This is a genomic window from Bradyrhizobium liaoningense (assembly GCF_018130955.1).
Taxonomy (GTDB): Bacteria; Pseudomonadota; Alphaproteobacteria; order Rhizobiales; family Xanthobacteraceae; genus Bradyrhizobium; species Bradyrhizobium liaoningense_C.
In genome coordinates, this window is sequence record NZ_JAFCJM010000001.1 from 57,672 (window position 1) to 113,964 (window position 56,293).

At 62.9% G+C, this 56,293-nt stretch carries 57 protein-coding genes and 1 pseudogene (2 of these 58 only partly in view); 40 read left to right on the forward strand and 18 right to left on the reverse strand.

Annotation, left to right across the window (positions count from 1 at the left end; all coding sequences use genetic code 11):
- The 10 genes and pseudogenes from JQ632_RS00255 to JQ632_RS00300 all read right to left on the reverse strand — a co-directional run.
- On the reverse strand, positions 1-376 hold the 5' end (the start) of the coding sequence (locus JQ632_RS00255) for an efflux RND transporter permease subunit (protein ID WP_212400217.1). 2,777 nt of this gene lie to the left of the window's left edge; the window shows 376 of its 3,153 coding nt (coding positions 1-376); the start codon lies at positions 374-376; the stop codon falls past the left edge of the window.
- A pseudogene (locus tag JQ632_RS00260) lies at positions 373-1,616 on the reverse strand (efflux RND transporter periplasmic adaptor subunit). The gene JQ632_RS00255 and the pseudogene JQ632_RS00260 overlap by 4 nt, the downstream one beginning before the upstream one ends.
- 62 nt (positions 1,617-1,678) lie before the next feature.
- Positions 1,679-1,963, reverse strand: coding sequence for a hypothetical protein (locus JQ632_RS00265; RefSeq protein WP_212400218.1), 285 nt, complete (start codon positions 1,961-1,963; stop codon positions 1,679-1,681).
- Between the two features lie 536 nt (positions 1,964-2,499).
- Positions 2,500-3,057 (reverse strand): HdeD family acid-resistance protein, encoded by a 558-nt coding sequence (locus tag JQ632_RS00270; RefSeq protein WP_212400219.1) that lies wholly within the window; start codon positions 3,055-3,057, stop codon positions 2,500-2,502.
- A 157-nt stretch (positions 3,058-3,214) separates the two neighbouring features.
- A complete protein-coding gene (locus JQ632_RS00275) occupies positions 3,215-3,697 on the reverse strand; it encodes a DUF992 domain-containing protein (protein WP_212400220.1) in 483 nt (160 codons plus the stop codon).
- Positions 3,698-4,297, reverse strand: coding sequence for a hypothetical protein (locus JQ632_RS00280; protein WP_212400221.1), 600 nt, complete (start codon positions 4,295-4,297; stop codon positions 3,698-3,700).
- A 10-nt stretch (positions 4,298-4,307) separates the two neighbouring features.
- Complete coding sequence (locus JQ632_RS00285) at positions 4,308-5,429, reverse strand: AI-2E family transporter (RefSeq protein ID WP_212400222.1); 1,122 nt, start codon at positions 5,427-5,429, stop codon at positions 4,308-4,310.
- Positions 5,430-5,460: 31 nt separating this feature from the next.
- The gene (locus tag JQ632_RS00290) at positions 5,461-5,754 is read right to left on the reverse strand and encodes a hypothetical protein (protein ID WP_212400223.1); all 294 of its coding nucleotides are present in this window, start codon (positions 5,752-5,754) and stop codon (positions 5,461-5,463) included.
- 34 nt (positions 5,755-5,788) lie between these two features.
- Positions 5,789-7,228 (reverse strand): basic amino acid/polyamine antiporter, encoded by a 1,440-nt coding sequence (locus JQ632_RS00295; protein WP_212400224.1) that lies wholly within the window; start codon positions 7,226-7,228, stop codon positions 5,789-5,791.
- Positions 7,229-7,315: 87 nt separating this feature from the next.
- Complete coding sequence (locus tag JQ632_RS00300) at positions 7,316-7,615, reverse strand: DUF6894 family protein (RefSeq protein WP_212400526.1); 300 nt, start codon at positions 7,613-7,615, stop codon at positions 7,316-7,318.
- A 264-nt stretch (positions 7,616-7,879) separates the two neighbouring features.
- Here JQ632_RS00300 and JQ632_RS00305 point away from each other — a divergent pair, with 264 nt between their 5' ends.
- Positions 7,880-8,590 carry a Bax inhibitor-1/YccA family protein gene (locus JQ632_RS00305; RefSeq protein ID WP_212400225.1) on the forward strand — a complete coding sequence of 237 codons (711 nt, stop codon included), beginning with the start codon at positions 7,880-7,882 and terminating at the stop codon, positions 8,588-8,590.
- Between the two features lie 18 nt (positions 8,591-8,608).
- Here JQ632_RS00305 and JQ632_RS00310 read toward each other — a convergent pair whose 3' ends face one another.
- Positions 8,609-9,112 carry a DUF1269 domain-containing protein gene (locus tag JQ632_RS00310; RefSeq protein ID WP_212400226.1) on the reverse strand — a complete coding sequence of 168 codons (504 nt, stop codon included), beginning with the start codon at positions 9,110-9,112 and terminating at the stop codon, positions 8,609-8,611.
- A gap of 336 nt (positions 9,113-9,448) precedes the next feature.
- Here JQ632_RS00310 and JQ632_RS00315 point away from each other — a divergent pair, with 336 nt between their 5' ends.
- The 20 genes from JQ632_RS00315 (at position 9,449) to dhaK (ending at position 28,157) form a co-directional block, all read left to right on the forward strand.
- Complete coding sequence (locus JQ632_RS00315; RefSeq protein WP_212400227.1) at positions 9,449-10,882, forward strand: basic amino acid/polyamine antiporter; 1,434 nt, start codon at positions 9,449-9,451, stop codon at positions 10,880-10,882.
- A 21-nt stretch (positions 10,883-10,903) separates the two neighbouring features.
- Entirely contained in the window at positions 10,904-12,166 is a 1,263-nt protein-coding gene (gene arcA / locus JQ632_RS00320) for an arginine deiminase (RefSeq protein ID WP_212400228.1), read from the forward strand.
- A gap of 216 nt (positions 12,167-12,382) precedes the next feature.
- Positions 12,383-13,204, forward strand: a complete 822-nt coding sequence (locus JQ632_RS00325) for an outer membrane beta-barrel protein (protein WP_212400229.1) — start codon at positions 12,383-12,385, stop codon at positions 13,202-13,204.
- A gap of 20 nt (positions 13,205-13,224) precedes the next feature.
- Positions 13,225-13,476, forward strand: a complete 252-nt coding sequence (locus JQ632_RS00330) for a hypothetical protein (protein WP_212400230.1) — start codon at positions 13,225-13,227, stop codon at positions 13,474-13,476.
- Between the two features lie 365 nt (positions 13,477-13,841).
- Complete coding sequence (locus tag JQ632_RS40205; protein ID WP_212400231.1) at positions 13,842-15,032, forward strand: ATP-binding protein; 1,191 nt, start codon at positions 13,842-13,844, stop codon at positions 15,030-15,032.
- Positions 15,033-15,127: 95 nt separating this feature from the next.
- The gene (locus JQ632_RS00340; RefSeq protein ID WP_212400232.1) at positions 15,128-15,784 is read left to right on the forward strand and encodes a response regulator transcription factor; all 657 of its coding nucleotides are present in this window, start codon (positions 15,128-15,130) and stop codon (positions 15,782-15,784) included.
- 133 nt (positions 15,785-15,917) lie between these two features.
- Entirely contained in the window at positions 15,918-16,553 is a 636-nt protein-coding gene (locus tag JQ632_RS00345; protein ID WP_212400233.1) for a response regulator transcription factor, read from the forward strand.
- Positions 16,554-16,594: 41 nt separating this feature from the next.
- Positions 16,595-17,521 carry a cation diffusion facilitator family transporter gene (locus JQ632_RS00350; RefSeq protein ID WP_212400234.1) on the forward strand — a complete coding sequence of 309 codons (927 nt, stop codon included), beginning with the start codon at positions 16,595-16,597 and terminating at the stop codon, positions 17,519-17,521.
- A gap of 473 nt (positions 17,522-17,994) precedes the next feature.
- Positions 17,995-19,353 (forward strand): ABC transporter substrate-binding protein, encoded by a 1,359-nt coding sequence (locus JQ632_RS00355; RefSeq protein WP_212400235.1) that lies wholly within the window; start codon positions 17,995-17,997, stop codon positions 19,351-19,353.
- A gap of 119 nt (positions 19,354-19,472) precedes the next feature.
- Entirely contained in the window at positions 19,473-20,396 is a 924-nt protein-coding gene (locus JQ632_RS00360) for a carbohydrate ABC transporter permease (RefSeq protein WP_249151174.1), read from the forward strand.
- A complete protein-coding gene (locus JQ632_RS00365; protein ID WP_212400237.1) occupies positions 20,393-21,355 on the forward strand; it encodes a carbohydrate ABC transporter permease in 963 nt (320 codons plus the stop codon). Before JQ632_RS00360 ends, JQ632_RS00365 begins: the two co-directional genes overlap by 4 nt.
- Entirely contained in the window at positions 21,352-21,549 is a 198-nt protein-coding gene (locus JQ632_RS00370) for a hypothetical protein (protein ID WP_212400238.1), read from the forward strand. The genes JQ632_RS00365 and JQ632_RS00370 overlap by 4 nt, the downstream gene beginning before the upstream one ends.
- Before the next feature lie 10 nt (positions 21,550-21,559).
- Entirely contained in the window at positions 21,560-22,657 is a 1,098-nt protein-coding gene (locus JQ632_RS00375; RefSeq protein WP_212400239.1) for an ABC transporter ATP-binding protein, read from the forward strand.
- The gene (locus tag JQ632_RS00380) at positions 22,650-23,675 is read left to right on the forward strand and encodes an ABC transporter ATP-binding protein (protein WP_212400240.1); all 1,026 of its coding nucleotides are present in this window, start codon (positions 22,650-22,652) and stop codon (positions 23,673-23,675) included. The genes JQ632_RS00375 and JQ632_RS00380 overlap by 8 nt, the downstream gene beginning before the upstream one ends.
- A 14-nt stretch (positions 23,676-23,689) precedes the next feature.
- The gene (dhaL, locus tag JQ632_RS00385; protein WP_212400241.1) at positions 23,690-24,313 is read left to right on the forward strand and encodes a dihydroxyacetone kinase subunit DhaL; all 624 of its coding nucleotides are present in this window, start codon (positions 23,690-23,692) and stop codon (positions 24,311-24,313) included.
- Positions 24,310-24,702: a dihydroxyacetone kinase phosphoryl donor subunit DhaM gene (gene dhaM / locus JQ632_RS00390; RefSeq protein WP_212400242.1), complete on the forward strand. Its 393-nt coding sequence runs from the start codon at positions 24,310-24,312 to the stop codon at positions 24,700-24,702. The genes dhaL and dhaM overlap by 4 nt, the downstream gene beginning before the upstream one ends.
- A gap of 31 nt (positions 24,703-24,733) precedes the next feature.
- Entirely contained in the window at positions 24,734-25,036 is a 303-nt protein-coding gene (locus JQ632_RS00395) for an HPr family phosphocarrier protein (RefSeq protein WP_249151175.1), read from the forward strand.
- Between the two features lies 1 nt (position 25,037).
- Positions 25,038-26,657, forward strand: a complete 1,620-nt coding sequence (gene ptsP, locus JQ632_RS00400) for a phosphoenolpyruvate--protein phosphotransferase (RefSeq protein WP_212400244.1) — start codon at positions 25,038-25,040, stop codon at positions 26,655-26,657.
- Entirely contained in the window at positions 26,650-27,072 is a 423-nt protein-coding gene (locus JQ632_RS00405; protein WP_409363458.1) for a hypothetical protein, read from the forward strand. Before ptsP ends, JQ632_RS00405 begins: the two co-directional genes overlap by 8 nt.
- Before the next feature lie 101 nt (positions 27,073-27,173).
- Complete coding sequence (gene dhaK / locus JQ632_RS00410; protein ID WP_212400245.1) at positions 27,174-28,157, forward strand: dihydroxyacetone kinase subunit DhaK; 984 nt, start codon at positions 27,174-27,176, stop codon at positions 28,155-28,157.
- 172 nt (positions 28,158-28,329) lie between these two features.
- Here the strand turns inward: dhaK and JQ632_RS00415 are convergent, their stop codons facing one another.
- On the reverse strand, positions 28,330-30,411 hold the full coding sequence (locus JQ632_RS00415) for an FAD-binding protein (protein WP_212400246.1): 2,082 nt from the start codon (positions 30,409-30,411) through the stop codon (positions 28,330-28,332).
- A 213-nt stretch (positions 30,412-30,624) separates the two neighbouring features.
- Here JQ632_RS00415 and JQ632_RS00420 point away from each other — a divergent pair, with 213 nt between their 5' ends.
- The 10 genes from JQ632_RS00420 to JQ632_RS00465 all read left to right on the forward strand — a co-directional run bounded on the left by JQ632_RS00420 (position 30,625) and on the right by JQ632_RS00465 (position 42,893).
- Entirely contained in the window at positions 30,625-31,644 is a 1,020-nt protein-coding gene (locus JQ632_RS00420; RefSeq protein ID WP_212400247.1) for a LacI family DNA-binding transcriptional regulator, read from the forward strand.
- Positions 31,641-32,651, forward strand: a complete 1,011-nt coding sequence (locus JQ632_RS00425) for a Gfo/Idh/MocA family protein (protein WP_212400248.1) — start codon at positions 31,641-31,643, stop codon at positions 32,649-32,651. Before JQ632_RS00420 ends, JQ632_RS00425 begins: the two co-directional genes overlap by 4 nt.
- A gap of 3 nt (positions 32,652-32,654) precedes the next feature.
- Positions 32,655-34,256 carry an acyl CoA:acetate/3-ketoacid CoA transferase gene (locus JQ632_RS00430; RefSeq protein WP_212400249.1) on the forward strand — a complete coding sequence of 534 codons (1,602 nt, stop codon included), beginning with the start codon at positions 32,655-32,657 and terminating at the stop codon, positions 34,254-34,256.
- Positions 34,253-35,026: an enoyl-CoA hydratase/isomerase family protein gene (locus JQ632_RS00435; protein WP_212400250.1), complete on the forward strand. Its 774-nt coding sequence runs from the start codon at positions 34,253-34,255 to the stop codon at positions 35,024-35,026. Before JQ632_RS00430 ends, JQ632_RS00435 begins: the two co-directional genes overlap by 4 nt.
- A 274-nt stretch (positions 35,027-35,300) precedes the next feature.
- Positions 35,301-36,533 carry an ABC transporter substrate-binding protein gene (locus tag JQ632_RS00440; protein WP_249151177.1) on the forward strand — a complete coding sequence of 411 codons (1,233 nt, stop codon included), beginning with the start codon at positions 35,301-35,303 and terminating at the stop codon, positions 36,531-36,533.
- Between the two features lie 151 nt (positions 36,534-36,684).
- The gene (locus JQ632_RS00445) at positions 36,685-37,632 is read left to right on the forward strand and encodes a carbohydrate ABC transporter permease (RefSeq protein WP_212400252.1); all 948 of its coding nucleotides are present in this window, start codon (positions 36,685-36,687) and stop codon (positions 37,630-37,632) included.
- Positions 37,629-38,576 carry a carbohydrate ABC transporter permease gene (locus tag JQ632_RS00450; protein WP_212400253.1) on the forward strand — a complete coding sequence of 316 codons (948 nt, stop codon included), beginning with the start codon at positions 37,629-37,631 and terminating at the stop codon, positions 38,574-38,576. Before JQ632_RS00445 ends, JQ632_RS00450 begins: the two co-directional genes overlap by 4 nt.
- Positions 38,577-38,579: 3 nt before the next feature.
- Complete coding sequence (locus tag JQ632_RS00455) at positions 38,580-39,692, forward strand: ABC transporter ATP-binding protein (RefSeq protein WP_212400254.1); 1,113 nt, start codon at positions 38,580-38,582, stop codon at positions 39,690-39,692.
- A gap of 85 nt (positions 39,693-39,777) precedes the next feature.
- On the forward strand, positions 39,778-41,274 hold the full coding sequence (locus JQ632_RS00460; protein WP_212400255.1) for an FAD-dependent oxidoreductase: 1,497 nt from the start codon (positions 39,778-39,780) through the stop codon (positions 41,272-41,274).
- Between the two features lie 11 nt (positions 41,275-41,285).
- Positions 41,286-42,893, forward strand: a complete 1,608-nt coding sequence (locus JQ632_RS00465; RefSeq protein WP_212400256.1) for a GMC family oxidoreductase — start codon at positions 41,286-41,288, stop codon at positions 42,891-42,893.
- Between the two features lie 61 nt (positions 42,894-42,954).
- Here the strand turns inward: JQ632_RS00465 and JQ632_RS00470 are convergent, their stop codons facing one another.
- Positions 42,955-43,647 (reverse strand): SDR family NAD(P)-dependent oxidoreductase, encoded by a 693-nt coding sequence (locus tag JQ632_RS00470; protein ID WP_212400257.1) that lies wholly within the window; start codon positions 43,645-43,647, stop codon positions 42,955-42,957.
- 237 nt (positions 43,648-43,884) lie between these two features.
- Here JQ632_RS00470 and JQ632_RS00475 point away from each other — a divergent pair, with 237 nt between their 5' ends.
- The 9 genes from JQ632_RS00475 (at position 43,885) to JQ632_RS00515 (ending at position 52,720) form a co-directional block, all read left to right on the forward strand.
- Positions 43,885-44,688: an SDR family oxidoreductase gene (locus JQ632_RS00475; protein ID WP_212400258.1), complete on the forward strand. Its 804-nt coding sequence runs from the start codon at positions 43,885-43,887 to the stop codon at positions 44,686-44,688.
- Positions 44,681-45,883, forward strand: coding sequence for a pyridoxal phosphate-dependent aminotransferase (locus JQ632_RS00480; protein WP_212400259.1), 1,203 nt, complete (start codon positions 44,681-44,683; stop codon positions 45,881-45,883). The genes JQ632_RS00475 and JQ632_RS00480 overlap by 8 nt, the downstream gene beginning before the upstream one ends.
- Positions 45,884-46,100: 217 nt before the next feature.
- Positions 46,101-47,033, forward strand: a complete 933-nt coding sequence (locus tag JQ632_RS00485; RefSeq protein ID WP_212400260.1) for an ABC transporter permease — start codon at positions 46,101-46,103, stop codon at positions 47,031-47,033.
- The gene (locus tag JQ632_RS00490; protein ID WP_212400261.1) at positions 47,033-47,836 is read left to right on the forward strand and encodes an ABC transporter permease; all 804 of its coding nucleotides are present in this window, start codon (positions 47,033-47,035) and stop codon (positions 47,834-47,836) included. Before JQ632_RS00485 ends, JQ632_RS00490 begins: the two co-directional genes overlap by 1 nt.
- Before the next feature lie 28 nt (positions 47,837-47,864).
- Positions 47,865-48,929, forward strand: coding sequence for an extracellular solute-binding protein (locus JQ632_RS00495; protein WP_212400262.1), 1,065 nt, complete (start codon positions 47,865-47,867; stop codon positions 48,927-48,929).
- 11 nt (positions 48,930-48,940) lie between these two features.
- Positions 48,941-50,035 carry an ABC transporter ATP-binding protein gene (locus JQ632_RS00500; RefSeq protein WP_212400263.1) on the forward strand — a complete coding sequence of 365 codons (1,095 nt, stop codon included), beginning with the start codon at positions 48,941-48,943 and terminating at the stop codon, positions 50,033-50,035.
- A 212-nt stretch (positions 50,036-50,247) separates the two neighbouring features.
- Positions 50,248-50,943 carry a 5-oxoprolinase subunit PxpB gene (pxpB, locus tag JQ632_RS00505; protein ID WP_212400264.1) on the forward strand — a complete coding sequence of 232 codons (696 nt, stop codon included), beginning with the start codon at positions 50,248-50,250 and terminating at the stop codon, positions 50,941-50,943.
- Positions 50,940-51,917 (forward strand): biotin-dependent carboxyltransferase family protein, encoded by a 978-nt coding sequence (locus JQ632_RS00510; RefSeq protein ID WP_212400265.1) that lies wholly within the window; start codon positions 50,940-50,942, stop codon positions 51,915-51,917. Before pxpB (JQ632_RS00505) ends, JQ632_RS00510 begins: the two co-directional genes overlap by 4 nt.
- A gap of 35 nt (positions 51,918-51,952) precedes the next feature.
- A complete protein-coding gene (locus tag JQ632_RS00515; protein WP_212400266.1) occupies positions 51,953-52,720 on the forward strand; it encodes a LamB/YcsF family protein in 768 nt (255 codons plus the stop codon).
- Here the strand turns inward: JQ632_RS00515 and JQ632_RS00520 are convergent.
- The 5 genes in view from JQ632_RS00520 to accB are tightly spaced (each overlapping or abutting the next) and all read right to left on the reverse strand, a layout consistent with a single transcriptional unit that may run on beyond the window.
- Entirely contained in the window at positions 52,713-53,147 is a 435-nt protein-coding gene (locus JQ632_RS00520; RefSeq protein ID WP_212400267.1) for an acetyl-CoA carboxylase biotin carboxyl carrier protein subunit, read from the reverse strand. The genes JQ632_RS00515 and JQ632_RS00520 overlap by 8 nt on opposite strands.
- A complete protein-coding gene (locus JQ632_RS00525; protein WP_212400268.1) occupies positions 53,138-54,115 on the reverse strand; it encodes a biotin-dependent carboxyltransferase family protein in 978 nt (325 codons plus the stop codon). Before JQ632_RS00525 ends, JQ632_RS00520 begins: the two co-directional genes overlap by 10 nt.
- On the reverse strand, positions 54,112-54,765 hold the full coding sequence (pxpB, locus tag JQ632_RS00530) for a 5-oxoprolinase subunit PxpB (RefSeq protein ID WP_212400269.1): 654 nt from the start codon (positions 54,763-54,765) through the stop codon (positions 54,112-54,114). Before pxpB (JQ632_RS00530) ends, JQ632_RS00525 begins: the two co-directional genes overlap by 4 nt.
- Entirely contained in the window at positions 54,762-56,117 is a 1,356-nt protein-coding gene (accC, locus tag JQ632_RS00535) for an acetyl-CoA carboxylase biotin carboxylase subunit (RefSeq protein WP_212400270.1), read from the reverse strand. The genes pxpB (JQ632_RS00530) and accC overlap by 4 nt, the downstream gene beginning before the upstream one ends.
- Positions 56,117-56,293, reverse strand: the 3' portion of a protein-coding gene (gene accB, locus JQ632_RS40210; RefSeq protein ID WP_212400271.1) for an acetyl-CoA carboxylase biotin carboxyl carrier protein. 294 nt of this gene lie beyond the right edge of the window; the window shows 177 of its 471 coding nt (coding positions 295-471); the start codon falls outside the window, past its right edge — the gene reads right to left on this strand; the stop codon is at positions 56,117-56,119. The genes accC and accB overlap by 1 nt, the downstream gene beginning before the upstream one ends.

Genomic DNA, 56,293 nt, shown 5'->3' on the forward strand with positions numbered 1-56,293 from the left:
GCTGCTGCACCTCTGTGGGCAGTTGCGACAGTGCACTCTGGACTCGGTTGTTGACGTTGACCGTATTGATGTCGGGGTTGGTGCCGAGCGCGAAGGACACCGTGAGCGTATAGGTGCCGTCATTGGCACTGGCCGATTTCATGTAGAGCGCGCGGTCGACGCCGATCACCTGCGCTTCGAGGGGCTGGGCGACGCTGCTCTCGACGACCTCCGCGGAGGCGCCGGGGAAGGTGCCGGAGACGGTAACCTGCGGCGGCACGATATCCGGAAATTGCGCCACCGGGATTTGCGTGAGCGCCAGCGCACCGGCGATGGTGATGATGAAGGCGATCACCATCGAAAGGCGCGGGCGATCGATGAACACGCCGGATATCATGGCTTGGTGTCCGCCGGGAGCGCCTTGCCGGAGGCGCCGCGATCCGCGCGCGGAGCCGCATCGGCCGCGCCGGCCTTCATGCTCGACAGGATCATCGGACTTGCCGGTCCCGGCGATACGGGCTGGCCGGGACGAACCCGCTGCAGTCCCTCGGCGATCACCTGATCGCCGGCGGCAAGGCCGCTGATCACGGCGGCGATGGTGGGGGTCGACTGTCCGAGCTGGATACGCCGCTGCTCGGCCTTGTTGTCGGGACCGACGGTGAGAACGTAGTCGCCCCGCTGGTCGGAGAGCACCGCGGAGCGGGGGATTGCCAGTACCTCGACCGGCTGCACGCCTTCGAGCACGACGGTGACGAATTCGCCGTCGGTCAGCTCGTGAACGGTCACGCCTGCCGCCGAAGGCGCACGCAGGATCGGATTGGCAATCTCGCCCCGCACGGTGATCGTGTCGGTGTTTTGCGCGATGGTGTTGTCGACGAAGTTCAGCTTGCCGGATTGGCCGTATGTGCGGCCGTCCGGCAGCCGCAGCCTGATCACCACGGCTTCCAGGCCCCTTGCGGTCCGTATCGTTCGCGCAGCTCCAGCCCCTGGCGCAGCGGCACCGGAAAGGTGACATGCATGGGGTCCTGGCTGACGATGGTGGTCAGCACGCCTGAGCTCGGTCCGACGACGTTGCCTTCCGTCACCGCCGTGCGTCCGATCTTGCCGTCGATCGGCGCGCTGATCAGCGTGTAGTCGAGATTGATCCGGGACGCCTGGGCCTGCGCCTGCGCGGCCTGCACCTGGGCCTCCAGGCTGCGTTGGTTCGCGACTGCCGCGTCGTAGGTGGATTGTTGCCCGGCCGGTCCCCCGAGCAGGGTGCGCGCGCGCTCGGTCGTCAGCTTGGCGTTTTCGAGTGTTGCCTGGAGCTGCGCGACCTGCGCCTCTTTTGATGCGAGGTCGGCCTCGAATGGACCGCGCTCGAGCCGATAGAGCGCATCGCCCTTCTTGATTTCGGCGCCCTCGTTGAACAGGCGCTGTTCCAGGAACGCGGTGACTCGAGCGACCACGTTGACCCGATTGATCGCCTCAACGCGCCCAAGGAATTCGCTGCTCTCGGTAATCGGTCGCCTGGTCGCTTCGACCACGCCGACCGCGGGCGGACCGGCTGGAGCTGGTTGGGTCAAGCCCGCCCCGCCGGTGGCGATCGTGACAAGGCTCGCCGCGAGCAGTCTGAGCGAGACCTTAGCAAGGTACATCTTGCACTCCTTGCTCCAAGCTCGGAAAGACTGAGAGGATCAGCGCTCCCCGAAGACCTCGCTCACTCCCGCGGTGGCCGATTGCTGCGCGCAGATTCGTCGTCACCCTCGCGATAGCTGTAGAACATGAGCGTGATCAGGCCGCCCCCGGCCACGAGAACGAGTATCGCGGCAACTCCCATGATGATGTTGCCGGAGCGGGTCATTGACGGCGCCGCTTGCCATACCGACACGCAGTACCAGGTTGCCCCAACGAGAAGAGCCGCCAGAACGGCGGCGACAAGCCGTCGGTTCTTGTTGCGTACGGTTCCCTTCTTCACCGGGGCAAAGGCTTCTGGAATCCTCATGACAAACCGCCGCTGATGCATTGCGTGGAGTGCGCTCTAGTACCACCGCCATCCGCAATGCCGACGACCGCGATGCCACCAGCAAGCCCAGCGGCGTCTGCGCGGCGGTGGGCGGCCCCAACCCGGGGCGGGGCCCCAACCGGGAGTAGTCCCCCAACCGGGAGCAGCGCCCCAGCCAGGCGCGGGCCCCCAACCGGGAGCGGCGGCCTGTCCCCACTGCCATCCGCATCGGCGACGACCGCGATCCCACCAGCAAACCCAGCGGCGCGTACGCGGTGGCGGTCGACCCCAGCCGGGGCCAGGTCCCCAACCGGGAGTGCCCCAACCGGGAGCAGGCGGTTGTCCCCACCACTGCGCTTCAGTCAGGAGGTCTTCCGGCTTGCCGGCCAGGCCAAGACCGGGAGCAATCGGCATTGCTTCCGCGGCCTCGATGAGACGGACTCCGATGGCGCCGATCGCTGCAGCGGCAACGGCATTTTGGGCAAAGCCAAGGAAAGCGCGCCGGGTAGGAGTGGTCATCGTCTTCTCCTCTCTTGCTACGCAGCGCGCCGCACGGACTGAACCGCATAGAGCAGCCACGCCAGGCCATGCGAGATCAGGTCGACGCCAAGCAGGAATCCAAGGAGCCAGACGCTGATGGTGGGGAAACCGAACAGGATCAGAACGCCGGCGAGCAATCCGAAGATGCCGGAGATGAGCATCATCCAGCCGCCTTGTCGCCAATGGGCGAAGCTCAGTACGGACCGAATGGCGCCCGACGCGATCAGCACAGCGCCGAGGAGATAGGTCAGGATCAGGGCGCCGGACGCCGGCTGCGTGAGCAGCAGGACTCCGAAAGCGAAATAGAGCGCGCCGAGGATCATCTGCCAATGGAAGCCGCCCCATCCCTTGGTCCAGAACGCATGCAGGATCTCGAACGCGCCGGCTGCGATCGCCGTCAGCCCGATCAGCTTGACGCTGAGGATGGTCGCAAAGGCGATGTCGCCGAGCGCGAAGAGTCCGGCGGCGATCAGCACGATGCCAAGCAGTGCGCAGACCCAGAGTGGAGGCGGACCCAGAGCTTCGATGCCGGACTGGCGTTCATAGACGGTCATGCCATGCTCCTGATCTCAGTCATGATCGGCACACGCGCGATGGTATCTTCCGACCCGCAACGTCGACATCCGACGAAACCCTGAGCGACGGGGCGGGAATGTTCCCATGCAGCCAAACGGAATAGCGGCGATCCCGAGTGAGATCGTCACGCCAGATCTATCGCCTGCCTCGCGGACCCAGCGTCAGGTTGGTCACGCCTGCCGCGAGATTGATCCCGATCGACCGTTCGATCGAGATTGGTTGCAGCATGACACTCCGGCGCGAGCCGCCGATCAGCACGTTGGCGCCGAGGCCGGGGCCGAAGGCGAGGTTGCCGCTCGCGCCCACATAATTGCCGCGCAGGGTGGCGGAGCCGACCTGGGAATTCTTGGCGAAGACGGCCCAAGACAGCGTGCCGGCGCTGGTGACGCCGAGATCGAGACCGACGCGCCGGATCCGTCCCTCGTAGATGTATTGTCTGCCAGATCTGGCGACGAACACGCAGCGCAACTCCTGCGCTGACCCGAGGACCAGTCCAACGCGTGGTGTGCTCGTGCACAAGAGCCTGCCGACCCTGAACAGCTCGGCGCGCGCGGGCGGGGCGGTGGTGCAAAGCAGGGCCAATGCGCCCATGGCCGCGGAAAGTCGCATCATTCGCATTCAAACCTCCACGTGGTTCTTGGTGTCCGCAGGCGAGGGGGCGGGCCGTCGGTCCTGGCTCAGCCAAAAAGTAAGGCCGAGGCCGATCAACAGGACGGCACCGAGCAGGAAGAAAAAGATGGATTGCTTCAGCCAGGATATGGCCGGAACCGCCACGCCCATCGCAAGGCCGAGGAAGGAGATTTGCAGCGACAAAAGGCTCACGCCCGCGAGGAACGTGCCGAGCGCGAGCAAGGTCAGGAGGACGAGACCGGTAGCCGGTGTTGGGAGCAACTGCTGGACGCCCGATACCAGCATGATGTTCATCGTGACCAGCACGGCAACCCAGTGCAGTGCCTGGGTCCAGATCAATCGAAGCTGCGCCTGCTTGCCTTCGACCTCCGGCCATTTGGTGATGACGCAGACCACGCCGATGGCCAGCGCCAAAAACTCCCAATAGCCGACGAGGGGCTGGTGAGAGACGTTTGTGTAGGCGACGCCGGCGACCGCGAGCACCAGCGCCACGACGTAAGGCAACTGCTGCCACAGGAAGTGGGCCATTCCCGAACGCGGCGCGGGCAGCTCCACACCCTCGTTCCGCTGCACATCCATATCGCTCATGACCATCCACTCACGATTGTTCGCCGTTGAATGTCTGCTTGGGGTCATCGCCAAGCCAGTCCTCGACATAGAACCTGATGATCGCAACCCGGCCGACGGCGACGAGCGGCATGGCGAGCGCGATGCCCATGACGCCGAACAGCGCGCCGAGCAGGAGGATCGCGACCAACGTCCAGGCCGGAGGGATCTCGACGGCCTGGCGCTGGATCAGCGGGCCGATCACATAGCCTTCGATCGACTGGATGATGGTGTAGATGACGACGGCCCAGATCAGCAGCGAGGCACCGAGCGGCATCGCCACGAGCGCGATCGGAATCGCGGCGACGATCGGCCCGAGATAGGGGATGAAGTTGGACAGGCCCGCCTGCAATCCAAGCACAAAAGGTCCGGGGAGCCCGATCCAGTAAAGCGCAATCCACACGCACAGCGTCATGAGGATGATGCGGATCAACTGCCCGACCAACCACAACCGCATGACGCTGCCCATCTCGTCCATGACGGCTCTGGTCCGCGCGCGATAGGATTGTTTCACCAGCATGACCAGGCTGTTGCGGTGGCTGGTCGGATCAAACGCGAAGAGGATCCCGAGGAACAGGATCACGAGGACGCCGGTCAGCAGGCTTGATGCGCCACCAAGCACGAATTGGGCATGGCTGAGAAACCTGCCCTGGTCGGAGAAGAGCCATTGCGAGAAATTGCGGCCACCTTCGGGTCCGAGCAGTTCCACGCCGTACGACAGCAGGTGTTCCTGGACGACGTCGAGTTGCGTATCCATCACCTTGATCAAGTTCCGCGTCTGCTCCGGCAGCTTGCCCGCTCCCCAGTCGAGCCCAAATCCCACGACGCCGGAGAGAAGTAGCAGCACCAGCGTGAGCCGCCAGACGCGATTGAGCGGAATGACCGGCGCAAGGGCCCTGGCGGACGCATCCAGAAGCGCCGCAAACAGCACCCCGGCGAAGACGATGAGGAGGCTCGAGATCGTTTGCCAGACCAGGAACAGCGCGACGCAGGCGGCGAGCAGCATCAGCCCCGTCGCCAGAAAACCGCGCGGTCCGGCTTCGCGAGGACGCTCGGCTGGGTCATCGCGCCGTGCGACCTCGCGGTAGCTCTCTCCTGTGCTCGCGTCATTCATCGGTCGACCAACATGCTGGGATCGATTCTGCCTACTGCGGCGCCTGAACCTGGGTGCGCACGCGTCGGCTGCCAAAGTGGGGATGCTTGCCGCCGCGATGACGCCAGTAACGGTGCTTCGTCGGGGTCATGTTGGTATTGGGTGTCGCGCTTCTGGTCTCGGTCTTCGCCTCGCTCTTCGTCTGGTTCTTGGGTGCGGACGCGCCAGTGTCCTTTGGAGGGGATGCGGCAGGTTCATTCGACTGGGCCAGGGACAGGGTTGGCGGTGCGATAGCCGCCATCAGTCCGGCCAGGATCAGGGTGCCGCAGAGAGTCCGGATCTTCATGTTCTCCTCCACGTGATCAAGAGGTGGTCAGGATTCAGATCGAGATGGCTCCGATGGCGAGCGCGTAGATGCCGGCACACGCGGCGATCGTGATCGCCGCAAACAGGGCGGCTTCGAACGGCGTGAAGGCCGTCTCCTTGCGCTCGCGTTTCGCAAGAACGAACAGCAACGTCCCTGGCGCATACAGGATGGAGGACAGCAGGAGAAACTTTGGCCCGCCGGCGTAGATCATGCCGGCCGCGTAAAGCGTCGCAATGGCCGAGCGGATCCAGTCGACGACGCGCGCCCGCTCAAAGGCGTTGTAGGTCTCGCCGCGCCAGGCCAGTTTCAGGCCGTAGGCCGCGACAAAGAAATACGGGACCAGCGTCATCGCGCTCGTCATCTTCAAGGCGAGCGTGAATGCGTATTCCGCGAACCAGGTCACGAGGAGGAAGAGCTGGATGGCGCAGTTGGTCAGCCAGAGCGCCCCCGTGGGAACGTTGTGTACGTTCACGCGGGCGAGAAAGGAGGGCATGGTTCGATTGACGGCCGCCGAATGCAGGACCTCGGCAGCCAGCAGCGACCACGACAGGTAGTTGCCGAGAATCGAGATCAGCAATGCCACGCTGATGAACACGCCGCCCCAGCGACCGACCATCGCTTCCATCACGCCCGCCATCGACGGCGTCGGCAGGCTTGCCAGGCCCTCGCGCGGCAGAACGCCGTAGGACAGGAGCGTCACGAGGACGAGAAGGCAGAGGACCGACAGAAAGCCGACGACGGTCGCAAAGCCGATGTCGGCGCGATCCCGCGCATAGCGGGAATACACGCTTGCGCCCTCGATGCCGACGAAAACGAAGACGGTGAGCAGCATCGTGCTGCGGACCTGGGTGAACACATCCGAGAGGTCCGGCTGCTCCGTTCCCCAGAAATTGCGGGCGAACAATTCGCTGTCAAGGAGGATCGCCGCCACGACGATGAACAGCAATATCGGGATGATCTTGGCATAGGTCGCGACGGTGTTGAGCGCGGCCGCGCCCTTGATGCCGCGCAGCACCAAGAGGTGCACGCCCCACAGGAGCAGGGTTGCCGAAGCGATGGCGACCGGCGTGGTTCCGTCGCCGAAGACCGGGAAGAATTTCCCGAGGGTCGCCTTGATCAGAATGAGACAGGCGACGTCGGCAAGGCAGCAGCCGATCCAGTAGCCTACGGCTGAAGCAAACCCGATATAGTCTCCGAACCCGGCCTTGGCGTAGGCGTAAATGCCGGCATCGAGGTCAGGCCTGCGCTGTGACAGCGACTGGAACACCAAAGCCAGCATGAGCATGCCCGCGCCCGCTATCACCCAGGCGATGATCGCTCCGAATGCGCCGGTGGCTCGTCCGAACGATGCGGGCAATGCGAAGATTCCGGAGCCGACCATCGACCCGATCACAAGGGCAATGAGCGCGCTGCGGGAGAGCTTCTGATCGGCCTCGTTCGACGAAGGCGCCATGGGATGGCCGTCCAATCCGGGATGAGGCCGGCACCGATGCCGGCCAATCCTGGCGAGGACCTTAGAGGCGGCCCTCCCGCTCGCACATCAGGGATTCTCTGTAGGAAGCAGGGGCAGGAAATCGGCGCGTGCCGGAGCTCCGTGAGCCGCCGTCAGATCTTCGCGATGGGGCCGGCCGAGCCCTGGTTCGCGACCGCATGATGCTGGTTCGGGAACGGCGGCACGAGCCACAAATACGACGCTGTACCGGAAGAATTCGCCGGCTCTCGCGAGCTCGGCGGCTATGCGCTGGGCATGCAGGATCGCGGCATCCTGATCGGTATGGTCGCACCCGATGCCATCGGGAGAAAGGCCGTATTTGTCGACGATGTGGAAGAAGAAGCGCATGTCGCCCGATTAAGCCGGACGACAACCGGCTTCCAAGTGACAAAGCTGTAAGAGGCCTGCTCCAAAGGGATGAGAGGTGAGCGGCGGTTCCAGATTGCGCAATTGTAACGGGCGGGATGATTGAAGGGCCCGCGCGCGGGGCCGCTGACGGGTGTAGCGGAATACGTGGTTTTCGCCGCCGGCACTCGGGTCATTGTCGGATGCCGTCGCCTGGGGCTGGGGAGTAACGTGGCCTGGCTCCGCGAGTTCGGGAGGAGGCGAGCGATGTCCAACCTTGATCAGAATCTCACGACTTCGGGCGCGGTCGGCGGCGCGACCGTGGTGGACGCCGGATTGCGCAGTTACATGATGCGCATCTACAACCACATGGCCGCGGGCGTCGGTCTCACCGCCGTCGTCGCGTGGTTGACCTACCAGCTCACCGGTCCGGAGCTGCTGCAGAATCCGTTGATGTGGGTCTTCATCCTGGCGCCGCTGGCGCTGGTGTTCTTCATCGGCGCGCGTATCAATACGCTGTCGGTGTCAACGGCGCGCCTCCTGTTCTTCGTCTATGCGGCGCTGGTCGGCGTCTCGCTCTCGACCCTGTTCCACATCTATACCAATGCGTCGATCACCCGCGTCTTCGTCGTCGCGGCCGCAACCTTCGGCGCGCTCAGCATTTTTGGCTACACGACCCGGCGCGACCTGTCAGGCCTCGGCACCTTCCTGTTCATGGGCCTGATCGGAATCATCATCGCAAGCCTGGTCAACCTGTTCCTGCGGTCGACCGGGCTCGACTGGCTGGTCTCAATCGTGGGCGTCGGCGTATTTGCAGGCCTCACGGCCTACGATACGCAACGGATCAAGGCGATGTACGACAGCAGGGATGACGAAACGGCCGCCGGCCGCAAGTCCGTGATATCAGCGCTGTCGCTCTATCTCAATTTCATCAACCTGTTCATGATGATGCTGCGCCTTGCCGGCGGCCGGCGCTGAGCGGCGAACGGCAGCCCTTCAGGCTGCCGGCCGTTCCGCCGCGCTGGCGAGTGCGTCGCGCAGTGCCTTTTCCTTGGTCTCGTCCAGGGAGGTCTTCAGCACGATCCCACCGGCGTCCTTGATCTCCTTCAGCACCTTGTCCGCGGTCATGTGCTTGATCAGGACGAACAGGGCCGCGTTGCCAGGCTGAAGGCTCGTGGACAACTCTTTCATGAAGGCGTCGTCGATGCCGAAATCGGACAGCGCACCGCCAAGCGCGCCGGATGCAGCGCCGATCGCGACCCCGACGATCGGATTCAGGAACAGCACGCCGATCAGCAGCCCCCAGAAGCTTCCGGTCATGGCGCCGACCGCGGTGGTGTTGACGAGCTGATTGAGCTTGATGCCGCCCGCGTCTGTTTTGACTGCGATCACGGCGTCGCTGAGGGTGATGAGATATTCTTTCTGCAGCTTGAGGAGGCGCTGACGTACCTCTTCGGCTTTGGCTTCAGACGGATACACGATCGCGACGAGATCGGACATGGACACCTCCTGCTGGACCGTTTTCCGTCGGCTCGACGGAATGCCGCTGATGGCACGATGGCGTCAACGCTAATGCGCGGCCAATAGTCCCGACATCAGAGAAAACCCTCGGTGCCGGGGATGAATCATCCAAGTCTCGCGCCATCGGCCCCAATTGAGATTGTGGCGCTGAAACTGCCATCGCGTTGACGCGAACGTGACGGTGAAAGTCGTCGCTGCGAGGGGAATCCTTACCCTCGACTAGGTAATCACCCGATATTCCGCTGCCCGTCGCGGGCGCATGGTCCGGACCTCGGAAAAGCCGACTGGCCGAGCCGTTGCTCGCGAGGCCTTCACATGACCGCAACGCCATCAATCCAAAAACTCTCGCTGTTCGCGCTGACCGCGATGGTGGTCGGCTCCATGGTCGGCTCGGGCATCTTCTCGCTGCCCCGGACCTTCGGCATCGCCACCGGCCCGTTCGGTGCGATCTTCGCCTGGTGCATCGCCGGTGGGGGCATGTACACGCTGGCGCGCGTCTTCCAGTCGCTGGCCGAACGGAAGCCCGATCTCGACGCCGGCGTCTATGCCTATGCGAAGGAAGGCTTTGGCGACTATCCCGGTTTTCTCTCGGCATTCGGCTACTGGGTCGGGAGTTGCATCGGCAACGTGTCCTACTGGGTCCTGATCAAATCGACGCTGGGCGCGTTCTTTCCCGTGTTTGGTGACGGCAATACGATCACCGCGATCATCGTCGCCTCGATCGGGATCTGGCTGTTTCACTTCATGATCCTGCGCGGCGTGCAGCAGGCGGCGGCGATCAACACCATCGTCACGATTGCCAAGATCGTGCCGATCCTGATCTTCATCGTCATTCTCATCTTCGCGTTCAAGGCCGACATGTTCCGCGCCAATTTCTGGGGCGGCGAGGGCATGCCGGACAAGGGTCTTTTCGACCAGATCCGCGCGACCATGCTGGTCACGGTGTTCGTGTTTCTCGGGATCGAGGGCGCCAGCGTCTATTCGCGCTACGCCAAGGAGCGATCCCATGTTGGCGCTGCGACGATTATGGGCTTTGTGATCGTCACCAGTCTCATGGTGCTCGTCACCATGCTGCCCTATGCGGTGCTTCCCCGTGCCGAAATGGCCGACATGCGGCAGCCCTCCATGGCCACGGTGCTCGAAGCAGTGGTCGGGCATTGGGGCGCCGTCTTCGTCAGCATCGGGCTTCTGATCTCGGTGCTCGGGGCCTATCTTGCCTGGTCCCTGATTTGTGCCGAGGTGCTCTCGGCCGCGGGCCGGACCAGGGACATGCCGGCCCTGTTCGGCACCGAGAATGCAAACAAGGTCCCCGCGGCGGCGCTGTGGTTGACGAACATCATCGTTCAGCTCTTCGTCATCAGCACCTATTGGTCCCGGGACGCTTTTGCCCTGATGCTCAATTTGACGAGTGTCATGAACCTCATCCCGTTTTTCCTTGTCGCCGCCTACGGGCTCCTGCTGGTCAGGCGGGGCCAGACCTATGAGAGGCGTCCGGATCAGCGTAGACGCGACCTGATCTTTACGGGTATCGCGGTCATCTACACGCTGTTTCTGATCTATGCGGCCGGAATGAAATACCTTCTGCTGGCTGCCATTCTCTACGCGCCCGGCACGGTGCTGTATTTCTGGGCCCGCCTCGAACGGAAGGCGAAGGTCTTTACGCCGGTCGAGTGGGCCATCTTCATCGCAGTCGCGATCGGCGCAGCGGTCGGGATTCACGGATTGGCCACCGGTTACATCACCATCTAGGCATGTCCCGAGGTATCTCCCATGGCAAAGCAGATGTCGGAATCCTCGATCCCCTTCGGCGTTCATTCGGAGGTCGGCCAACTGCGCAAGGTGATGGTCTGCTCGCCCGGCCGTGCGCATCAGCGGCTCACGCCGTCCAATTGCGACACGTTGCTGTTCGACGACGTGCTATGGGTCGATAACGCCAAGCGCGATCATTTCGACTTTGTGCAGAAGATGCGTGACCGCGGCATCGACGTCGTCGAGATGCATAATCTGCTCACGGAGACCGTGGCCATCCCGGAGGCGCGGAAATGGATCCTCGACAACCAGGTGGTTCCCAACCAGGTTGGGCTCGGTCTCGTTGACGAGCTCCGCTCCTATCTCGAAGGCCTCGCGCCGCGCGATCTGGCGGAAACCCTGATCGGCGGCGTATCGACGCATGATTTTCCGGACGCTCATGGCGGCGAGATGCTCAAGCTGGTTCGCGAAGCCGCAGGCATGACCGAATACCTGCTGCCGCCGCTCCCCAACACGCTGTACACCCGCGACACGACCTGCTGGATTTATGGGGGTGTCACACTGAACTCGCTCTATTGGCCGGCGCGGCATGAAGAGCCGATCCTCGCCACGGCCATCTACAAGTTCCACCCGGATTTCGCCGGCAAGGTCAACGTCTGGTGGGGCGATCCGACGCAGGACCATGGCCTCGCCACGCTGGAGGGCGGTGACGTGATGCCGATCGGCAAGGGCAACGTCCTGATCGGCCTCAGCGAACGCACCTCGCGGCAGGCGATCAGCCAGGTCGCCGCGGCCTTGTTCAAGAGGAAGGCGGCCGAGCGCGTGATCGTGGCCGCCATGCCCAAGCTACGCGCCGCGATGCATCTCGATACGGTGTTCACCTTTGCCGACCGCGACTGCGTGCTGCTCTATCCCGACATCGTCAACAACATCGCGGCATACTCCTATCGGCCGGCGAACAATTCGGCCGGCATCGAGCTGCGCAAGGATGAAAAGCCGTTCGTGGATGTCGTCGCTGAAGCGCTCGGTCTTAAAAAGCTGCGCGTCGTCGAGACCGGCGGCAATGCCTATATGCGGGAGCGGACGCAGTGGGACAGCGGAGCCAATCTCGTCTGCGCGTCCCCCGGTGTCGTGTTCGCCTATGACCGCAACACCTACACCAACACGTTGCTGCGCAAGGAAGGGATCGAAGTGATCACCATCGTCGGCGCAGAATTGGGCCGCGGCCGTGGTGGTGGTCATTGCATGACCTGTCCGATCATCAGGGACGCAGTGGATTACTAGGCGGATCGAGCTATTCGCCTGTGACGACCGGCGCGTCACGGTCGACGGGGACGATGTGGGGTACGGTGTGTACCGGCTCTGCAACGCCTCGAGCCTTTTATGCAAGGGTAATTTGCCGGATCAACCGAAGATTTCGAATCATATCACTAACACGCCACAATTTCTGCCTAGCGTGACATAAAGTTCCGACGGACTCAGGAGCCATCGAGGAACGCCATGCGCCGCTCTCGAATTCTCTTGTCGGCTGTTGGATTGTTCGGCGCCAGCGGCGCATGGGCAGCAGACCTTGATCTGACGGATCTCAAGGCGAGCAGTGTCTCCGTTCCGTATTACTTCGTGCCTTCATGGAGCGTCGTTGGTTCGGTTTCGCCGACCTTCACCGACAATGCCCTGTTCACCCGTGACAATCGCAAGTCGGATGTCTACTACGAGCCCGACGTGAGTGTCAGGTTGGATGGCAACATCACGAACGATCTGTCATACCGTCTCTATGCCCGTGCTCAATACGAGGCTTTCGCAACCGAGAAAGACGGTAACTTCGCGATCGCGCGGGTGGGGGCGCGGCTGACCGAGAATTGGAACGGCTGGCGCTTCTCGGCAATCTACGAAAACCGATACGATTTCGATGGCGTGTACCGCGATCTTGCCTTCACGTCGCAGGACGTGATGGGATCCGTAGCGCGCGACGTCCAGTTCAACAACGTGACCTTGTCGCCGCTGCTGCTCCTGACATATCGCTTCTCGGACCTCGCGGAAGCCCGCCGCTGGCGCTTCGATGCCGTGCTTGGTATCGAGGTCAAGCTCGATCCCAGATGGTCCATCGTGAGCACGCCGTTGTTCGAGGCCTACTGGTTCACCGACGGGTTGAACGCCGGTCGGCAGGACGAACTCTACTCGGCGGACGTTGGGCTGAAGTACAATTTTGCCAGCAACGTGTCGTTGACGACGACGGTGCTGTATGAGGCGCGAACGTCCAACGTTCCGCTGCGGCGATACAGGGATCTCCGGATCGGTCCCCGGCTCGACTTCGCCTTTTGAGAGGTTCCTGAGAGATGATCATGCGACGCGCATTGGTGTTGATCGGCGCCGTCATCGGTGTTGCAGCGGCGTCCGTCGCGGCCGCAGATCCGCGTGATGCCGTGGATCGAGGCCAGCGCCTGGACACTGACGCGCTTCGCGACGACATGGGCATAAACCGGCTCCGGGTTCCGTCTCATCCTCTTGTGATCGCGCCGACCCAGCCTGCGCCAAGCGTTGAGGGCGCGAAGAAGAGGAAGAAGTCCAGCGCGACCAGTGGCAGCAATCGGTAGCGCATGCTGTTTGTGATCCGATCCCTGCGTATCGCTCGATTGTGTGTCAGCAAAGATGCGCTCGCACGAGCAGCTTATCCGAGGCAGTTTTAGTATCTGTTGCATCGTTTTGAGTGTCGCTGCCACACGAAACTGGCACGAACTGCATAGTCGGCCCTCTCGCATCTCACCTCACAGATTCGAGATTTCAATCGGATAAGAATTCTACCTTGTGGTGTAGTGCACGGTGCCGTGTATAATGGACCGGCCCAAGGGCGCGCGTCTTCTGATCCGGTGATGCGGGATGTCTCGCCGGTGGTGACACGGAGGAGAGCCTCGATATTGCGTTTCAATGTCAGGTGTCGCCGGAGAAGAGTGAGCGTACCGTGAAGCTAGATGCCTCCCCCGCCTGTGAGGCGAATGGAACCAGCCTCGGACAATGGCTCCGGATTGGCGCAGAAGACACGAGCGACCGGCTCTACTGGAAGTTCTCAGCAGACCTTCTCTTCGCAGTGCGCCCCTCGCTCGGAGGACGTTTCGTGTACGAGGGGATCAACCCCGCGTTCGAGTCCGTTCTCGGCATCCCAACGGATGAGATTGGGGAGCTGGATGTCTCCGACTGCATGGGCACGGACGACGCGGAAGCCGTCTGCGAAGCCCTTCGGACGTGTCTGGCGGAAGGCACGGAGATCAGAATCCGCCATCAGCTCGCACTTGGCGGCGCGCGACGAGACATGGAGACGACGATTGTTCCCATCATCGATCCGGCTGGCGGCGGCATTGTCCGGCTGATCGGCAGCCATCGTGCGGCGGGCAAGGGTCCTTTCGAGAGCTTGAAGGGGATGGACGACGTCCCTGTGAACGTCAGCCTGATTTCCATTCAGGAAGACATCCAACAGCGGATTGCGTCCGACCTTCACGATTCGACCTGTCAGCATTTGATTGCCGCAAGCCTTGGCCTCATGCGAGTCCGGACCAGTCTGGGCGACCCGGCCGGTGCCGAGCGGATTTGCGATGACATCGATGCGTCGATTGATGAAGCGCTCAGGGAAATCCGCGCATTTGTCTATCTGCTGCATCCGCAGAACCTGACGGTCGATGGTCTGAAAGCTACGATCGAAAATTACGCGGCGGGATTCGCGGTGCGCACCTCGCTACGGGTCGCGACCAGAATCGCGTCCGAGATCGATCGTTTGCCTTACGAGACGCAGCGCTCATTGTTGCGGGTCATTCAGGAGGCCCTCACGAACGTGTTTCGCCATGCGAAGGCGACGAAGGTGCGGATCGACATTGATGCGACAAGCGACCATTTTCGGCTGACGATCAGTGACGATGGACGTGGCCTTTCGGTTCATCCCGCAAAGCCCGGCGCGAAGGCGATATCGATGGGTGTCGGAATTCCCGCGATGAAAGCGAGGCTCCGGGAGATCGGCGGCACGCTCGATATCCAGTCCGATTCGGCCATGCGGCATTCCGGAACCGTCTTGCGCGCTGTATTCCCGCGTGGTCTTGCAGCGAACAAGCGCAACCGACGAAGGACCACTTCGGTCGTGGAGGGCCACGCAGGCACCAAATGAAGAACACTGCTGACCGGTGGCAAGCGGATATGGTTCATCCGTTTCAGGCGCCTGAGTGCCGCGCCGCCGTGTAAACGACCTTGGAGTGCTGTGCCATGAAACGATTTCTTATCGCTGACGATCACGAAGCAGTGCGGTCGGGTCTGCGTGCGGTGCTCGAGCAACGGGCGGATTGGGAGGTGGTGGCCGAGGCCAATGACGGTGGCAAGGCGGTGGCCGCTGCAATCCAGAGCCGGCCTCATGTCGCGATCGTCGATTTCTCCATGCCGCGAATGACTGGCGTGGAGGTCGCCCGACGGATCCGGGACTACCCGCTCGAGACGGAGGTGCTGATCTTCACGGTCCACAACTCCAGTTTGCTGGCCCAGCAAGCGTTCGAGGCAGGCGCACGTGCCTTCGTCATGAAGTCGGACGCCAGCAAGCTGCTGTTGGCGGCAGTCGAGTCGCTTCTGCAGCACAGGCCGTTCTGTACCAGAAGCTGCCGGACTGAATTGGATCACGGATCGGGCGCACGAGACGGGCACCACGAGCTGACGCCGCGCGAGCAAATCGTCGTCAAGCTGGTTGCGGAGGGTTACAGCAACAAGAGCATCAGCGCCGTTCTGAACCTCAGTGTCAAGACGACCGAGGCGCACCGGGCGGCCGCGATGCGCAAGCTGAGCGTCAATTCGACCGCGGGCCTGGTCCGATACGCAGTTCGGGCGAGGCTGGTGGAGGATGATAACGACCTGATTGGGCTCCGGTCACGTTAGTACATTCGCCGGGCTATCTCGGGGTTTTGTGGGATAACCCTCTCAATTGCGATCAGTATGATCGTTCGACTTTGCTGCCGGTCGTCTCCGGCAATCGTTCGAAGGGTCGGTGCCGGCATACGGGAACGACGCCGTGAAACGCATCGTGATTGCGGATGATCATGAAATCGTGCGTTCCGGGCTTCGCGCGATCGTTGAAGCGCGCTCCAACTGGATCGTATGCGGAGAAGCGACCAATGGTGAGCAGGCGGTGGCGTTGACCGTGGAAACCAGACCGGACGTCGTGATCGTCGACTATTCCATGCCCATCATGAACGGATTGGAGGTCAGTCGCCGCCTCAGGGCGCTCCATGTGCGCACTGAAGTACTGATCCTGACAATGCACGAAAGCGAGGAGTTGCTGACGGAAGCCATTCTGGCGGGCGTCCGTGGCTTCTTGTTCAAGTCGGATGCCCGGAAGCACCTTATTTCCGCGATCGAAGCCTTGCTCGACGGCAGGCCGTACTTCACCAGCGTCTTGCTTGAGAAGCTTCTCCACGACTACCAGGTCAACAAGCAGAACAAATCGGACATGGTTCTGACGTCACGCGAGCAGAGCGTGGTTCAGCTTATTGCGGAGGGACATACCAACCGGTCGATAAGCACCGTCTTGAAACTGAGCGTGAAGACCGTCGAGACCCACCGCGCGTCGGCCATGCGCAAGCTCAGGATGTCGTCGACGGCAGAGCTGGTCCGCTATGCCATCCGCAAGAGATTGGTTGCGCCCTGAGGGGCGCGTGTGACGGTGCCTGGCGAAGAAGAGGCAGGGCGTTGAAAACGGAACAAGGCGTCCTCCGCATCTCCATTGCTGCCGCGATCTTGTTGGCCGCTGTCGGCATCCTGTTCGGCCTGCTGTCGGGCTCCTTCGTGATCGTGTTTGACGGCGTTTACGGTCTGACAGATGCGACCATGACGATCGTCGCCTTGTTCGTTTCAAACCTGATCGTATCGTCAACGGCGAGCGGTCCCGCCAAGAGTAAACTGGTCCAGCACTTCACCATGGGCTTCTGGCACCTGGAACCGATGGTCCTCGGCCTGAACGGCATTCTGCTGACAGGTGCCGCAATCTACGGCCTCATCAACGCGGTCGGCAGCATCATGGCAGGCGGGCGGCCGCTCGCGTTTGATCATGCCGTCATCTATGCAGTGGTGACGTTGGGCATTGCGGGCGCCATGACCATGTTCAGCCGCGCAGCGAACCGGACGCTCAAGTCGGAGTTCGTCGCACTCGATGCCCAGTCATGGCTGATGTCGGCGGCCGTTAGCGCCGCTCTGCTCATAGCCTTCGTCTTCGGCTTCTCGATCCAGGGATCAAGCCTCGAATGGCTGTCGCCCTATATCGACCCGGTGGCGTTGGCGCTGGTGTGTCTGGTGATCATCCCAATCCCGGCCAAAACGATCAAGCAGGCGCTGGCTGATATCCTGTTGGTCACGCCGTCCGATCTCAAGCAGCATGTGGACGAGGTCGCGAACGAGATCGTGCGGCGCCATGGCTTCCTGTCGTACCGGGCTTATGTGGCCCGGGTCGGCCGCGGCAGGCAGATCGAGCTCTATTTCATCGTGCCGACGGACTGGCCACCATGCAGGCTGCAGGATTGGGACCGCATTCGCGACGAGACCGGTGAAGCGATCGGCGACGATAGTCCCGATCGTTGGCTCACCATCGCCTTCACGACAGATCCCGAATGGGCCGATTGAACCGCCGAGGAGGTTGCTCGCGCCCTCGATCGCTGTGTTGTTGGCCGTTCAGTAAATATGTTTGCTAAACATGCCTGCCGCGGCCGACCGTCTGGCTCCTCGGTCATCCGGCTGCGCTGGATTGCTCCCGCCGAACAGATCGGCGATCACGAAGGCTGACAAGAATCGCGTATTTTGCTGCATTGCGGTCGCCCTGGCGTGCGCGCGCGAACGTCGCAGATCTTTTCGCAGGGCTCGCAAGAAACCGGCTTGACGGCCTCAGAAATTTAGTAATACGTTTAGTTCTACAAAAAACTAAACATCACGCATCGAGCCGATGTGTGGGAGGAGCCCAAGCCCTTCCGGACCCGTTTCCGGAGATGGTTCGTCTCGTTCCTCACTCATCGCTCCTCAAACTCGGTTTCAGGGTCTTGGCGTCGTTCCGGCAGGGAGCGCCGAGCGGGTTAGATGCTTCAACGAGAGAGGAAACAGATATGCGGACATCCAATTGGTTAAGAAGCTCGGCGGCAACCACGGTCCTCGGGGCGGCGCTGCTGGGGATATTTGGCGGAGGCCAAGCCGCGGCCCAGAGCAAGCAGCTCACGCTGTGCTGGGCGGCATGGGATCCGGCGAACGCGCTGGTCGAACTCGGCAAGGACTTCACCAAGCAATCCGGGATCGAGATGAAGTACGAGTTCGTCCCGTGGACGAGCTATGCCGATCGCTTCCTCAACGAGCTCAACTCCCACGGCAAGCTGTGCGACTTGATCATCGGCGACAGCCAGTGGATCGGCGGGGCCGCCGAGAACAAGTGGTACGTCAAGCTCAATGACTTCTTCGCCAAGGAGAAGATCTCGATGGACGATTTCGTCCCGGCGACGGTCGTCGGCTATTCGCAGTGGCCGAAAAACTCGCCGAACTACTGGGCGCTGCCGGCAATGGCCGATGCGGTGGGCTGGACCTATCGCAAGGACTGGTTCTCGCGGCCCGAGATCCAGTCGGCCTTCAAGGCCAAGTACGGCCGCGACCTGGCGCCGCCGAAAACCTATGACGAACTGAAGCAGATTGCGGAGTTCTTCCAGAGCCGCGAGATCGACGGCAAGAAGGTCTATGGCGCCTACATCTTCACCGAGCGCGGCTCGGAAGGGATCACCATGGGCGTGACCAACGTGCTCTACAATTACGGCTTCAGCTACGACAACCCGAAGAAGCCGTACCAGATGCAGGGCGTCGTCAATTCGGCCGACGCAGCCAAGGGGCTCGAGTTCTACAAGGAGCTCTACAAGTGCTGCACGGCGCCGGGCATGACCAACGCCTACATGCAGGAAGGGCTCGATGCCTTCAAGTCCGGCCAGGTGGCGATGCAGATGAACTGGTTCGCCTTCTTCCCTGGCCTCTACAAGGATCCCAATGTCGGCGGTGACAAGATTGGTTTCTTCGTCAATCCGGCCGGCCCGAACGGACACTTCACCCAGCTCGGCGGACAGGGCATCTCGGTGGTCGCGACCTCCGAGCGCAAGGACGACGCGCTCACCTACATCAAATGGTTCGCTCAGCCCGCCGTGCAGCAGAAGTGGTGGCAGCTCGGTGGCTACTCGGCCTTGAAGGCGGTGGTCGATGCACCCGACTTCCCGAAGAGCGCAGCGTTCGCTCCGCAATTCCTGGAGTCGATGGGTATCGTCAAGGACTTCTGGGCCGAGCCGTCCTACGCGCAGCTGCTGCTCGACATGCAGAAGCGCGTGCATGACTACGTCGTCGCCGACAAGGGCACGTCGCAGCAGGCGCTCGATCTCCTGGTCAAGGACTGGACCAAGGTCTTCAAGGAGCAGGGCAAGCAGGTCGCGTCACAATAGCGGCGCCTGCCTCACCCCAAACGGTCTCCCCGGAGGTGTGCTCCGGGGAGGCGGAATCCAGCCAGCCGATGGACAAGATGACCACCATCTCTCAACCCGATGATGCTACGATCGCAAGCATGAGCGAGCCCGCCAGATCTCGCGCCACGCGCCGCGTCCGCGGCTTGTCGGACCGTACCATCGCATGGCTGTTCGTGGCGCCGACGATCGCGTTGCTGCTGGCGATCAACATCTTCCCGCTGGTCTGGATGATCCGGCTGTCCTTCACCAGCCTCAACCTCAGCATGTCCTATCTGCCGCTGCGGTTCGTTGGAACAGACAATTTCACCGACATTCTCGGCGACGAGGACGTCTGGTTTCGGCTTCAGACCACGGCGCAATTCGTGATCTGGTCGGTTACGTTCCAGGTGATCATCGGGTTCGGCCTGGCGCTGCTGATCAACCGCCAGTTCCGCGGCCACAGCTTCTGGACCACGATCATCCTCTTGCCGATGATGCTGTCGCCGGCGGTGGTCGGCAATTTCTGGACGCTGCTGTTGCAGCCCCAGATCGGCCCTTTCAACTACCTGATCAGCCTGTTCACCGGCGTGGCGCCGAGCTCGTTCAGCATGACCGGGCAGGTCTCGCTCGCGCCCTGGACCATCGTGCTGGTCGATACCTGGATGTGGGCGCCCTACGTCATGCTGATCTGCCTCGCCGGGCTTCGCTCCATTCCCGACTACATCTATGAAGCGGCCGAAGTCGACCGCGCCTCGGCCTGGCGGCAATTCTGGTCGATCACGCTGCCGATGGCGGTGCCGTTCCTGATGCTTGCGGTGCTGTTCCGCGCGATCGAGAATTTCAAGATGTTCGACATGGTGAACCTCCTGACGTCGGGAGGGCCGGGATCGACCACCGAGCTGGTGTCGATCACGCTCAAGCGCGCGGCGTTCGAGAAATGGCGGACCGGCTACTCCTCCGCGCTCGCCATCATCCTGTTCGTGACTGTGTTCGGTGCCGCCAACATCTACGTCAAAGCGCTCAACAAGGTGAAGCAACGATGACCGCCGCTGTCGCCAGATCCACCGCCCACTCCATCGTCGAAGCCTCGCCGCGTTCAAAGGCCGTGGCCGGCGGTCTCGTCATCCTCTACGCCGTGATCACGATCCTGCCGCTGCTCTGGATCGTCGCCACCGCGTTCAAGTCGCAGAGCGACGCCATCGCCTATCCGCCCAAGGTGATCTTCGAGCCGACGCTCGAAGGTTACGTCAATTTGTTCACGGTGCGCACCCGCCAGACGCCGGACTTCATCGCAAAACTGCCGCCGCCGGAGACCTGGTACGACAAGCTCGTGCGCCAGCGCGACATGGTCATCGCCGGGCCGTCGAAGGTGGTGCCGCGTTTCGTCAACTCGTTGATCATCGGCTTCGGCTCGACGTTCCTCGCCGTCTTCCTCGGCACGCTCGCGGCCTATGCTTTCTCGCGCTTCCGCATTCCGTTGGCCGACGATCTCCTGTTCTTCATCCTTTCGACGCGCATGATGCCGCCGGTCGCGGTCGCGATCCCGATCTATCTGATGTACCGGCAGCTCAACCTGACCGACACCAGGCTCGGAATGATCCTGCTCTACACCGCAGTCAACGTCTCGCTCGCAGTCTGGCTGCTCAAGGGGTTCATCGACGAGATCCCGCGCGAGTATGAGGAGGCCGCTCTCGTCGACGGCTACACACGGCTCCAGGCCCTGCGCAAGGTGGTATTGCCGCAGGCTGTCACGGGAATTGCGGCGACCGCAATCTTCTGCCTGATCTTTTCGTGGAACGAATACGCCTTCGCGGTCCTGCTGACGAGCGGCGAGGCGCAGACCATGCCGCCCTTCATCCCCTTCATCATCGGCGAGGGCGGGCAGGACTGGCCGGCGGTGGCGGCTGCGACCACGCTGTTCGTCGTTCCGATCGTCCTGTTCACCGTGTTGTTGCGCAAGCACCTGTTGCGCGGCATCACCTTCGGAGCTGTGCGCAAATGAGCAGTCCTGCGCTTGCCAAGGGAATGTCGGGCTGGTTCCGACGCGGGCCGTGGGAGGCTGGTGCGATGACCCTGATCGGCGGCGGCATCATCATGCTGGTACAGCCCTGGTCGATCGATTTGTACAGCTATTCCTTCGTGACGATCCTGGCCGGCACGGTTGGTTACGTCATCGTGAGCCATTTTCCGGAATAGGGCGGCAGACATGGCACAGATCCGCGTCGAAAACCTGCGCAAGTCGTTCGATCAGTTCACCGCCGTGCAAGGCTCGAACTTCACCGTCGACGATGGCACCTTCTTTGCGATGCTGGGGCCCTCCGGCTGCGGCAAGACCACCACGCTGCGCATGATCGCCGGGCTCGAGCTGCCGACCGAAGGGAAGATCCTGCTCGACGGCGAGGACGTGACGTTCCGCCGCGCCGCCGCGCGCGACATCGCCTTCGTCTTCCAGCTCTTCGCGCTCTATCCGCACATGAACGTCGCCGACAATATCGGCTTCCCCCTGAAATGTCAGGGCATGGGCCGGACCGAGGTCCGGCAGCTCGTGCAGGAGACGGCGCGGCTGTTGCGGATCGAGCATCTGTTGTCGAGCAAGACGTCAAAACTCTCGGGCGGCGACCGGCAGCGCGTCGCGCTCGGACGCGCCATGGTACGGCGGCCAAAGGCCTTTCTGATGGACGAGCCGCTGGGCGCGCTCGATGCCGAGTTTCGTCACCTGATGTGCGGCGAGCTCCGCGACCTGCACGACCGCATCGGCGCCACCACGGTCTATGTCACGCACGATCAGCTCGAGGCGATGTCGATGGCGGATCAGATCGCGGTCATGAACAAGGGGCGCGTCGAGCAGATCGGCTCGCCGCAGGAGATCTATGACCGGCCCGCCAGCATGTTCGTCGCCGACTTCATCGGATCCCCGCCCATGAATTTTTTGCGCTTCGAGGGCGGTCTCAAATCCGGCGATCGTGCCATCAGCTTTCATGACGCCAGCATTGCGGTGCCGGAGATCCGCGAGGATCGCGCGCGTGCGCCGCTGGCGCTCGGGGTCCGCCCGGAGCATATCCGCTTCGCCGACGCGGCTGCCGTTCGCGGCGAGGTGTTCGGCGCGGAATATCTCGGCACCACGCAGATCGTCACCGTCGACACGGCGCATGGACGCCTTGCGGCGCGGCTGCCCTCCAGCGCGTCGGTGCGGATCGGCGAAAGGGTGGGGCTCGAATTCCGGTCCGAACGACTGGCGCTGTTCGATGTCGGCAGCGGGCTTGCGGTTCGGACCGCCAATGATGGGAGTGCGGGCCATGGCTGACGTCGCCTTACGCAACATCAGCAAGCGCTTTGGCGCGACGGAAGCCGTACGCGAGCTCTCGCTGACGGTCAATGACGGCGAGTTCTTGGTCCTGCTCGGGCCGAGCGGTGCCGGCAAGACCACGACGCTACGGCTGATCACCGGGCTGGAAAAGCCAGACGCCGGTTCGGTCATGATCGACGGCCGCGACGTGACGCAGGATCCGCCGGGATCGCGGGACATCGCCTTCGTGTTCCAGCAATACTCACTGTATCCGCACCTCACGGTCTACGACAATCTGGCGTTCCCGCTGCGCTCGCCCGCGCGGCGCGTGCCGGAGCCGATCATCCGCAAGCGCGTCGAGCAGACGGCGGAGCTGCTGCACATCGCGAGCAAGCTGAACAATCGTGCGACCCGCCTGTCCGGCGGTGAGATGCAGCGTGTCGCCATCGGCCGCGCGCTGGTCCGCGATCCCGCGATCTATCTGATGGACGAGCCGCTGTCGTCGCTCGATGCGAAGCTTCGCGCCGAGCTTCGTCTCGAGCTCAAGCGGATCCAGCTCGAGCTTGGCGCGACCATTCTCTACGTCACCCACGACCAGGTCGAGGCTATGACGATGGCCTCGCGGATCGGCGTGATCAGGGACGGCCGGCTCCTTCAGCTCGGCACGCCCAGGGAGATCTACGAAAGCCCGGCCGACAGCTACGTCGCCTCGCGTCTCGGTACGCCCCAGATCAACTTCCTGTCCGCGGGCCTGCTATCCGACGTGCCGGTGCCGCCGCGAACGGAGACGGTCGGCATCCGCACCGAGCACCTGCGCCTCGCTGCGCGCAACGGGGGAGGGATGGTCGGCCGCATCCACCGTGTCGAGCACCTCGGCGAGCAGAATCACGTTCACCTGGACTATAAGGGTAAGATGCTGGTGACGCTTGCGGATCCGCATCAGCCGCTGCAGGCCGGTCAGGAGGTCGAATTGCATCTTCAGAATCCGCTCTGTTTCGATCGCGCGGGGCAGCGCATCCCCGCGATGGTTCACTAAGAGGATCAAGCGCGATGTCGCTGCAACCCGAAACGTTCAAGTCACTGGTCAAGGTGGCCGCCGAGCAGGTCATCTCGTCCGCGCCGGAGCTCACGAGCCTGGATCAGGCGATCGGCGACGGCGACCACGGCATCAACATGAAGCGCGGTTTTGAAGCCGTGCTCGGCAAGCTCGATACGATCTCGGCGCAGCCACTCGACGAGGCGCTGATGATGATCGGCAAAACCCTGGTGATGACGGTCGGTGGTGCCTCCGGGCCGCTTTACGGCGGCTTCTTTCTGGCTGCGGGGGAGGCGCTCTCGCACGACAAGCATTTGCCTGACGACCTCGCCGATGTCTTCGGCAGCGGCGTCAACGCGGTGAGCGCACGCGGCCGGTCGCAGGCTGGCGAGAAGACGATGCTCGACGTGCTCGTTCCCGTGCTGGAGACGCTGAAGACGGCGGCCGGCCAGCCCGATCTGATCGAACGTGTCCGCACCACCGCGGCCGAGGCGGTCGAGCGCACCGCGCCGATGCAGGCCACCAAGGGCCGCGCGTCGTTTCTCGGACCGCGCAGCGTCGGACATGTCGATCCCGGCGCGCGATCGAGCTGCGTTCTCGTGCAGGCGGTCTGCGCGAGGTTGGAGGAACAGAAATGAATGACACTGTGGGCATCGTGATCGTCTCGCACTCGAAGGACATCGCCAAGGGCACCGCCGACATGGTGCGGCAGATGGTCGGCAACGAGGTCAAGGTGGCATTCTGCGGCGGCAATCCCGACGGCGGGCTGGGTACCAGCGTGCCGTCGATCATCGCCGCCATCAATGACGCCTGGTCCGCCAAGGGGGTGGCCATTCTCGTCGACCTCGGCGGTGCCGAGACCAACAGCGAGATGGCAGTCGAAATGCTGGAGCCTGTGCGGCGCGATCTCGTTGTCGTATGCAACGCGCCGATCGTCGAGGGCGCCGTGATGGCGGCGACCGAGGCGGCCGGCGGCAGCTCGCTGGCCCAGGTCAGGGCCGTGGCCGAGGAACTCTCTGCCGACTGACGCGTCGGCGAAGCGATGATGGATGATGAGCATGCTGGACAAGGCGGACGGACATATCTTCACCGGCAACGTGCGGCTGGTGCACGCGGTGGGCATGCATGCGCGGCCCGCGGTGAAGCTGACCAAGCTTGCAAAAAGGTTCCAGGCCCAGATTTCCGTCCGGGTCGCAGGCGCGCCCGAGTGGATCAATGCCAAGAGCGTCGCCAAGATCATGGCGATGCGCGCAGCGCACGGCAGCACGATCGAGATCAAGGCGTCGGGCAGTGACGCGGAAGCCGCCGTTGCCGCGCTGGTCAATTTGATCGCAACCGACTTTCCGGACGAGGCGTCATAGCATGCAGGGGAGCGCTGCAGGACTGGCGTACCGCGGCAGGACCGCCTCGATCGGTTTTGCCCATGGCCCTTTCGTCCGTGTCGATGTCGACACCAAGGACGCGCGGGTGGCCGGTACGCTGGTCGAAGAGGCGCTCGCCTTGCGCAACGCGATCGACGTGGCAAGCCGGCAGATCGCCGATCTCGCCGAGATGGCCGGAGGCGAAGCCGCGCAAATTCTCGAATTCCAGGTCGCGCTGTTGGATGACGAGGATTTCCTCGAAGCGATTTTTGCCGCGATCGGCGAGGGTGACGCTGCCGATGTCGCGTGGCGCTCAGCGCTCGACGGGCAGATCGCGGACTACGATTCGGCGGAGGACGAATATCTGAAGGCACGTTCCTCCGACCTCGCTGACCTGCGCGACCGCGTCATCAACATTTTGCGGGGCGGCGAGGGCCAGGCGCCCAAGATTCCGGGCGGCTCCGTAATCTGCGCCGACGATCTGCCGCCCTCGCGATTTCTGGAGATCGACTGGTCCGCCGGCGGCGGCCTGGCGCTGTTGCGCGGCAGCCCCACCAGCCATGTTGCGATGCTGGCGCGGGCCCGGGGCATTCCCATGGTCGTGCAGCTCGGCACAATTCCCGACGTCGGCGCTACCGCGCTGCTCGACGGCGAAGGCGCAACCCTCGAGCTTGATCCCAGCGCCGAGCAGCTTCGCCTGTTCGAAGCGCGGCGCGAAAGCCATCGCAAGAGCCGCGCGTCAGCGCGCGCGATCCTGCGGCGGCCGACGGCGTCGTGGCGCGGCGAGCGGATCAGGCTCTTGATCAATATCCAGAGCGTCGACGACCTCGCACATGCGGACGCTCAATATGCCGACGGCATCGGCCTGATGCGCACGGAATTCCTGCTGACCGACCGCGGCGGTCTCCCCGACGAGGAGGCGCAGTTCGGGGCATACGATGCGGTCTTGCGTTGGGCCGACCGGCGCCCGGTCACCATTCGCACATTCGACGCCGGCGGCGACAAGCCGGTGCCCGGCTTCACGATGGACGGCGAAGCTAATCCCTTCCTTGGCGTGCGCGGCCTGCGGCTGTGCCTGGCCCGGCCCGAGATCTTTGCCGTGCAGCTCCGCGCGCTGGCGCGGGCGGCCGTGCGGGGCAACCTCAAGGTCATGTTTCCCATGGTGACCTCGGCGGACGAGCTTGAGGCCGGACGGAAGCTGTTTGCCGATATTGTGCAGCGCTTGCAGGCCGAGGGCGTTGCCGCGATGCTCCCCGAGCTGGGAATCATGGTCGAAGTCCCCGCGGCGGCCCTGGCGGTTGCGACGTTCAAGGCCGCCTTCTTCTCGATCGGCTCGAACGACCTCGCGCAATATGTCCTTGCCTGCGATCGTTCCAACGGAGCTCTCGCGCCCTTGATGGATCCCCTACATCCGGCCGTGCTCGAATTGATCGCGCGCACCGCCGAGCACGGCCGCCGCGCCGCCGTCAGCGTCAGCCTGTGCGGCGACATGGCAAGCGACCCGCGCTGTCTTCCCGCCTTGCTGAACTGCGGCCTGCGAGAGCTGTCCGTGAACCCATCGGCGCTCGCGCAGATCAAGCAGACCATCGATCGTCTCAGCGGCGGAGGCGGCCTTGGCTGATACGGCGATGGACGAGCCGGCCGAAGCCGGCGCAGTTGCGGTCTACAAGCGCATCTTCAAGGAGGTGCTGGAGAGCCGCCCGTCGGGCATGCGGTTGCGCCTTGCGCATGCCATGGGCAAGAACCGCAGCTTCGTCAGCCAGATCAGCAATCCGGCCTATCCGGTGCCGATCCCCGTGCAGCATCTCAACACGATCTTCGACGTCTGCCACTTTCCGCCGCAGGCAAAATCCGCGTTTCTGCGCGCCTATGCGCGCGCGCATCCGCGCCGTATCGGCCGCTTGAGCGAAGGCGCGCATGAACGGACCCTGACGCTGCATCTGCCGGATCTCGGTGATGCGAAGCGGAATGACGAGCTCGATGCGCTGCTCCAGGAATTCGCCCGACGCCTCAGTGCGATCATGCGTGAGAAATAAAAGCGTTTTCGAGCGAAGTGGAAGCCGGTTCGCGTGAAGAAAACGCGTCAAAGCAAGAAAGCGCGGGCGAGCGAGACGAAGGGGGAAGCGGGGAGGAGACAATGAAGAAATTCATCAATTCAGTCGACAGCGTGCTCGCGGAGAGCCTGGATGGGCTTGCGGCCGCGCATGCGGATATTCTCGCGCTCGGCGAGGGGCGCAAATTCGTGCGGCGCCGCGAGCTGAACCCGAAAAAGGTCGCGCTGGTGTCGGGCGGCGGCAGCGGGCATGAGCCGCTGCATGCGGGCTTCGTCGGCCATGGCATGTTGGATGCGGCCTGTCCGGGACAGGTTTTCACCTCGCCGACGCCGGACCAGATCGTCGAGGCTGCCCAGGCGGTTGCAGGGGACGCCGGCGTGCTGTTCATCGTGAAGAACTATGCGGGTGACCGCATGAATTTCGAGATGGCGGCCGAGATCGCCGAGGGCCGCACCACCACGATCGTGACGGATGATGACGTCGCGGTCGAAAACTCGACCCACAGCATCGGGCGCCGCGGCGTGGCCGGCACCTTGATCGTCGAGAAGATCGTCGGCGCCGCCGCCGAGAAGGGCGCTGACCTTGAGGCCTGCGTCGCGCTCGGCGCGCGCGTCAATGCGCGGACGCGCTCGATGGGCGTGGCGCTGACGAGCTGCACCGTCCCCGCCGCTGGTACCCCCACCTTCAAGCTCGGTGAGGACGAGATGGAGATGGGCGTCGGCATTCACGGCGAGCCCGGCCGCCGCCGCGTCAAGCTGGAGCAGGCCGATGCGATCGCCCACGAGATGATCGCTGCCATCGCCGGCGATCTCGACGCACGCGCCGGCACCGAGGCCCTCCTGCTCGTCAACGGCTTTGGCGGCACGCCCACGATCGAGCTCTATCTGATGTACAACGCGGCGCGCCAACTGCTCGAGAAGCGCGGCCTGCGCATCGCCCGCTCGCTGGTCGGTAGTTTCGTCACCTCGCTGGACATGGCGGGGTGCTCGCTCACCGTAAGCCTGCTCGATAGCGAGACCGCGGCGCTCTGGGACCATCCCGTGCGCACGGCCGCGTTGAAATGGTGATCGCGGCTGCGAACGGCCGCTGAATTTATCGCGCCCCGGCGGACGATCGGCCGGGGCCGTTCCTCACGCATGTACTGGTGGTCTCCCGGTTCACCCTCCCTGAAACTTGCCGTGTCCCTCGGGCACGGCATTCTTTTTGCGGACGACAAAACGCCTTTTTCCCAGAAGCGCTCTACCGACCGCCTGACGCGTAAATGGCTCCTGTGAGAAATTCGGCCCAGTCGCGTTCGAAATAGGCGGCTTGCGAGTGGTCGTGTCGGCGGATCCGCGGAAAGGAACACGTGAAGGCTCCGTTTTCATAGCGTATCGCGATCTTTTCGCACTGGTCCTGTTTTCGTTCGGCGCGGAACCGAAACGCCTCAAGCGGGCCCGTCCTGGTGATGGGAACGTCCAATCCGTCGGGATCGCAGATCGCACGAGCGCCGCGGCTGCCCCCACCGCGCGACAGATAGGCGTCGAGGGAGGTCAATACCGCCTCGGAGGCAAAAGCCATTTGCCGCCATTGCAGGCATCGTTCGGCCTGGTTGGCCCGGTCCTGGCGCAATCCGCGTGATCGGATGTCACCGTTTAGCTTGCGCGCCCCTTCCAACGCTTTGCGGACACCCTTGGCGGAGCACACGAACCCGGCGTCTTCGCTCATGCGAGCCTGGACTTCCCGCGCGACGTCGCGCCAGTCGAGGCCGTCATCGTGCAAGCCCGACGTAATGCCTTGAACGGCCGCGCGAACCATTTCTGTCGGCAAGGCATCATCGCTTGGCTCTGTCCGTTTGCAGGCACGGATATGTTCCGCGCAACGCTGACCCATCACCTGGCCCGCGTTGAGCGCAGCGCCGCCGGGGCGCGTAACGCCATGGGTCCCGGCCGCCTCACCGATGGCGTAGCAGCCCTCCAGGCTCGAACGACCCCAGATGTCGACGGCGATACCGCCGTTCATGTGCTGGTTGTTGACGGCGAACTCCAGCGGATCGTGCGTGATGTCCTTCTTGTAGCGGCGATAAAGCTCGATCGACAAAGGATTCATCCTTGCGAGTCGCTCGATCGGGAGGTCCAGCAGCGCGCCATTGTTTTCGAGATAGGCCCTGACGTCTGCATCGAGGCGATCGAGCGAGAAGGGCGCGTCACCCGGAGCAGGCTCCGGATTCCGATTGAAATCCATCAGGACTTTGCGTCCCATCCGGGTTTCGCGAAAGATCGCAAGATCGACAAGGCTAGAACCGAAGTCGAGCATCCGCGAGGCATGGAACGGCCACTGATAGCCCTTGCGGAAAATGTTGGACGCGAGCTCCTGCGTCGTTCGATAGTAATCGCCTAGAAAGTTGCGCTCGATACCATCAGTATCGACGGAATAGATGTAAGGCAGGCACTGCGCGTACGTTCCCGACAGATTCCACGGAAACCCATCGCGCGGCGTACCGATCCCGAACTGACTTTCCGTCAGATTGATCGCCTCGACGCCCGCCTCCAGCGCAAGTCCGAGGGCGCCGAAGCAATGCTTGGGGTAGACGCTGTCGCGATAGAGTTCGCCGGGACCGCCCGCCGCAATGACGAGGTCGTCGCATCGGATGACGGCAAGCCCGAGCGGGTTTTGGGCAGTGCGATCTGCGGCGTGAAATGCCAGCAGGCCGACGACGCGCTTCGGCGCATTGTTGGTCATCAAAATCTTCGCGCCGACGCAACGATTTAGCACCGGTACGCCGAGACGCGCCGATTCTTCGGCGAGCACCTTGACCATCAGTCGAGACGTGCGCGGCCCGCAACTCGTCGCGCGTCCGGCTTCGTCATGATCCGTTTGATATCTGAGCACCGCACCCAGCCGATCGAGCGGGACGGGCAACCCGAGATATTGCAGGGACGACAGCGCGCGAAGCGATCCGACGGCTTCCACATAGGCGGTGTCTTCGTCCATGGCGCCGCCAGCGCCGAGGGCTGCGGCAAGCGCGATGAAATCATCGCCGTGGCGGCCGGTCGCGGCCGTATGCAGGGTCTGCTTGTCCGATCCCGAGCACGCGGAAGTACCGCCGTAAAGATTTTGCGTGGCAACGATCACGTCGATCCCGTGCCGCTTCAACTCGATGGCGGCGCGAAAGCCCGCTGCCCCGCTACCGAGCACGAGGGCGTCGCAGGCGTAAACCGGCAGCGAAATGCCGTCAGCCTCGATCGATCGCTGAGCCCTGCGAGTGGGATGGCGTTTGGGCATATCAACGTCGGTGAGGGCGTCGAGCACCGACTGGCGGGGCGAAGCGGCCACGGACATTCCCTCTGATTGATCTTTGTTGACGATCCCAAAATGTTGCGATAGGCTTAATTTGTCACGTTCCAAATAACAAGGTCAAGGCGCGCTAATTTCCCGAATTATTCAGGGAAATGAGGCTAGTTTTTGTGACTCGATAGAATTTTGGAACGATCCAAAATGGGAGGGCGAATGCCTTCGGCGCCAAAGGGAGATTCTGCCGATCGCGTGGGGCGCGTGACGATCGTCGACGTGGCGCGTCGCGCTGGCGTCTCAAAATCGACGGTTTCCCTGGTCCTGTCGGGCAGCGAATTGGTCGCTGAGGCAACGAAATTGCGCGTGAACGAGGCCATGGGGGCGCTCGGCTATGTCTATCATCGCGGTGCCGCCAGCCTGCGTGCCGCATCATCCGATCTGGTCGGGATGATCATGGGCGACCTCAACAACCCCTTCTTCGCCGAACTCACGGCGGGGATCGAGGACGCGCTCTTTCAACGTGGCTTTACGCCGATCCTGGCGAACACCAGCGAAGATATCGTGCGCCAGGCGCAGGTGCTGCGGGCGATGCGCGAGCACAATGTCGCCGGCATAATCATAAGCCCTGCTCGCGGTACCGACACCTGGGCGCTGGCTCAGCAATGGCCATCCCATATCCCGGCCGTCATAACGATGCGCCGCATGATCGGCAGTTCGCTGCCCTATATCGGTCCCGACAATCAGAAGGGCGAGCGTGACGCGGTCGAGCACCTTCTCAAGTTGGGCCATCGCCGTATCGCCTTTATCGGGGGCGACGACAGCATGACGACGCAACGCGAACGTGTTGCCGGTTGGCGCGATGCGCTCAACGGCTGGGGCCTTGCCGCCGACGAATCCTTGATCTTTGAAGTCCCGCCGACGCGAGACGGCGGTCGTGTGGCTATCGAGCGCGCGCTCGACGGCCCGCAACCGCCAACCGCGTTCGCCTGCTACAACGATATCGTCGCGATGGGGGCGACGCGGGCGCTCGCCTTGCGCGGAATTGTGGTCGGCCGCGATGTCGCTGTGGTTGGATTCGACGATATCGCCGACGCCGAGCACAACGCGCCGCCGCTGACGACAGTGAGTGCCCATACGAGGGAAATGGGCATGCGCTGCGCCGAAGGCTTGCTCGGGCTGATCCGGCGCGAGGATCCGGCCAGCCTGTCGTTCGCGGGCGATGCCAGTTTGATCGTGCGCGAAAGCTGTGGCGCCAGGTTCCAGGGTAGGGGGGTGTCATGAGCAAGGGTCTGCGTTGGGGGCTGATCGGCGCGAGTACCATCGCTTCGGAACACATGATCGGCGCCATTCGTGCGAACGGCGGCGAAGTCGTCGCAGTGCTCAGTTCAGATGCGTCACGTGGACGAAACTACGCCGAGACCCATGGAATTTCCCGCTCGACGACCGATCTCGCCGCGCTGGTGGAAGCCCCCGATATCGATGCGGTCTATATCTCGACCACCAATGAGCTGCACCGCGACCAGGTATTTGCGGCGGCCGCCGCCGGAAAGCACGTGATGTGCGAAAAGCCGCTCGCGTTGACGCTTGCCGATGCCCGCGCGATGGTCGCAGAATGCAAAGGCCGGGGTGTCGTCATGGCGACGAACCATCATCTACGCAATGCCGCGACCCACCGCGCCATGCGCGATGCAATCGCCGAAGGACGCATCGGCAAGCCGCTGTTCGCCCGGGTGTTCCATGCGGTCTATTTGCCGCCGCATCTGCAGGGCTGGCGCATCAAGGCGCCTAGAGCAGGCGGCGGCGTGATCCTCGATATCACGGTGCATGACGCGGACACGTTGCGCTTTGTGCTCGGCGATGAGCCTGAAAGCGTCAGCGCGATGGTGTCTCGCGCAGGCATGGCCGAAGCCGGCCTCGAAGATGGCGTGATGGGCGTGGTCCGTTTCGCCGGCGGCGCGCTCGCCCAATTCCATGACGCGTTCACGACACGCTACGCAACGACCGGCTTCGAGGTCCATGGCGATGAGGGATCGCTGGTCGCGACCAACTGCATGACTCAGCAGCCGATAGGCGAGGTCGTGCTGCGTACAGGCGACGGCACCGTACCGCTGTCACTGATGCATGAAAATCTTTACGCACGTTCGATCCGGCTCTTTCAGGACGCTACCGCAGGCCTCGGCACACCCGCCGCAACGGGTGAGGACGGCGTGTGCTCGTTGGCGCTCGCGCTTGCAACGGTCGATGCCGCCAAAACGGGCCGGGAAACTTCCGTAGCGGGCCAGGGCTGATCAATGGCAAAACCGAGGGTACTTTCCGCCAGCGACGCAGCCGAACTCATTCCGGACGGCGCAATCGTCACGGTCTCGTCCTCGTCGGGTCTCGGTTGCCCCGACGCGGTTTTGGCGGCGATCGGTGCGCGCTTCGACGCGCACGGTCATCCCCGCCATTTGACGACGCTGCATCCAATTGCCGCCGGCGACATGTGGGGCATCAAAGGCATCGATCACATCGCAAAGGCCGGTTGCCTCGCGCGCGTTCTTGCCGGCTCCTATCCTTCCGGGCCGTCTTCAGCGGAGCCGCCGGCGATCTGGAAGATGATCAGCGACGACGCGATTCCCTGTTACAATATTCCCTCCGGAATTCTGTTCGACATCCATCGCGAGGCGGCGGCGAAGCGGCCTGGCGTCCTGACCAAGGTCGGCATGGATACGTTCGTCGACCCCAACCATGAGGGGTGCGCGATGAACGCAAAGGCGCGTGTCGCCCCGATCGTCACCCGCGTGAATTTTGCCGGTGACGACTGGCTGTTCTTTCCGACCATCGTTCCCAACGTTGCCATCATCCGCGCGACCACGGCCGATGAGCGCGGCAACCTCTCCTACGAACATGAGGGAGGTATTCTCGGCCCGCTCGATCAGGCACTGAGCGTGCGCAACAATGGCGGCCTGGTGATTGCGCAGGTCAAACGCCTCGCCGCCGCCGGATCATTGCGGCCGCATGACGTCGTTGTGCCGGGAGTCCTGGTCGACGTGATCGTCGTCGCGCCAGATCAGATGCAGACCACCAACACGCCCTATGACCCTGCGATATCCGGCGAAATCTTCCACCCATTGTCGGCCTTCGGGGCGCCGGCGTTTGGCGTCGGCAAGACGATCGCGCGTCGCGTTGCCCAGGAACTGCGGGATGGCGATGCCGTCAACATCGGCTTCGGAATCTCCGCCAATGTGCCGCGCATCCTAATCGAGGAGGGCCATCACGGTGCCGTGACCTGGATGATCGAGCAGGGCGCTGTCGGCGGCGTTCCGCTGCTCGATTTCCAGTTCGGCTGCGCCTCAAACGCAGAAGCGATCGTGCCGTCGCCGGCGCAATTCACCTATTTCCAGGGCGGCGGCTTCGACATGTCGTTGTTATCCTTCCTGCAGATCGATCGCCATGGCTGCGTCAACGTCTCCAAGCTTGGATCGCGTCCCCACGTGACGGCCGGTGCTGGCGGCTTTGTCGATATCACGGCGCGGGCGAAGCGGATTGTCTTCTCGGGCCTCTTCACGGCCGGCGCCGCGCTCGAAATCGAGGACGGTACGCTTCACATCCGGCGCGAAGGCAAGGTCAGGAAGCTTGTCGAAGCCGTCGAGCAGATCTCCTTCTCGGGTCCCCGAGCCGTTCAGCAGGGGCAGGAGATTGTCTATGTCACCGAGCGTTGCGTGATGCGACTGGAAGCAGCGGGGCTGACCGTCCTGGAGATCGCACCGGGTGTCAATCTTGAGCGTGACGTGCTGGCGCAGTCCGAATTTCCGCTGCGCGTCGCGCCACAGCTGAAAACGATGGATGCAAACCTGTTCCATCCCGAGCCGATCAGGTTGCAGCTGCGTCCGGCAATGGAGGCGGTGCAATGAGCCCGTTCGTGCAGCTTTCATTCGACGGCCCGTTGGCGCGATTGACGCTGACGCGTGGCGACAAGCTCAATGCGCTCGATCAGGCCATGATCCACGCGCTTGCTGATGCGGCGCGTACGATCGAGGAGACGGATCAAGTGCGCGTCACGATCCTGAGTGGTGAGGGCAAGGCGTTTTGCGCCGGCGGAGACATCGGCGCCTGGGGTGCCCTGCCGCCGCTTGAGATGTGGCGTAGCTGGACACGTGCCGGTCATCGCGCATTCGAAGCACTGGCGCGGCTACGCACGCCCCTGATCGTTGCGCTGACGGGTCACGCCTTCGGCGGCGGTCTCGAACTGGCGGCGGCCGGCGATTTTCGTATTGCCGAGCGCGGCGTCCAACTGGGCTTGCCCGAGACTGGCCTCGGCATGGCGCCCGGCTGGTCGGGATCGCAGCGGCTGGTCCGCCGTTTCGGTGCGTCGGTCGTTCGCCGCATGGCACTGGCCGGACAACTGTTCGAGGGCGACGCCGCGCTTGCGCTCGGCCTTGTCGATGAGATCGCAGAACCCGGTCAAGGATTGGCGCGCGCGGAGGCCATGGCTGCCGATGTCGCCCGGCGCGGTCCGATCGCTGTCCAGATCGTCAAGGCAATGATCAACTTTGCTGAAGGCGAGGATCTCGATGCACCGATCGAGGGGCTCGCGGGCGGGCTGACGGCGATGACACAAGATCTGGCGGAAGGCGTTGCGGCGTTTCGAGCCAAACGCCCGCCGACGTTCCGCAACATCTGAAGGATCTGGAGCCGTGAGCGCATTCTCGTCAGGATTGTTCAATGACCGGATTTTGCGGTCCGCGCTCGGGCGAGGCGCTGTCGGCGCCATTCCGAGCAAAATCAACGTTCACAAAGGTTCGCGCATGAGCTGATGCTCCCGCGGATCTGACCTGAACCAAGAAAATCGGAAGTCAAGCAAGGCTTCCAAAACGGTGCCGGACCGAATCCGGTGGGAGTGTACGCCCTGGAAGGTAGAACAAATGAAACCTCGTAGTCTGTTATTGACGAGCGCGATGGCCGCTTCGGTCCTCGGCTTTGCCACGGCCGCAACCGCGGCCGACCTCAAGGAAGTGCAGATGCTGCACTGGTGGACCTCAGGCGGCGAGGCGGCTGCGCTGAACGTCCTGAAGCAGGACCTCACCAAGGAAGGATATACGTGGAAGGACGTGCCCGTTGCCGGTGGCGGCGGGGCAGGCGCCATGACGACGCTGAAGGCGATGGTCGCCGCCGGCAATCCGCCGACCGCGTCCCAGATTCTCGGCTATTTCGCGCTCGACTATGCGGAGGCCGGCAAGCTCGGCGACATCACGGCGATCGCAACCAAGGAGGGTTGGGACAAGCTCGTCCCGACGGCGTTGCAGAAGTTCACGACCACCAACGGCAAGTGGGATGCCGTGCCGGTCAATATCCACTCCGTCAACTGGATCTGGCTCAACAAGGCCGTGATGGAGAAGATCGGCGGTACCGAACCCAAGACCTTCGACGACTTCGTGGCGCTGCTCGACAAGGCAAAGGCGGCGAACGTCATTCCGCTGGCGCTTGGCGGTCAGCCCTGGCAGGAAGCCACCATGTTCGACTCGGTCGTCGCATCCACCGGCGGCATCGACTTCTACAAGAAGGCCTTCATCGATCTCGATGAATCGGCCCTGAAGTCGGACACCATGAAGAAGGCCTTCGACAACCTCGCCAAGCTTCGCTCCTACACCGATCCGAACTACGCCGGCCGCGACTGGAACCTGGCCACGGCGATGGTGATCAAGGGCGATGCGCTCGTGCAGGTGATGGGCGACTGGGCCAAGGGCGAGTTCAGGGCGGCCAACAAGGAAGCCGGCAAGGATTTCATCTGCTACCGCTTCCCGGGTACCGACGGCGCAGTGATCTACAACAGCGACATGTTCGCGATCTTCAATGTGTCGGCCGATCGCAAGGCGGCACAAGCGGCGATGGCGACGGCGACCATGAGCAAGAGCTTCCAGTCCGCCTTCAACGTCATCAAAGGCTCGGTGCCGGCCCGCATGGATGTGCCGGATACCGACTTCGACATGTGCGGCAAGAAAGGCATCGCCGACGTCAAATCTGCCAACTCGAATGGAAAGTTCCTTGGATCGCTGGCGCAGAACTACGCTCAGCCCCCGGCAGTTGCCGCGGCATATGACGATGTTGTCACCAAGTTCTTCCATGGCGAGATCAAGACGTCTGACGCCGCTGTGACCGAACTGGTCAAGGCAATAAAGAGCGCCAAATAGCGCGTTCGTGCTCATGCCTCTCTCCCTCGTTGGGGAGAGGCATGGACGATCGGTTTGTTGGTAGGCACGTTGCATCCGATCCGCAATTGCCTTCAGAGCAACGGTGCATAGGCGAGCACGATCCGCCGCCTTTAGATGACGGAAGGTGTCCATGGCTGTAACAACCGTTTCCGGCGCCGTAACCGATCGCGGGCGACGCATCACTCTGCGGACGCGCCTTCAAGGTCTCGTGCCGAAGCTCGTTTTGGCGCCTTCGTTCCTACTCGTTTTGATTTTCGTATACGGCTTCAACCTCTGGACGGTATTTCTGTCGTTTACGAATTCAAGGGCGTTCACGAGTACCAAGCTGATCGGCTTCGCCAACTACGAAAAACTTTGGACCTGGACGTTCGAGAGCGACCCACCGTCGAGCTGGTACACCGCGATTGTCAACATCGGCATTTTCGGCGGACTCTATATCGTCTTTTGTCTCGCACTCGGCCTGACCCTGGCGATCCTGCTGGATCAGAAGATCCGCGGCGAGGGAATTCTCCGCCCGATCTATCTCTATCCGCTGGCGCTGTCGTTCATCGTCACCGGTACGGCGTGGAAGCTGTTTCTCGATCCGGGCATCGGGCTCGAAAAAGCCGTCCACGATTGGGGCTGGACCAGTTTCAAGTTCGATTGGGTCGTCAATCCCCGCATGATGATCTACTGCGTCGCGATTGCGGGTATCTGGCAGACTTCCGGCTTTGTCATGGCGATGTTTCTTGCCGGCCTGCGAGGCGTGGACGGCGAGATCCTGAAGGCTGCGCAAATCGACGGCGCTTCCACCTATGCGACCTACCGGCGGATCGTGATCCCGATCATGCGGCCGGTCTTTCTCTCCGCGATTATCGTGCTCGCACACATGGCGATCAAATCCTACGACCTCGTGCTGTCGGTCACCGGCAAGAATCCGGGCGGGGCCGCCGAGCTGCCGTCGACCTTCATGTATTCCTATACGTTCACCCGCAATCAGATGGGGGTGGGCTCCACCAGCGCGGTCATCATGCTGATGACGATCGCCGCGATAATGATTCCCTACCTTTACTCGGAACTGCGGGAGAAGCGTCAATGACCGCCGCAGATCTGGTCGCCGCGCCGCGGCGCCGAAACTACTCGAGCCAATCCATTGTCACGCGCGTTGTGATCTACGGGCTGTTGGGCTTTTTCGCGATCATCTATCTGGTACCGCTCATCGTGATGGTGATGACGTCGTTGAAGCCACTCGACGAAGTCACCGGCGGTAACATGTTTGCGTTGCCGAAATCGTTGACGTTCGCCCCCTGGACCAGGGCCTGGGGGGAAGCCGCCATCGGCGTGTCCGACACCGCGGGCATCAGCGGCTATTTCATGAACTCGATCAAGATGGTCGTGCCGGCGGTCGTGATCTCGACGCTGCTCGGCGCATTGAACGGCTATGTCCTCACCAAATGGCGCTTCCCCGGCCACAAACTGGTGTTCGGCATGATGCTGTTCGCCTGTTTCATCCCGTTCCAGTCGGTCATCATTCCGATGGCGGTGATCCTCGGGCTGTTGGGCCAGATCGGCAATCAACTGATCGATACGTTCGGCTTTTCCTTCGGTTTCGGCAATCCGACAGTCAATCTGGTGCTTTGCCATGTCGTCTATGGCCTTGGCTTCACGACGTTGTTCTTCCGGAATTATTACGAGGCGTTTCCGACGGAACTGGTGAAGGCGGCGATGATCGACGGTGCCAGTTTCTTCCAGATCTTCCGACGCGTCCTGCTGCCGAACTCGACCCCGATCATCATCGTCACCGTGATCTACCAGTTCACAAACATCTGGAACGATTTCCTGTTCGGCTCGACCTTTGCGGCCGGTGACCAGTCGCCGATGACGGTCGCGCTGAACAACCTCGTCAATACCTCGACCGGGGTCGTCGAATACAACGTCAACATGGCTGCGGCGATCATCGCCGCGGCGCCCACCTTGTTCGTCTATGTCGTCGCAGGCCGCTACTTCGTGCGCGGGCTGATGGCAGGCGCGGTGAAAGGATAGAACATGGCGTTCCTCGAGATAAACGGGCTTCGCAAGCGCTACGGGGCGCTGGAGGTCCTGAAGGGTATCGATTTGACGCTCGACAAGGGCGGCTTCCTCGTGCTGATCGGCCCTTCGGGTTGTGGCAAGTCCACTCTCCTCGGCACCATTGCGGGCCTGGAGTCGATCAGTGCCGGCAAGATCAGCATCGAGGGTCAGCAGATCAATGACCTGCATCCATCGAAGCGCGACATCGCGATGGTGTTTCAGTCCTACGCGCTTTATCCCAACATGACGGTCGCCGAGAACATGGCGTTCGGCATGGAAATGCGCGGTGTGGCGAGGCCCGAACGCGAGAAGGCCGTCGCCGAGGTCGCAAAGACCCTGCAATTGGAGCATCTTCTCAAGCGCCGTCCGAGCCAGCTGTCGGGAGGACAGCGCCAGCGCGTCGCAATGGGGCGCGCACTGGTTCGCCAGCCCCGGGTTTTCCTGTTCGACGAGCCGCTGTCCAATCTCGACGCAAAGCTGCGCGTCGACATGCGGGTCGAGATCAAGCGCCTGCACCAGCGAACAGGAGCCACGATCGTCTACGTCACCCACGATCAGATCGAAGCCATGACCCTTGCGACACGAATCGCCGTTCTGAAGGACGGCGAGCTTCAACAGGTCGGCACGCCACAAGAAGTCTACAACACGCCGGCAAATCTGTTCGTCGCCGACTTCATGGGCTCGCCGTCGATGAATTTGCTGGAAGGCAAGGTCTCCAGATCGAACGGCGCTGCCTCAGTCGTCATCGAACGCACGGGAACCGCTCCGATTGCATTTCCGGTTCCCACCAGCGCGAACGTGGAAGCGCTCGGGGAGGGCGCAAGGGTCATCTTCGGCATTCGTCCAGAAGCCGTCAGCGATGTCGAAAGTGTGAGCGCGAAATCGAAGAGCGTCACGACCTTCACGAGCGATGTCGAGATCGTCGAACCGGCCGGATCGGATACGTTCGTGGTCACCTCGATCGCAGGCCGAGAGGTCACCGCGCGGATGCGGTCGGATTCCGACATTCGTGTCGGGCAGAGCCAGGTGTTTGCGCTGAACCTCGACAAGGCAGTCCTGTTCGACCCTGCTACGACGCACCGAATTTAAGCTGCCGCTACCGACCCCTGTTGCTGACCGGCATGGGGACTGTTGGTCACTGCCATGAACGTCCTGTCGCGAGGAGCCGACGCTATTGAGCCAAACCTCAAGTCCCGACGTGATCATCGTCGGATCAGGGATGGGTGGCGCGACGCTTGCTGCCGGCCTCGCGCCGACCGGCGCCCGTATCGTCATTCTGGAGCGCGGCGAACAGCTGAAAGATACGTCTGAGACGCGCGACGCGCGGGCCATCTTCCAAGACGGCTTTTATCGTCCAACCGAAACGTGGACAGACGGAGCGGGTCAGCCGTTCAACCCCGGCAACTATTATTATGTCGGCGGAAACAGCAAGTTCTACGGGGCGGTTCTGATCCGATATCGCGCCTGCGACTTCCATCCGATTGCGCACGCCGAAGGGAAGACTCCAGGCTGGCCGTTCGACTACGACGAATTGGAGCCTTGGTACACGAAAGCCGAGGGCCTTTATCGCGTCTGCGGTGAGCTCGGCGATGATCCCACGGAACCGCGTCATTCCGCACCCTATCCTTTGCCAGCCATCCCTGATGAGCCGGCGATCGCCGCAACCCGCGAACGACTGCGGCGAGCGGGATTGCACCCGGCGTCGCTCCCTCTGGGTGTCGACATCAGGGCCTGGATGAAACGCGCGGCAACGCCCTGGGACGCGTTTCCTGATGCGCGGACCGGGAAGATGGACGCCGAGACATGCGGGCTTACCGCCGCGCTCGCGCATCCCAACGTCACGCTGAAAACGGGCGCGAAGGTCCAGCGCCTGATCATGGCGCCCGACGGCAAGCACGCCGAAGGCGTCGAATGCGACATCGGCGGCGAGCGGCACCTTCTGAAGGCCGGGCTGATCGTGCTTTCCGCCGGCGCGGTCAATTCGGCTGCGCTATTGTTGCGGTCTTCGGAGCGCGGCGTTGCCAACAAAAGCGGCAAAGTCGGCCGGCATTTCATGAACCACAATTCGTCGGCCATATTGGCGGTCGACCCGCGAACGATCAACGACTCGGTCTATCAGAAGACGTTCGGTGTCAATGATTTCTATCTCGACGACGGGGCGGGCGGGCCGCCGCTCGGCAACATCCAGCTGCTCGGTCGGGTAAGCGGTCAGATCCTCAAGGCCAATCTGCGTCAGGTGCCTGAATTCGCATTGAACTGGCTCAGTCGGCACGCTGTCGACTTCTACGCCATGAGCGAGGATCTGCCCGATCCCGACAGCCGCGTCACGCTTGATGGCGCCGGAATTCGGTTGGATTGGAAACGCAGCAACTGGGCTTCGCATCTTGCCCTGGTCGCGAAATTGCGCGAGCGGCTTCGCGCCGCGGGCTACCCGATCGTGCTCGCGCGTGCGTTCGACCGCCGGACGCCGTCACATCAGTGCGGCACGGTGCGGATCGGCCTCGATCCCGCAGAGGCGCCGCTCGATCCGTATTGCCGTGCCCACGACCATCCAAATCTTTTCGTGGTCGACGCCTCGTGCCTGCCGACGTCGGCGGCGGTCAACCCGGCGCTGACCATCGCAGCCCAGGCGCTTCGCGTCGCTAGCCACATTGCCGGCAAGGATATTTGACCGGAGGACCAATGGTCTACGACTATATCATCGTCGGTGGCGGCTCCGCCGGTTGCGTGCTCGCCAATCGGCTGAGCGAGGATCCGACGATCACAGTCCTGCTCGTCGAGGCGGGTGGTCCGGATACGAGCATGCTGTTTCGCATGCCGGCCGGCTTCGCCAAGATGACGAAGGGCGTCGCCAGCTGGGGGTGGAGCACCGTGCCCCAGAAACATCTGAATGGACGCGTCATTTGGTACACGCAGGCCAAGGTTATCGGCGGCGGGTCGTCCATCAACGCCCAGCTTTATACGCGTGGCAACGCGAAGGATTATGACGCCTGGGAGACCGAAGCGGGCTGCGCGGACTGGTCCTATCGCTGCGTCTTGCCCTATTTCAAGCGTGCCGAGGATAACCAGCGGCTCGTCAATGATTATCACGGCTACGGCGGACCGCTCGGCGTTTCCTATCCGGTCAATCCGCCGCCGATCAGCTTCGCGTTCCTGCGCGCGGCGCAGGAAGCCGGCATTCCGTTCAATGATGACTTCAACGGCGCGGTGCAGGACGGCATCGGTCACTACCAGTTGACGACGCGCAATGCCGAGCGCTCTTCGACGGCGAGCGCCTATCTCAATCCGGTGCGCTCGCGAAAGAATCTTACGGTCAGGCTGAACACGCCCACATTGAAGATACTGGTTGAAAACCGCCGCGCCGTCGGCGTGGAGGTCGGGGTCTCGGGCCGCGTTGAGACCCTTCGCGCCAAACGTGAGGTTGTTCTTTGCAGCGGCGCCATCGGTTCGCCGAGGCTGTTGCAGCTTTCCGGCATCGGTCCCGCCGACGCACTGGCGGCAGCGGGGGTCTCGGTCGTTCATGATTTGCCAGGCGTTGGCGCCAATCTGCAGGATCATCTCGATCTCTACGCCATTTGCGAATGCACCGGCGATCACACCTATGATCGCGTGGCGCAACCGCATCGGACGGCTTGGGCAGGGCTGCAATATCTTCTGTTCAAGACCGGCCCGGTCACGTCGACATTGTTCGAGACGGGTGGGTTCTGGTACGCGGACAAGGAGGCGCGTTCGCCGGATATTCAGTTCCACCTTGGGCTCGGATCCGGTATCGAGGCCGGCGTCGCGGCGATGCGCAATCCCGGCGTTACACTAAACTCAGCGTTCTTGCGCCCGCGCTCCCGCGGCACGGTCCGGCTTGCAAACGCGGATCCCGCTGCCGCGCCCCTCATCGATCCCAACTACTGGTCGGATCCATACGACCGGAAGTGCGCGCTGAAGGGCCTGCAGATGGCCCGCGACATCCTCAGCCGGCCGGCGTTGAAACCATTCGTGCTCGCCGAACGGCTGCCAGGCGACGGCATCAGGAGTGAGGAAGACCTGCTGCAATATGCCTACCGGTCCTGCAAGACGGATCACCATCCTGTCGGCACTTGCGCGATGGGCTCGGGCGAGAACGCCGTGACGACGCCCGATCTGAAAGTCCGCGGCATGGATGGCCTGCGTGTCGTCGACGCTTCGGTGATGCCGTTCGTTCCTTCGTGCAATACGAACGCACCGACCATCATGGTCGCGGAGAAGGCGTCCGATGCCATCCTCGGTCGCAAACCGCTGCCGGCGGCGGTTTCTTGACCGGCGCTTGCCCTCCTGTTCGCGCCAGTCCCTGCCGCGACGCGGCGGTTCCGGCCAGGCCCTAGAGCATCGGCTCGAACTGGCAGTGCACGAGCATCTCGGAGACCGACGCGTTGTTCGGCAGCATGAGCGCGGTCTCCGCCAGCCGCGCGATGTCGCCCGGCTGGCTCATCTCATGGCGAGGAATCTCGTCGTCATTCAGCGTCATGTCGGTGGCAACATAGCCCGGGCAGATCACTGTTGCTCGGATGCCTGCCGCGCGCCCTTCCCGGCGAATGCCGTGGGTGAGTGCGACGACGGCGAATTTTGTCATGGCATAGCCGACATTGCTTCCCACGCGCTTTCCGGCGAGCGACCCCAGATTGATAACCCGCCCATGGCCGCAGACGGCCAGATGAGGGAGAGTCGCTCGGACGAGGCGCAGAGGACCCTTGACGTTCACCCGCCACATCTCATCCAGTTCGCTCTCGCCCTCGTCGGAGACGCGGACCCTGGGATTGATCCCGGCCGCGTTGACGATGGCATCGATGCCGCGCCACCGTGCGATCGTTGCGTTGACCCAGGAGATCGGGCTCTTGGCGTCTTCGGCGTCATAGCGGTGCGTCATCAGCCTGTCGGTCTCCTTGAGCCGGCTCGGATCGCGAAGTCCCGCCGATACGCGAAAACCTGACGCCAGGAGCCGCTCGACGACTGCGCGTCCTATGCCGCGCGAAGCACCCGAGACCATGACAATCCGATTGGCGACCTCCAGCATCCGAGTCCGTCTCCCATGGGTGAGCCAAGTGCCTCGCGAAATGTAAGGGGACATGACTGGAGGCGAGTAAGAGAAATTCACTCTGCCGGTATCGGGCGCGCTTATGGCTCCCCGGTGAGTGGCTCCGAGGGGGGATATTGGATGTCCTTATGAGGGCAGAACAAATCCGCTCTATGCGTGCGTCCGCCTCCGCACGTAGCTTTCCGCCGCTCTGCTTGACCGCAAAAGAGCCCGCGGATGGGATTTTCGGACTATCGAACGGCGTTGGTGACGGGCGCATCCTCGGGTATCGGGGCTGCGACGGTTCGGAGCCTCTGCGCCGAGGGGCTCGAGGTTCACGCGCTGGCACGCGACATTCGCCGGCTGGCAAGCCTGTCGGCCGAGACCGGCTGCCGCGTCTATGCCGTCGATGTGAACGACCTCGATGCCTTGACGCAGCTTGCTGCCTCGACCGAGTTCGACGTTCTCATCAACAATGCCGGCCAGTCGCGGCGCAGCAATATCCTGGATACCGCGCCGGACGACGTGGACACGCTGGTTGACGTCAACCTGCGCGCGGTCCTGCACCTGACGCGGCTGATCGTATCAGGCATGGCGAGGCGCAACCGAGGCCACGTGGTCAACGTCTCCTCGATCGCCGGCCACTACGCCTTCGGCGAGAATGCAACGACATTCAATTCATCCGTGGCCTATCACGCGACGAAGGCCGGTGTTCATTCGCTGTCGCAGCAGTTGCGCGTCGATCTCTACGGGACCTGCGTTCGCGTCACCGAGATATCACCGGGGCGTGTCGCGACGAGCATCTTCCAGAACCAGAATGCCGCCGACAACCCGGATGCCCGCTTCGTCGGGGCGTTCGAAACACTCCAGTCCGAGGATATCGCGGATGCCATTGCGTTCGCGATCGGGTCTCCGGCGCGGATGAACGTCGCGATGATCGAGGTCGTACCTACGTTCCAGGTCGTCGGCGAATTGCGATTCGCGAGCCGATCCGAGGCCGCGCGATTGAGAGAAATGACAAGTGGAGCTGACAATGCCTGAACTCGCTAACCGCCTGAAGACCGTGAAGGTGTCGGCTTCGGCGGCGATGACGGACAAGGCGCGCGAGCTTCGGGATGCAGGCGTCAAGATTGTCGGCCTGTCGTCCGGCGAGCCCGACTTTCCGACGCCGCCGCATGCGATCGATGCCGCGCATCGGGCGGCTCTTGCCGGCGACACCAAATATCCGGCGCAGCCTGGGACCGTCGCGCTCAGGACCGCGGTCCAGCGCAAGTTCAAGCGCGAGAACAATCTCGACTACGCCCTCGACGAGATCCTGATCGCGAATGGCGGCAAGCAGATCATCTTCAACGCGCTGTTTGCCACCTGCAATCCCGGCGATGAGGTGGTCATTCCAGCGCCCGGCTGGATCACCTACGCGGACATCGTGCTCCTTGCCGAGGCGATGCCTGTTGCCGTGCCGTGCCCGGAGAACAACCAGTTCAAGCTCCGCCCGGCCGACCTGGAGGCGGCGATCACGCCCAGGACGAAGTGGCTGATCCTGAATTTCCCCAACAATCCGACCGGTGCGGCATGCACGCGCGACGAGATGCGCGCGATCGCCGACGTCATGTTGAAATATCCCGACGTCTGGATCCTCACCGACGACATCTATGAACATCTCACCTATGACGGGTTCGAGTTCTGCACCATCGCGGAGGTTGAGCCGAGGCTGAAGAATCGCGTCGTGACCGTCAATGGCGCGTCCAAGGCGTACGCCATGACGGGCTGGCGGGTCGGCTATTGCGGTGGCCCGAAGGACCTGATCGCGGCGATGAACAACGTCCACGGTCAGGCGACCGGCGGAATCTGCACCCTGAGCCAGGCGGCTGCGGTCGCGGTTCTGGACGGTCCACAGGATTTCCTGAAGGATCGCGCGGATATCTATCGCGATCGTCGCGATCTGGTGGTGAAGCTCCTCAATCAGATCCCCGGCATCACCTGCCATAAGCCCCAGGGGGCATTTTATGTGTTCCCGAACATCGCCGGTTGCATCGGCAAGACCACGAAAGCCGGGCGGCGGCTGGAAACCGATGCCGACTTCATCTCGGCGCTGCTGGAAGAGCAGCATGTCGCGGTGGTGCACGGCGGCGCCTACGGCATGAGCCCTTACTTTCGCATCTCCTACGCGACCGATACCGAATCGCTCAAGGAGGGCTGCCGGCGCATCGCGAACTTCTGCGAAAGCCTGCGCTGACCGGGCATCGAGAGGTCCGGGGGTGAGCCGGCGGAGCGGCGAAAGGTACAGCCAGCGGCATGCGTCGATCAGGATCGGAGCAGGATGCCGAACCAATTGTCATAATCGTTCTTAATGCCCCCAAACGAAGATGTTCTTGGTCCTGTAGGATGCCGACGCATAAGCTTCGTAGAAAGAGGGGTAGGCCTTGGTATCGCGCAGTCGAGGACGGCCAGCGATGACCACCAGCGAGGACGCGGTGGCGGTTTTGGGTGCCCAGGCTCCACCGGCGGCCCGGCGGGGATCGCGCTGGCGTCTGGCTTTGCCGGTCGGGCTCCTGGCCGTCCCGATGCTGGCATTCCTCGCGTACTTCTTCTTTTATCCTGCGATCCAGCTGTTGCTTTCGAGTATCCAGACGCAGGACAGCCGCGGTATCATCGGGCGCCCGTTCACGCTTGCGCACTACGCACGTCTGATCAACGTCGAGCTTTATGCGCGTGTGCTTTGGACGACGCTGCGGATCAGCATCATCACCTCAGTGCTCGCGACGGTACTCGCCTATCCAGTCGCGCTGGTGATGGTCAAGAGCCGTCCGATGATCACGCGGATCATTACGCTGATCGTCATTGCGCCCTTGATCGTCAGTGTGGTCGTGCGCGGATATGGATGGCAACTGATCCTTCAGAATGGTCCGAAGGGGATGTTGAACTGGATCCTGATGACGCTGCATGTCGTCGACGCGCCCTTGTCGGTTCTGTACACCGAAGCGGCCGTCGTCATCGGGTCGCTGCACGTGTTCTTCCCAATGATGGTTCTGCCGCTGGCGTCGGCGCTCGGCAAGATCGATCCCAATCTCGAAGACGCGGCCCGGATGCTTGGCGCGCCATGGTGGAGGGTGTTCCTCCGGGTGACGCTCCCATTGAGCATGCCGGGCTTCGTGGCGGGCTTTACCCTGGTGTTTTCGCTCACCGCCGGCTCCTTTGTCATTCCCGCGATCCTGGGCGGCGCCTCGGCGGTCATGCTCGGTAACCTGATCGAGCAGCAGATCTTCGTCGTCTACGACTGGCCGTTCGGCGCCGCGATTGCCCTCGTTCTCGTCGGCCTCGTCCTCGCGGTCAATGGTGTCTCGATGTGGCTGCTGGAAGGCCGGCGTCTCAGGAGGCCCGAGTGATGGACGAGCGGTTTTCCGGCTTCGGCGCCTTCATCCTCTACACCATCACCGCCGGCATGATGCTGTTCATCCTGGCGCCGCTTCTCCTCGTGATGGCGGTGTCGGTCTCCGATTCCTATTTCGTGACGTTTCCTCCGCAAGGGTTTACGCTGAAATGGTATGCCAAGGTTCTCCAGGACCGCGATTTCCTCGAGGCGATGCGGCTGAGCATCCTGCTCGCGCTTGGCACGACGGCAGGATCGCTCCTGCTCGGTGTACCCGCGGCCTTTGCGCTGGTACGCGGCAACTTCTTCGGTCTGGCGGCGATCAAGGGGTTCTTGCTCTCGCCACTGATCTTCCCGGCACTGATAACGGGCCTGGCGCTGCTTCAGGTCCTGACCAAGCTTGGTTCCCAGGATGCGCGGCTCAATCTCCTGATCGGGCACGTGGTCGTGACCTCGCCCTATGTCATCCGCACCGTCGTCACCAGCCTTCAGCTCGTGGACGAAAATCTGGAGGATGCCGCGCGGACGCTCGGGGCGAACCGGCTCACGACCTTCTGGCGCGTGACGCTGCCGCAGATCGCCTCCGGCGTCGCCGCCGGCGGGCTGTTCGCCTTCATGGTGTCCTTTGACAATTATCCGGTCACGATGTGGCTGGCGAATTCCGAGTACTCGCCCGTGCCGCTCGTCCTGATGCGGCAACTGGTCAATGTCTTTGACCCTTCCGTGCCCGCGATGTCGACGATCATCATCCTGATGGCGATGGTCGGAGTCCTGTTGTTGGAGAAGTTGGTAGGCCTGCGTCGCGCGTTGGCCGCCTGATGTCTATTCGTAGAAGGAGATTGGAATCATGAGCCTTACCCGTCGGACTCTCATCAAAGCCGGTGCATCCGCGGTTGCCTTCCCGACGATTATCAGTCGGTCGTGGGCGCAGGATGCCAAGCAACTGCATGTCGGCGTCTACAACTCGGCGCTGGGCAAACTGATCCAGAAGGAGGTCATTCCCAAGTTCGAGGCCGAGTTCAAGTGCCGCGTCTTCACGATTGAAGGCGCGACCCTCTCCAACATCGCCGCGCTGCGCGCGACCCGCGACACGCCGCGCTTCAGCATGATGATGATGGATGACGTAGGCATCCCCCAGGCCAAGCAGGAAGGGCTGATCGACAAGCTCGACGCCGCCAAGATTCCCAACCTCGAGAAGGTCTATAAGCGCTACCTCTTTGAGGACGGCTACGGCGTAGGTTTCTCGATCTCCAGCGCGGCTATGTTCATCAATCCGCAGGTGACGAAGCCGCTCGAGAGCTATGAGCAGATCTTCGACGCGAAGTATCGCAAGCAGATTCTGCTGAATACACCCAAGAATACCCAGAGCGTGCTGATGCTCATCGTGGCGACGGCGCTCACGACGGGCAAGCCGCTGAAGGAAGCGCAATACCTGGTCGACAGCGGTTGGGACAAGCTCGCGGCTCTCAAGCCCAACGTCTTGACGATCTACGACAGCGAGGCACAGGTGCTTCAGGTGGCCCAGGGCCAGGCGACAATCGGCGGCATTGAATACTCGAAGGCGATCTATCCGCACACGGCGAAGGGCATGCCGATCGACATGACGTTCCCCAAGGAAGGCGCGTTCACGGGCATCAACAGCATGACACTGGTCAAGAATGCGCCCGAGCCGGAACTCGCTTGTGCCCTGATCAACCGCATTCTCGAGCCCTCGGTCGCCAAGATGCTGTCCGAGCAGACCCTCAGCGCGCCCTCGGTGGGCGGCATCGACTTCAAGCCGGAGACAGCCAAGTTCCTTGCCTATCCCGACACCAAGGCAACCGATCTCGGGCTGTTCACGCCGGACTGGAACTTCATCGTTCCGCGCCGCGGCCCCTGGCTGGAGCGCTACAATCAGGTGTTCACGAGCTGAGCGGGGGTGCCATGAGGTCGTCCGAAGTCAGGCTTGATCGCCTCTGCAAGGAATACAATCGAACCGTCGCGGTCGATGACGTATCGCTCACGATCGAGCCGGGCCACATGGTGGCGCTGCTCGGTCCGAGCGGATGCGGCAAGACGACCTGCCTGCGCATGATCGCGGGGTTGATCCGTCCGACATCCGGCGATGTCTTCGTGAACGACAAGAGGATGACCGATGTTCCGGTACACCGCCGCAACGTCGGGATGCTGTTCCAGAACTACGCGCTGTTTCCTCACCTGACCGTCGAGGAGAACATCGCATTCGGCCTTGAGATGCGCGGGATATCCAAGGCCGATGCCGCAAGGAAGGTGGGCGAGGCTCTCAATCTCGTCCAGCTATCCAGCTTCGGGAAGCGCTATCCGGCCCAGCTCTCCGGTGGTCAGCAACAGCGCGTCGCGCTAGGGCGTGCCCTGGTGATCGAGCCGGCGATGCTGCTGCTCGACGAGCCGCTTGGAGCGCTCGACAAGGGGCTCCGCGAGAGCATGCAGGTCGAATTGCGCGCCCTTCAGAGGAGGCTTGGCCTGACGACCATCATGGTGACCCACGACCAGGACGAAGCCCTGACGATGGCGGACAAGATCGTGGTGATGCGCGATGGCAAGCTCGAGCAGGTCGGCTCCGCGACCGAAATTTACCAGCGTCCGACCTCGAAATTCGTTGCAAAGTTCATCGGTGCGTCGAATCTGTTTGAAGGCCTCGTCGAACAGCGAAATGGGAGCGGAGCAGTCATTCGTGTGTCGCCTGAATTGAGCCTTCAGGTCGACCAGATATCGCCATCGGCGAATGACGTCATGGTCTCGATCAGGCCCGAGGCGATCGTTGTCGAGAAGGTCGGCCAGAATCCGGCGGCACAGCGCGCGAACAGTGTGATGGCACGTGTCGATCAGGCGATCTATCGCGGATTCGTCAGTCACTATTACCTCAAGACGCCGAGTGGCGGACAGATCGTCGTGTTCGAGCAAAATCAGTCGCAACAGGCCGGGCTTCGATACGCGGTGGGCGAAGAGGTCGTCGCGCGATGGGAGACTCCAAGCAATCACGTCATCGCGCGTCACTGAAGTTCGGAGCGAGCGCTGCAGGTGCGGTTGGGACCGCTGTGTGCGGTATCGGACCGCTCCGCGCGGACGCATGTTGGGAAAGCTCAACCAGTCATCTTGTGGGCAATCGACATCCCTTATACCCGCAGACGAACATGATCTTGGATTGGCTTTTGCTGCTTGGCTAGACTTGAGGGTGGCAGCGCGATAGGCGTTGGACCAGTGAGGCCCTTTTGTCGATTAACCAGTCCAGCGCTCCCTTTGTCGGCGCAATCGAGAAAAGCCCGAAGATCAGCCTGATCGGCACACTGGCGATGCTGGTCGAGGCGCCGGGTGAGTTTGACATGGTTCAGCAGGGACGCATATGGGCGCTCGCCGATGCGCTTTCGTCCTGGCCGAATGTTCAAGAGGCCGTCATCGGCGTCACCAATGTGTTGCTGGTATTCGAGCAGCCGCCTGACGACATCGGCGTGCTCGGTGCGTCGATCGTCGAGCTGTGGCACCGCCTGCCAGGCCGCAAGGCGGACGGCAAGTTGATCGAGATTCCCGTCGTCTACGGTGGTGAGCACGGCTTCGACCTGCCTGCGGTCGCCACGCGCGCGGGACTATCCGAACGGGACGTGATCAGGATTCATAGCGATGGCGAATATACGGTCTGCGCGGTCGCGAGCTCGCCGGGGTTCGGTTACCTCCATGGTCTTGATCCGCGTATCTACATGCCACGGAAGTCCGTACCCTCGTTGAACATGAGCGCGGGCTCGGTGACCATCGGCGGGATGCAGACCGGCGTCGCGGTCTTGACCAGCCCGAACGGCTGGAATGCGATTGGCTGGGCACCCGTTGCGAGTTTCGATCCGCGGCGGACACAACCGTCACTCATGCTGCCGGGCGACCGTGTCAAATTCAGGATCGATCGGATCGAGCTATGATCGAAATACTGACTAGCCACGCGTTCAATACCATCCAGGATCAGGGCCGCAATGGCGCGCGCCGCCTGGGTGTCAGCCCGTCCGGTGCCATGGATCCCGTCGCGCTTGAGGCCGGCAACGTGCTGCTCGGTAACGAGAGCGATGCCGCTGGCATCGAGATCCAGACGTTTCCTTTCCGCCTGCGATTTGGGGCCGACACCACGTTTGCACTCACCGGTGCCGATCACGATGCCACATTGGCGGAAGCCGCTGTTCCATCATGGTGGTGCAGGCGGGCGAGGGCGGGCGACATCCTCGCGATCAGCGCGCCGAAGCGCGGCGCGCGCGTTTACGTGACGTTCGGAGGGGGCGTCGACGTGCCGCGCGTGCTTGGCTCGCGCAGCACCCATTTGCGCGCCGGGTTCGGTGGGTTTGAGGGACGCGCCCTGCAAGCCGGCGACGTCGTGCCGGTCGGCGGGACACAATGCGAAACCGCCGGCCGCTTCGATTTCGGCGTCGCGCCGCCGGATGTCGCAATCGCGGGCGTCGGTCAAACGGATGACCGCGCGCTGCGGATACGCGTCATGCGGGCCGGAGAGTATGATTTGTTTTCGGAGGCGATGCAGGCGACGTTCTGGTCCACGAGATGGAAGATCAGTGCCCGAAGCGACCGGGGCGGATATCGCCTCACCGGAGACAGGCTGACATTGGACACACCGGCCGAGATGCGCTCGCATGGCGTTGTGGCCGGCGTCGTGCAGGTGCCGCCGGCCGGCGAGCCGATCATCCAGATGAGCGACGCCAACACGGCAGGCGGCTATCCGAAGATGGCCGCCGTGATCCAGGCTGATCTCTGGCGCCTCGGCCAGGCGGCGCCGGGGTCGTTCATCGCCTTCAGCGAGGTGAGCTACCAGGACGCGGTCGCGGCCATGGCTCCCGTCAACGACTACATCGCGAAGTTGCGTGCGACCGCGGATCTGTATCGAGCGCTTTGAGTGGACGTCAACAAGAACAAGAGCAGGAAGCGAACATGAAAGTCGGCATCAATTCAGACATGGGCGAAGGCTTTGGCAATTACCGCATCTGCGACGACGAGGCGCTGATGGGCATCATCTCGTCCGCCAACGTGGCGTGCGGCTTCCACGCCGGCGATCCCATCATCATGGATCGTATGGTCCGCCTGGCGAAGCAGAAGGGGGTCGAGGTCGGCGCCCATCCAGGCCTGCCCGATCTGCTCGGATTTGGCCGTCGCGTGATCCTGATGGACGCCGCCGAGCTCGAAAAGCACATGGTCTATCAAATCGGTGCGTTGCAGGCGATCGCGGCCAATGCCGGCCATCGCGTGACCCATGTCAGCTTCCACGCTGCCATGGGCAACATGGTCAATGCGGACGCCGACATGGCCGACGTCGTCGCCCGCGCAATTGCGACCATCAATCGCGATTTCATCGTTTTCTCACAGCCTGACGCCGAGATCGTACGTGCCGCGCGCAAGGTGGGCCTGCGTGTCCTGACGTTGTTCCTGGCTGATCGGGCCTATGACGAGAACGCCCATCTGGTGTCCCGCAAGCTTCCGAACTCGGTGATCACGTCACCGGAGGCCGTGGCTGACAGGGTCAGGCGGTTCCTTGATAGCGGAACGGTGCAGACCATCGAGGGCAAGTCGATCAAGGTTGAGGCACGCTCGATCCTGATCCACAGCGACACGCCTGGATCAGTCGGTCTCGCCGCCACGGTGCGCCGCGTGATCGAGCAGGGCGGCGGCGAAGTCACGCCCGCAACCGTATTGCTCAATTGATCGGGTTGCTTTCGGCGAGCGGGCGGATGCGCGCAATCGGGGTGCCGTAACCGACCGTTGCGCCGGTCTCCGCGATCACGGCATCGACGGTGCCGGCGGCCGGCGCAACGATGGGGGCGTACAGCAATCCGATCTTGACCAAGCCAACGATCGCGCCGGCCTCGATGCGCTGGCCGGGCGCGACGAACGGCTTGTCCCGCCAGGGATGAGCCGCAAGGAAATGTCCTGCGACATTGGCTTTCGCAAGTACGGAATGGTCTGTGGCAGGGCCGGCCGCGGCGGCAGGCGTCGGAGACGCGGCCATCCGGGCGCTTTTCTCCACGACGAGCTTCAGGGACAGTCCCGGCTCCTCGATCTCGATCGCGTCGACACCGGACCTTTCGAGGATCTGCGCTAGACGCTCGACATCGGTCATCTCTATCGGCATGTTCGGATCTCCTCGACAAGACGGACGTTGGTCCTCAGCCGATCGAGATAGGCCGACATCCCATCCTCGGCTGCAAGGGCATCGGCGTAGGCGGTTTGCTCGAACCGCAACCTTCCGCCGAGCCGCGCCTGCCCGACGCGCCACAGGTCGGCCCGGATCACGGTCGCGATCTTTGGATAGCCGCCGGACGTCTGGGCGTCGCGCATCTGGATGATGGGCTGTCCATTGGGCGGAATCTGGATGACGCCGGGGACGATGCCGTGCGAGCGCTTCTCGATCGGCGCTTTCGGCTTCACGGCGGGGCCTTGCAGGCGGTAGCCGTAGCGGTTGCTCTGGGGCGTGATCTTCCAGCTGCTGGACCAGAACAGCTCCTGCGTGGCTGCGTCGAACGCGTCGTATTCGCCGGCGATTACGACCCTGACGATGGTCTCGTCCGCGGCAGCGTTCGACCGCGCCAGCGTGATGTCGGCCGGCTCGATCCCGAGCTCGCCGATGGTCGTGGTGGAGGCCGTGCAGGGCAGGGAGTCGCCGGGCAATAGCGGCCGTCCGTGCAAGCCGCCGAATTCGCCGCGAAATTGCGTGCTGCGCGAGCCCAGCACCACAGGCACGTCGATGCCGCCGCTGACAGTCAGATAGCTTCGTGCGCCGCAGGACATTGCCTTGATGTTCAGAATATCTCCGGCGCGGGCGTGCAATCGCCACCATGGCGGGATTGCGCGTCCTGCGATCTCGGCCTCGACACCGGCCCCCGTGAGCGCAAAGGCCATGTCCCGGCCGAAACGGAGTTTGAATGGCGTCATCGGAATCTCGATGCCAGCGGCGTTCTCGTCGTTGCCGAGAACGATGTTGCCGACGCGCAGGGCGACGTCGTCCATCGCGCCCGACGTGCCCACCCCAAAGCGATACTGGTCGAAGCGGCCGAGATCCTGGACGCTGGCAGGACCTGTGACTGACAGGATCTCGATCAACGGATCACCCGCTTGATCTCGAAGCGGATCGTATCGCCCGGCGCGAGCGCGGCTGGTGTCGGCCGGGACGGATCGAAGAACGTCCAAGTCGTGTGTCCGATGGCGTGCCAGCCGCTGGGGCCGGGTGATGCGGAGACGCCCGTCTGCGATCCGCCGATGGATACCGAGCCGCCCGCGGAACGTTGCAGCGGCGTCTGCCGCCGCGGCATGGTGATGCGCGGATCCATGCCGCCGAGGTAACAGTAGCCGGGATGGCTGCCCAGCGCGAAGACCGTGTAGAGCGGCGCCGCATGGATCGACACGATATCGTCGACCGACAGGCCGCAATGATCGGCGACGGACTGGAGCGATGCTCCGATCTCACCGCCGTAAGTGACTGGCAGCCTGATCTCGCGGCCGCCGATCGCGAGGCCTTCCGCCGCGTCCCAGCCGTCGTTGAGCGCAGCGATCAAGGTGTCCAACTCGCGGGGCGGCGTCTCGAATGTCAGCATCAAATTGGTGATGCCGGGAATGGCCTCGCGGATTCCTTGCCATTTCGACGCCATTGCTGCCAGCGACCAGATGCGCCGCTGATGCGGCAGGTCGAACGCTCCGGGCGCCTCGAACAGGAGAGCTGATGTGCCGAGCAGGCTGATCCGCGGCGTCGTCATTGCGCGGCCACCCGCGCATTCATCCAGTGCTCGAGATGATGGATGTCGTAGCCACCGCCGCAGAACGTCGGATCGGACAGGATCGCCTGATGCAGCGGCACATTGGTTCGGATACCTTCGACGCGCAGTTCGGACAAGGCGACGCGTGCACGCGCCAGCGCTTCATCGCGGGTGCTGCCATGAGCGATCAGCTTGCCGATCAGGGAGTCATAATGGCGGGGAACGCTCGCGCCGGCGGCGATATGCGTATCGACGCGGATACCGATGCCACCGGGAACGTCCCAGCGCGTCACCGTGCCGGGCGAGGGCGCGAAAGTGGTGGGGTCCTCGGCGTTGATGCGGAATTCGACCGCATGGCCGACACGTGCGACGTCGGCTTGCAAGATTTGTAGCGACTTACCCTGCGCGATGCGGATCTGCTCCTTGACGATGTCGATCCCAGTCGTCATCTCGGTGACGGGATGCTCTACCTGAACGCGCGTGTTCATCTCGATGAAGAAGAACTGTCCGTTCTCGTAGAGGAATTCGAAGGTGCCGGCGCCGCGATAGCCGATCCGCCGGCAAGCCTCGACGCAGCTTGAGCCCACCTTCTCGATCAGCGCGCGATCGATTCCGGGCGCGGGAGCTTCCTCGACGACCTTTTGATTCCTGCGCTGAAGCGAGCAGTCGCGGTCGCCGAGCCAAAGATGATTGTCGTGCTGGTCGCACAACACCTGAATCTCGATGTGGCGGGGCTTTTCGAGGAATTTTTCGATGTAAACCGCAGCGTTTTTGAAGGCCTTGCTCGCTTCCGCGCGTGTCAGCGCAAGCGCCTCGTCCAGCGCACCTTCGTTGCGCACGATCCGCATGCCGCGTCCGCCGCCGCCGCCGGCGGCCTTGACGATCACGGGATATCCGATGTCCCGCGCAATCACGCGCACCTCCGACGGATCATCCGGCAGGGCGCTGTCCGGCCCGGGCACGCAAGGTACGCCCGCCATCCGCATCGCGCGCTTGGCCGCAACCTTGTCGCCCATGGTCCGGATACAGTCCGCGGGAGGGCCGATGAAGGTGAGACCGGCGCGCGCGACCCGTTCGGCGAACTCCGCGCTCTCCGAGAGGAACCCGTAACCCGGGTGAATCGCCTGGGCGCCGCTGACCTCGGCCGCTAGCAGGATCGCCGCCGCGTTGAGATACGTGTTGCTCGCCGGCGCCGGCCCGATGCAGAGCGCCTCGTCAGCGAGTGCGACATAACGCGCGTCGCGGTCCGCCTCCGAGTGAATGACGACTGTCTTGAGACCCATCGCCCGACAGGCGCGCTGGACGCGAAGCGCGATCTCGCCGCGATTGGCGATCAGGACCTTGTCGAACATCAGGATGAACCCGCAGGACCGATCCGAAACAGCGCTTGACCCGCTTCGATCTCATCACCGTTCTCCGCCAGGATCTCAAGCACGACGCCCGGCGCCTCGGCGGCGATGTCGATGAAGGTCTTCATCGCCTCGATGATGCAGATCTTCTGCCCGGCTTCGATCCTCGCGCCGACCTC

What these genes read in the sequence shown, in the direction of transcription:
- JQ632_RS00265 (WP_212400218.1), bottom strand. Translation starts at nt 1,963, where the DNA reads ATGAGGATTCCAGAAGCCTTTGCCCCGGTGAAGAAGGGAACCGTACGC.
- JQ632_RS00270 (WP_212400219.1), bottom strand. Translation starts at nt 3,057, where the DNA reads ATGACCGTCTATGAACGCCAGTCCGGCATCGAAGCTCTGGGTCCGCCT.
- JQ632_RS00275 (WP_212400220.1), bottom strand. Translation starts at nt 3,697, where the DNA reads ATGCGAATGATGCGACTTTCCGCGGCCATGGGCGCATTGGCCCTGCTT.
- JQ632_RS00280 (WP_212400221.1), bottom strand. Translation starts at nt 4,297, where the DNA reads ATGAGCGATATGGATGTGCAGCGGAACGAGGGTGTGGAGCTGCCCGCG.
- JQ632_RS00285 (WP_212400222.1), bottom strand. Translation starts at nt 5,429, where the DNA reads ATGAATGACGCGAGCACAGGAGAGAGCTACCGCGAGGTCGCACGGCGC.
- JQ632_RS00290 (WP_212400223.1), bottom strand. Translation starts at nt 5,754, where the DNA reads ATGAAGATCCGGACTCTCTGCGGCACCCTGATCCTGGCCGGACTGATG.
- JQ632_RS00295 (WP_212400224.1), bottom strand. Translation starts at nt 7,228, where the DNA reads ATGGCGCCTTCGTCGAACGAGGCCGATCAGAAGCTCTCCCGCAGCGCG.
- JQ632_RS00300 (WP_212400526.1), bottom strand. Translation starts at nt 7,615, where the DNA reads ATGCGCTTCTTCTTCCACATCGTCGACAAATACGGCCTTTCTCCCGAT.
- JQ632_RS00305 (WP_212400225.1), top strand. Translation starts at nt 7,880, where the DNA reads ATGTCCAACCTTGATCAGAATCTCACGACTTCGGGCGCGGTCGGCGGC.
- JQ632_RS00310 (WP_212400226.1), bottom strand. Translation starts at nt 9,112, where the DNA reads ATGTCCGATCTCGTCGCGATCGTGTATCCGTCTGAAGCCAAAGCCGAA.
- JQ632_RS00315 (WP_212400227.1), top strand. Translation starts at nt 9,449, where the DNA reads ATGACCGCAACGCCATCAATCCAAAAACTCTCGCTGTTCGCGCTGACC.
- arcA (WP_212400228.1), top strand. Translation starts at nt 10,904, where the DNA reads ATGGCAAAGCAGATGTCGGAATCCTCGATCCCCTTCGGCGTTCATTCG.
- JQ632_RS00325 (WP_212400229.1), top strand. Translation starts at nt 12,383, where the DNA reads ATGCGCCGCTCTCGAATTCTCTTGTCGGCTGTTGGATTGTTCGGCGCC.
- JQ632_RS00330 (WP_212400230.1), top strand. Translation starts at nt 13,225, where the DNA reads ATGCGACGCGCATTGGTGTTGATCGGCGCCGTCATCGGTGTTGCAGCG.
- JQ632_RS00340 (WP_212400232.1), top strand. Translation starts at nt 15,128, where the DNA reads ATGAAACGATTTCTTATCGCTGACGATCACGAAGCAGTGCGGTCGGGT.
- JQ632_RS00355 (WP_212400235.1), top strand. Translation starts at nt 17,995, where the DNA reads ATGCGGACATCCAATTGGTTAAGAAGCTCGGCGGCAACCACGGTCCTC.
- JQ632_RS00360 (WP_249151174.1), top strand. Translation starts at nt 19,473, where the DNA reads ATGAGCGAGCCCGCCAGATCTCGCGCCACGCGCCGCGTCCGCGGCTTG.
- JQ632_RS00365 (WP_212400237.1), top strand. Translation starts at nt 20,393, where the DNA reads ATGACCGCCGCTGTCGCCAGATCCACCGCCCACTCCATCGTCGAAGCC.
- JQ632_RS00370 (WP_212400238.1), top strand. Translation starts at nt 21,352, where the DNA reads ATGAGCAGTCCTGCGCTTGCCAAGGGAATGTCGGGCTGGTTCCGACGC.
- JQ632_RS00375 (WP_212400239.1), top strand. Translation starts at nt 21,560, where the DNA reads ATGGCACAGATCCGCGTCGAAAACCTGCGCAAGTCGTTCGATCAGTTC.
- JQ632_RS00380 (WP_212400240.1), top strand. Translation starts at nt 22,650, where the DNA reads ATGGCTGACGTCGCCTTACGCAACATCAGCAAGCGCTTTGGCGCGACG.
- dhaL (WP_212400241.1), top strand. Translation starts at nt 23,690, where the DNA reads ATGTCGCTGCAACCCGAAACGTTCAAGTCACTGGTCAAGGTGGCCGCC.
- dhaM (WP_212400242.1), top strand. Translation starts at nt 24,310, where the DNA reads ATGAATGACACTGTGGGCATCGTGATCGTCTCGCACTCGAAGGACATC.
- JQ632_RS00395 (WP_249151175.1), top strand. Translation starts at nt 24,734, where the DNA reads ATGCTGGACAAGGCGGACGGACATATCTTCACCGGCAACGTGCGGCTG.
- ptsP (WP_212400244.1), top strand. Translation starts at nt 25,038, where the DNA reads ATGCAGGGGAGCGCTGCAGGACTGGCGTACCGCGGCAGGACCGCCTCG.
- dhaK (WP_212400245.1), top strand. Translation starts at nt 27,174, where the DNA reads ATGAAGAAATTCATCAATTCAGTCGACAGCGTGCTCGCGGAGAGCCTG.
- JQ632_RS00415 (WP_212400246.1), bottom strand. Translation starts at nt 30,411, where the DNA reads ATGTCCGTGGCCGCTTCGCCCCGCCAGTCGGTGCTCGACGCCCTCACC.
- JQ632_RS00425 (WP_212400248.1), top strand. Translation starts at nt 31,641, where the DNA reads ATGAGCAAGGGTCTGCGTTGGGGGCTGATCGGCGCGAGTACCATCGCT.
- JQ632_RS00430 (WP_212400249.1), top strand. Translation starts at nt 32,655, where the DNA reads ATGGCAAAACCGAGGGTACTTTCCGCCAGCGACGCAGCCGAACTCATT.
- JQ632_RS00435 (WP_212400250.1), top strand. Translation starts at nt 34,253, where the DNA reads ATGAGCCCGTTCGTGCAGCTTTCATTCGACGGCCCGTTGGCGCGATTG.
- JQ632_RS00440 (WP_249151177.1), top strand. Translation starts at nt 35,301, where the DNA reads ATGGCCGCTTCGGTCCTCGGCTTTGCCACGGCCGCAACCGCGGCCGAC.
- JQ632_RS00445 (WP_212400252.1), top strand. Translation starts at nt 36,685, where the DNA reads ATGGCTGTAACAACCGTTTCCGGCGCCGTAACCGATCGCGGGCGACGC.
- JQ632_RS00450 (WP_212400253.1), top strand. Translation starts at nt 37,629, where the DNA reads ATGACCGCCGCAGATCTGGTCGCCGCGCCGCGGCGCCGAAACTACTCG.
- JQ632_RS00455 (WP_212400254.1), top strand. Translation starts at nt 38,580, where the DNA reads ATGGCGTTCCTCGAGATAAACGGGCTTCGCAAGCGCTACGGGGCGCTG.
- JQ632_RS00465 (WP_212400256.1), top strand. Translation starts at nt 41,286, where the DNA reads ATGGTCTACGACTATATCATCGTCGGTGGCGGCTCCGCCGGTTGCGTG.
- JQ632_RS00470 (WP_212400257.1), bottom strand. Translation starts at nt 43,647, where the DNA reads ATGCTGGAGGTCGCCAATCGGATTGTCATGGTCTCGGGTGCTTCGCGC.
- JQ632_RS00475 (WP_212400258.1), top strand. Translation starts at nt 43,885, where the DNA reads ATGGGATTTTCGGACTATCGAACGGCGTTGGTGACGGGCGCATCCTCG.
- JQ632_RS00480 (WP_212400259.1), top strand. Translation starts at nt 44,681, where the DNA reads ATGCCTGAACTCGCTAACCGCCTGAAGACCGTGAAGGTGTCGGCTTCG.
- JQ632_RS00485 (WP_212400260.1), top strand. Translation starts at nt 46,101, where the DNA reads ATGACCACCAGCGAGGACGCGGTGGCGGTTTTGGGTGCCCAGGCTCCA.
- JQ632_RS00490 (WP_212400261.1), top strand. Translation starts at nt 47,033, where the DNA reads ATGGACGAGCGGTTTTCCGGCTTCGGCGCCTTCATCCTCTACACCATC.
- JQ632_RS00495 (WP_212400262.1), top strand. Translation starts at nt 47,865, where the DNA reads ATGAGCCTTACCCGTCGGACTCTCATCAAAGCCGGTGCATCCGCGGTT.
- JQ632_RS00500 (WP_212400263.1), top strand. Translation starts at nt 48,941, where the DNA reads ATGAGGTCGTCCGAAGTCAGGCTTGATCGCCTCTGCAAGGAATACAAT.
- JQ632_RS00510 (WP_212400265.1), top strand. Translation starts at nt 50,940, where the DNA reads ATGATCGAAATACTGACTAGCCACGCGTTCAATACCATCCAGGATCAG.
- JQ632_RS00515 (WP_212400266.1), top strand. Translation starts at nt 51,953, where the DNA reads ATGAAAGTCGGCATCAATTCAGACATGGGCGAAGGCTTTGGCAATTAC.
- JQ632_RS00520 (WP_212400267.1), bottom strand. Translation starts at nt 53,147, where the DNA reads ATGCCGATAGAGATGACCGATGTCGAGCGTCTAGCGCAGATCCTCGAA.
- pxpB (WP_212400269.1), bottom strand. Translation starts at nt 54,765, where the DNA reads ATGACGACGCCGCGGATCAGCCTGCTCGGCACATCAGCTCTCCTGTTC.
- accC (WP_212400270.1), bottom strand. Translation starts at nt 56,117, where the DNA reads ATGTTCGACAAGGTCCTGATCGCCAATCGCGGCGAGATCGCGCTTCGC.